57 protein-coding genes, 1 tRNA gene and 1 pseudogene (1 of these 59 cut by a window edge) are annotated in these 57157 nt (G+C 41.6%); 21 read left to right on the top strand and 38 right to left on the bottom strand.

Annotation, left to right across the window (positions count from 1 at the left end; all coding sequences use genetic code 11):
• Window positions 1–919 carry the 5' portion of a Cof-type HAD-IIB family hydrolase gene (locus tag AC3E7H_RS08260; RefSeq protein WP_490224692.1) on the bottom strand. Its footprint begins 473 nt before the window's first position, so only the first 919 of its 1392 coding nucleotides appear in the window; the start codon lies at window positions 917–919; its stop codon lies off the left edge, out of view.
• Window positions 920–984: 65 nt separating this feature from the next.
• Here AC3E7H_RS08260 and AC3E7H_RS08255 point away from each other — a divergent pair, with 65 nt between their 5' ends.
• A complete protein-coding gene (locus tag AC3E7H_RS08255; RefSeq protein WP_490676366.1) occupies window positions 985–1947 on the top strand; it encodes an asparaginase in 963 nt (320 codons plus the stop codon).
• Between the two features lie 256 nt (window positions 1948–2203).
• Here the strand turns inward: AC3E7H_RS08255 and ccpA are convergent, their stop codons facing one another.
• Window positions 2204–3211, bottom strand: a complete 1008-nt coding sequence (ccpA, locus tag AC3E7H_RS08250; RefSeq protein ID WP_049503580.1) for a catabolite control protein A — start codon at window positions 3209–3211, stop codon at window positions 2204–2206.
• A gap of 205 nt (window positions 3212–3416) precedes the next feature.
• Between ccpA and AC3E7H_RS08245 the strand changes: the two genes are divergently transcribed.
• Window positions 3417–3734, top strand: a complete 318-nt coding sequence (locus AC3E7H_RS08245) for a DUF960 domain-containing protein (protein WP_000885928.1) — start codon at window positions 3417–3419, stop codon at window positions 3732–3734.
• A gap of 46 nt (window positions 3735–3780) precedes the next feature.
• Here AC3E7H_RS08245 and AC3E7H_RS08240 read toward each other — a convergent pair whose 3' ends face one another.
• The 7 genes from AC3E7H_RS08240 to AC3E7H_RS08210 form a co-directional block, all read right to left on the bottom strand.
• Window positions 3781–5064 carry a DUF308 domain-containing protein gene (locus tag AC3E7H_RS08240; protein WP_490676365.1) on the bottom strand — a complete coding sequence of 428 codons (1284 nt, stop codon included), beginning with the start codon at window positions 5062–5064 and terminating at the stop codon, window positions 3781–3783.
• Complete coding sequence (gene folK / locus AC3E7H_RS08235) at window positions 5057–5878, bottom strand: 2-amino-4-hydroxy-6-hydroxymethyldihydropteridine diphosphokinase (protein WP_490676364.1); 822 nt, start codon at window positions 5876–5878, stop codon at window positions 5057–5059. Before folK ends, AC3E7H_RS08240 begins: the two co-directional genes overlap by 8 nt.
• Window positions 5879–5918: 40 nt before the next feature.
• Window positions 5919–6473 (bottom strand): GTP cyclohydrolase I FolE, encoded by a 555-nt coding sequence (gene folE, locus AC3E7H_RS08230; RefSeq protein ID WP_000380927.1) that lies wholly within the window; start codon window positions 6471–6473, stop codon window positions 5919–5921.
• 1 nt (window position 6474) lies between these two features.
• A complete protein-coding gene (locus AC3E7H_RS08225; RefSeq protein WP_490676363.1) occupies window positions 6475–7773 on the bottom strand; it encodes a bifunctional folylpolyglutamate synthase/dihydrofolate synthase in 1299 nt (432 codons plus the stop codon).
• Window position 7774: 1 nt separating this feature from the next.
• Entirely contained in the window at window positions 7775–8731 is a 957-nt protein-coding gene (gene folP / locus AC3E7H_RS08220) for a dihydropteroate synthase (RefSeq protein ID WP_490676362.1), read from the bottom strand.
• A 135-nt stretch (window positions 8732–8866) separates the two neighbouring features.
• Window positions 8867–10066: a phosphoglycerate kinase gene (locus AC3E7H_RS08215; RefSeq protein WP_001096781.1), complete on the bottom strand. Its 1200-nt coding sequence runs from the start codon at window positions 10064–10066 to the stop codon at window positions 8867–8869.
• A gap of 237 nt (window positions 10067–10303) precedes the next feature.
• Window positions 10304–15109 (bottom strand): endo-beta-N-acetylglucosaminidase, encoded by a 4806-nt coding sequence (locus AC3E7H_RS08210; protein WP_490676361.1) that lies wholly within the window; start codon window positions 15107–15109, stop codon window positions 10304–10306.
• 305 nt (window positions 15110–15414) lie between these two features.
• Between AC3E7H_RS08210 and AC3E7H_RS08205 the strand changes: the two genes are divergently transcribed.
• Window positions 15415–17046, top strand: a complete 1632-nt coding sequence (locus AC3E7H_RS08205; RefSeq protein ID WP_485737181.1) for a Na/Pi cotransporter family protein — start codon at window positions 15415–15417, stop codon at window positions 17044–17046.
• 134 nt (window positions 17047–17180) lie between these two features.
• Here the strand turns inward: AC3E7H_RS08205 and AC3E7H_RS08200 are convergent, their stop codons facing one another.
• The 12 genes from AC3E7H_RS08200 to AC3E7H_RS08145 all read right to left on the bottom strand — a co-directional run bounded on the left by AC3E7H_RS08200 (window position 17181) and on the right by AC3E7H_RS08145 (window position 24851).
• A complete protein-coding gene (locus AC3E7H_RS08200) occupies window positions 17181–17477 on the bottom strand; it encodes a bacteriocin immunity family protein (protein ID WP_049510283.1) in 297 nt (98 codons plus the stop codon).
• A gap of 24 nt (window positions 17478–17501) precedes the next feature.
• Window positions 17502–18566 (bottom strand): glutamyl aminopeptidase, encoded by a 1065-nt coding sequence (gene pepA / locus AC3E7H_RS08195; RefSeq protein ID WP_248034840.1) that lies wholly within the window; start codon window positions 18564–18566, stop codon window positions 17502–17504.
• Between the two features lie 103 nt (window positions 18567–18669).
• On the bottom strand, window positions 18670–18924 hold the full coding sequence (gene yidD / locus AC3E7H_RS08190) for a membrane protein insertion efficiency factor YidD (RefSeq protein WP_045762655.1): 255 nt from the start codon (window positions 18922–18924) through the stop codon (window positions 18670–18672).
• Window positions 18924–19649: a pseudouridine synthase gene (locus AC3E7H_RS08185; protein ID WP_016466836.1), complete on the bottom strand. Its 726-nt coding sequence runs from the start codon at window positions 19647–19649 to the stop codon at window positions 18924–18926. Before AC3E7H_RS08185 ends, yidD begins: the two co-directional genes overlap by 1 nt.
• The gene (gene scpB, locus AC3E7H_RS08180; protein ID WP_414261082.1) at window positions 19636–20205 is read right to left on the bottom strand and encodes an SMC-Scp complex subunit ScpB; all 570 of its coding nucleotides are present in this window, start codon (window positions 20203–20205) and stop codon (window positions 19636–19638) included. The genes AC3E7H_RS08185 and scpB overlap by 14 nt, the downstream gene beginning before the upstream one ends.
• A 12-nt stretch (window positions 20206–20217) precedes the next feature.
• Entirely contained in the window at window positions 20218–20952 is a 735-nt protein-coding gene (locus AC3E7H_RS08175) for a segregation/condensation protein A (protein WP_490676360.1), read from the bottom strand.
• On the bottom strand, window positions 20952–21686 hold the full coding sequence (gene xerD / locus AC3E7H_RS08170) for a site-specific tyrosine recombinase XerD (protein ID WP_490676359.1): 735 nt from the start codon (window positions 21684–21686) through the stop codon (window positions 20952–20954). The genes AC3E7H_RS08175 and xerD overlap by 1 nt, the downstream gene beginning before the upstream one ends.
• Entirely contained in the window at window positions 21683–22144 is a 462-nt protein-coding gene (gene cbpB / locus AC3E7H_RS08165) for a cyclic-di-AMP-binding protein CbpB (protein WP_414269429.1), read from the bottom strand. The genes xerD and cbpB overlap by 4 nt, the downstream gene beginning before the upstream one ends.
• Complete coding sequence (locus tag AC3E7H_RS08160) at window positions 22141–22662, bottom strand: metallophosphoesterase (RefSeq protein ID WP_004251713.1); 522 nt, start codon at window positions 22660–22662, stop codon at window positions 22141–22143. Before AC3E7H_RS08160 ends, cbpB begins: the two co-directional genes overlap by 4 nt.
• The gene (locus AC3E7H_RS08155) at window positions 22638–23609 is read right to left on the bottom strand and encodes a nucleoside-triphosphate diphosphatase (RefSeq protein WP_490676358.1); all 972 of its coding nucleotides are present in this window, start codon (window positions 23607–23609) and stop codon (window positions 22638–22640) included. The genes AC3E7H_RS08160 and AC3E7H_RS08155 overlap by 25 nt, the downstream gene beginning before the upstream one ends.
• Complete coding sequence (gene racE, locus AC3E7H_RS08150; protein ID WP_049503242.1) at window positions 23606–24400, bottom strand: glutamate racemase; 795 nt, start codon at window positions 24398–24400, stop codon at window positions 23606–23608. Before racE ends, AC3E7H_RS08155 begins: the two co-directional genes overlap by 4 nt.
• A gap of 205 nt (window positions 24401–24605) precedes the next feature.
• Window positions 24606–24851, bottom strand: a complete 246-nt coding sequence (locus AC3E7H_RS08145; RefSeq protein WP_001048970.1) for a YneF family protein — start codon at window positions 24849–24851, stop codon at window positions 24606–24608.
• A gap of 306 nt (window positions 24852–25157) precedes the next feature.
• On the opposite strand from AC3E7H_RS08145, the gene AC3E7H_RS08140 reads away from it, so the two are divergent.
• Window positions 25158–30431 carry an SIALI-17 repeat-containing surface protein gene (locus AC3E7H_RS08140; protein ID WP_490676357.1) on the top strand — a complete coding sequence of 1758 codons (5274 nt, stop codon included), beginning with the start codon at window positions 25158–25160 and terminating at the stop codon, window positions 30429–30431.
• A gap of 287 nt (window positions 30432–30718) precedes the next feature.
• Here the strand turns inward: AC3E7H_RS08140 and der are convergent, their stop codons facing one another.
• The 5 genes from der to nrdR are packed head-to-tail and all read right to left on the bottom strand — an operon-like array spanning window position 30719 to window position 35290.
• The gene (gene der, locus AC3E7H_RS08135) at window positions 30719–32029 is read right to left on the bottom strand and encodes a ribosome biogenesis GTPase Der (protein WP_414267794.1); all 1311 of its coding nucleotides are present in this window, start codon (window positions 32027–32029) and stop codon (window positions 30719–30721) included.
• A 13-nt stretch (window positions 32030–32042) separates the two neighbouring features.
• The gene (locus AC3E7H_RS08130; protein WP_049527729.1) at window positions 32043–32756 is read right to left on the bottom strand and encodes an NADPH-dependent oxidoreductase; all 714 of its coding nucleotides are present in this window, start codon (window positions 32754–32756) and stop codon (window positions 32043–32045) included.
• Window positions 32753–33649, bottom strand: a complete 897-nt coding sequence (gene dnaI, locus AC3E7H_RS08125) for a primosomal protein DnaI (protein ID WP_049527732.1) — start codon at window positions 33647–33649, stop codon at window positions 32753–32755. Before dnaI ends, AC3E7H_RS08130 begins: the two co-directional genes overlap by 4 nt.
• Window positions 33650–34816 carry a replication initiation and membrane attachment family protein gene (locus AC3E7H_RS08120; RefSeq protein ID WP_490676356.1) on the bottom strand — a complete coding sequence of 389 codons (1167 nt, stop codon included), beginning with the start codon at window positions 34814–34816 and terminating at the stop codon, window positions 33650–33652.
• On the bottom strand, window positions 34817–35290 hold the full coding sequence (gene nrdR / locus AC3E7H_RS08115; RefSeq protein WP_049549025.1) for a transcriptional regulator NrdR: 474 nt from the start codon (window positions 35288–35290) through the stop codon (window positions 34817–34819).
• 139 nt (window positions 35291–35429) lie between these two features.
• Between nrdR and AC3E7H_RS08110 the strand changes: the two genes are divergently transcribed.
• From AC3E7H_RS08110 to AC3E7H_RS08100, 3 genes are read left to right on the top strand one after another with little or no spacing between them, the layout of a single operon-like run.
• Window positions 35430–35795, top strand: coding sequence for a GntR family transcriptional regulator (locus tag AC3E7H_RS08110; protein WP_000119157.1), 366 nt, complete (start codon window positions 35430–35432; stop codon window positions 35793–35795).
• Between the two features lie 3 nt (window positions 35796–35798).
• The gene (locus AC3E7H_RS08105; protein ID WP_000173159.1) at window positions 35799–36494 is read left to right on the top strand and encodes an ABC transporter ATP-binding protein; all 696 of its coding nucleotides are present in this window, start codon (window positions 35799–35801) and stop codon (window positions 36492–36494) included.
• Window positions 36495–36509: 15 nt separating this feature from the next.
• The gene (locus AC3E7H_RS08100; RefSeq protein WP_301559536.1) at window positions 36510–37238 is read left to right on the top strand and encodes a hypothetical protein; all 729 of its coding nucleotides are present in this window, start codon (window positions 36510–36512) and stop codon (window positions 37236–37238) included.
• A gap of 33 nt (window positions 37239–37271) precedes the next feature.
• On the opposite strand, the gene AC3E7H_RS08095 is transcribed toward AC3E7H_RS08100, so the two are convergent.
• Together AC3E7H_RS08095 and AC3E7H_RS08090 are read right to left on the bottom strand one after the other, a co-directional pair.
• The gene (locus AC3E7H_RS08095) at window positions 37272–37967 is read right to left on the bottom strand and encodes an LrgB family protein (protein WP_490676355.1); all 696 of its coding nucleotides are present in this window, start codon (window positions 37965–37967) and stop codon (window positions 37272–37274) included.
• Window positions 37964–38338, bottom strand: a complete 375-nt coding sequence (locus AC3E7H_RS08090; protein WP_061863421.1) for a CidA/LrgA family protein — start codon at window positions 38336–38338, stop codon at window positions 37964–37966. The genes AC3E7H_RS08095 and AC3E7H_RS08090 overlap by 4 nt, the downstream gene beginning before the upstream one ends.
• 180 nt (window positions 38339–38518) lie before the next feature.
• Between AC3E7H_RS08090 and AC3E7H_RS08085 the strand changes: the two genes are divergently transcribed.
• From AC3E7H_RS08085 to queF, 7 genes are all read left to right on the top strand, one after another.
• A complete protein-coding gene (locus tag AC3E7H_RS08085) occupies window positions 38519–38899 on the top strand; it encodes a MarR family winged helix-turn-helix transcriptional regulator (RefSeq protein ID WP_490676354.1) in 381 nt (126 codons plus the stop codon).
• Window positions 38900–38996: 97 nt separating this feature from the next.
• Window positions 38997–39218 (top strand): DUF4649 family protein, encoded by a 222-nt coding sequence (locus tag AC3E7H_RS08080; protein ID WP_004250771.1) that lies wholly within the window; start codon window positions 38997–38999, stop codon window positions 39216–39218.
• 14 nt (window positions 39219–39232) lie between these two features.
• A complete protein-coding gene (gene trxA, locus AC3E7H_RS08075) occupies window positions 39233–39547 on the top strand; it encodes a thioredoxin (RefSeq protein ID WP_001029584.1) in 315 nt (104 codons plus the stop codon).
• Window positions 39548–39749: 202 nt separating this feature from the next.
• A complete protein-coding gene (gene queC, locus AC3E7H_RS08070) occupies window positions 39750–40403 on the top strand; it encodes a 7-cyano-7-deazaguanine synthase QueC (protein ID WP_061863422.1) in 654 nt (217 codons plus the stop codon).
• Window positions 40403–40846, top strand: a complete 444-nt coding sequence (gene queD / locus AC3E7H_RS08065) for a 6-carboxytetrahydropterin synthase QueD (protein ID WP_490676353.1) — start codon at window positions 40403–40405, stop codon at window positions 40844–40846. Before queC ends, queD begins: the two co-directional genes overlap by 1 nt.
• Complete coding sequence (queE, locus tag AC3E7H_RS08060) at window positions 40839–41555, top strand: 7-carboxy-7-deazaguanine synthase QueE (RefSeq protein ID WP_061863423.1); 717 nt, start codon at window positions 40839–40841, stop codon at window positions 41553–41555. Before queD ends, queE begins: the two co-directional genes overlap by 8 nt.
• 18 nt (window positions 41556–41573) lie before the next feature.
• On the top strand, window positions 41574–42065 hold the full coding sequence (gene queF / locus AC3E7H_RS08055; protein ID WP_000082589.1) for a preQ(1) synthase: 492 nt from the start codon (window positions 41574–41576) through the stop codon (window positions 42063–42065).
• 254 nt (window positions 42066–42319) lie between these two features.
• Here queF and AC3E7H_RS08050 read toward each other — a convergent pair whose 3' ends face one another.
• Together AC3E7H_RS08050 and AC3E7H_RS08045 are read right to left on the bottom strand one after the other, a co-directional pair.
• Window positions 42320–42988: an MIP/aquaporin family protein gene (locus tag AC3E7H_RS08050; RefSeq protein ID WP_004250764.1), complete on the bottom strand. Its 669-nt coding sequence runs from the start codon at window positions 42986–42988 to the stop codon at window positions 42320–42322.
• Between the two features lie 109 nt (window positions 42989–43097).
• Window positions 43098–43889, bottom strand: coding sequence for a DUF2785 domain-containing protein (locus AC3E7H_RS08045; RefSeq protein ID WP_490676352.1), 792 nt, complete (start codon window positions 43887–43889; stop codon window positions 43098–43100).
• A gap of 273 nt (window positions 43890–44162) precedes the next feature.
• On the opposite strand from AC3E7H_RS08045, the gene AC3E7H_RS08040 reads away from it, so the two are divergent.
• The gene (locus tag AC3E7H_RS08040; protein ID WP_000048146.1) at window positions 44163–44927 is read left to right on the top strand and encodes a (S)-acetoin forming diacetyl reductase; all 765 of its coding nucleotides are present in this window, start codon (window positions 44163–44165) and stop codon (window positions 44925–44927) included.
• Window positions 44928–45028: 101 nt separating this feature from the next.
• On the opposite strand, the gene AC3E7H_RS08035 is transcribed toward AC3E7H_RS08040, so the two are convergent.
• The 7 genes from AC3E7H_RS08035 to AC3E7H_RS08005 all read right to left on the bottom strand — a co-directional run bounded on the left by AC3E7H_RS08035 (window position 45029) and on the right by AC3E7H_RS08005 (window position 50441).
• Window positions 45029–45478 (bottom strand): DUF6568 family protein, encoded by a 450-nt coding sequence (locus AC3E7H_RS08035; RefSeq protein ID WP_261675912.1) that lies wholly within the window; start codon window positions 45476–45478, stop codon window positions 45029–45031.
• A gap of 175 nt (window positions 45479–45653) precedes the next feature.
• Window positions 45654–47450 (bottom strand): oligoendopeptidase F, encoded by a 1797-nt coding sequence (gene pepF, locus AC3E7H_RS08030; protein ID WP_490676351.1) that lies wholly within the window; start codon window positions 47448–47450, stop codon window positions 45654–45656.
• Between the two features lie 10 nt (window positions 47451–47460).
• A complete protein-coding gene (locus AC3E7H_RS08025; protein WP_490676350.1) occupies window positions 47461–48204 on the bottom strand; it encodes a 16S rRNA (uracil(1498)-N(3))-methyltransferase in 744 nt (247 codons plus the stop codon).
• Window position 48205: 1 nt separating this feature from the next.
• Window positions 48206–49156 (bottom strand): 50S ribosomal protein L11 methyltransferase, encoded by a 951-nt coding sequence (prmA, locus tag AC3E7H_RS08020; RefSeq protein ID WP_490676349.1) that lies wholly within the window; start codon window positions 49154–49156, stop codon window positions 48206–48208.
• Complete coding sequence (locus AC3E7H_RS08015) at window positions 49135–49536, bottom strand: hypothetical protein (protein ID WP_490676348.1); 402 nt, start codon at window positions 49534–49536, stop codon at window positions 49135–49137. The genes prmA and AC3E7H_RS08015 overlap by 22 nt, the downstream gene beginning before the upstream one ends.
• A complete protein-coding gene (locus AC3E7H_RS08010; RefSeq protein ID WP_490676347.1) occupies window positions 49533–49961 on the bottom strand; it encodes an NUDIX hydrolase in 429 nt (142 codons plus the stop codon). Before AC3E7H_RS08010 ends, AC3E7H_RS08015 begins: the two co-directional genes overlap by 4 nt.
• A gap of 9 nt (window positions 49962–49970) precedes the next feature.
• Window positions 49971–50441 carry a DUF3013 family protein gene (locus AC3E7H_RS08005; RefSeq protein ID WP_490676346.1) on the bottom strand — a complete coding sequence of 157 codons (471 nt, stop codon included), beginning with the start codon at window positions 50439–50441 and terminating at the stop codon, window positions 49971–49973.
• A gap of 115 nt (window positions 50442–50556) precedes the next feature.
• Between AC3E7H_RS08005 and AC3E7H_RS08000 the strand changes: the two genes are divergently transcribed.
• The 4 genes from AC3E7H_RS08000 (at window position 50557) to AC3E7H_RS07985 (ending at window position 53410) form a co-directional block, all read left to right on the top strand.
• Window positions 50557–51828 (top strand): replication-associated recombination protein A, encoded by a 1272-nt coding sequence (locus AC3E7H_RS08000; RefSeq protein WP_049509303.1) that lies wholly within the window; start codon window positions 50557–50559, stop codon window positions 51826–51828.
• A gap of 263 nt (window positions 51829–52091) precedes the next feature.
• Window positions 52092–52164: transfer RNA gene (locus tag AC3E7H_RS07995), tRNA-Lys, on the top strand.
• Window positions 52165–52259: 95 nt separating this feature from the next.
• The gene (locus tag AC3E7H_RS07990; RefSeq protein ID WP_490676370.1) at window positions 52260–52676 is read left to right on the top strand and encodes a helix-turn-helix domain-containing protein; all 417 of its coding nucleotides are present in this window, start codon (window positions 52260–52262) and stop codon (window positions 52674–52676) included.
• Between the two features lie 218 nt (window positions 52677–52894).
• Window positions 52895–53410: a DUF308 domain-containing protein gene (locus AC3E7H_RS07985; protein ID WP_490676345.1), complete on the top strand. Its 516-nt coding sequence runs from the start codon at window positions 52895–52897 to the stop codon at window positions 53408–53410.
• Between the two features lie 531 nt (window positions 53411–53941).
• Here the strand turns inward: AC3E7H_RS07985 and AC3E7H_RS07980 are convergent.
• Window positions 53942–54283 (bottom strand): annotated as a pseudogene (locus tag AC3E7H_RS07980) (T6SS immunity protein Tdi1 domain-containing protein); the annotation flags it as partial.
• A 102-nt stretch (window positions 54284–54385) separates the two neighbouring features.
• Between AC3E7H_RS07980 and AC3E7H_RS07975 the strand changes: the two are divergent.
• Window positions 54386–55228, top strand: coding sequence for an aldo/keto reductase (locus AC3E7H_RS07975; protein ID WP_490676344.1), 843 nt, complete (start codon window positions 54386–54388; stop codon window positions 55226–55228).
• 163 nt (window positions 55229–55391) lie between these two features.
• Complete coding sequence (locus tag AC3E7H_RS07970; RefSeq protein WP_024053523.1) at window positions 55392–56537, top strand: low temperature requirement protein A; 1146 nt, start codon at window positions 55392–55394, stop codon at window positions 56535–56537.
• Window positions 56538–57157: the final 620 nt, after the last annotated feature.

The raw sequence follows: 57157 nt of genomic DNA, 5'->3' as shown, positions 1-57157 counted from the left end.
GAGTTCGTTCATCCATCATGTGATGGAAGGTCTTGACCTTATTAAAATGGTAATCACGGCTGACAAAGACTTTTTCTGAAGCCAGAACACCAAAATGCTCTAAAGCTTTGTGAATCCCATCTTGTTGGTTGCTGGTTGTGATATGCTTCGCCACTTCCTTGACACTGCTACTACCATTGCCCATAGCGACTGACATCCCAACACCCGCCAGCATCTCTAGGTCATTGTCCGAGTCACCAAAGGCCATGACTTGATTGAGATCAAAACCATACTCTTTTCCGACTCGGCGAATGCCTTCTAGCTTGGAATTTCCTTGATTGATGACATCGGCCGCAAAAGGATTACTGCGAGTCAATTTCAAGTCTTGAAAATCAGCTGCCGCTTTTTCAGATTCTTCTGGCGTCATTAGCATCAAAACTTGATAAATGGGCTGATTCATCAACTGGAGCAAGTCTTCTTCCTTCTGAGGAACGACCTTACTCACCATTCGATTAAAGGAATGACTAACTGTACGGGTCAACATAGAGGGAACAAAACGACTCACTCTTTGCGAAAAAGAACCAAGACCAAAAGACATGATTTTTGAACCCAGCATGGCATCCTTGGTCCCCAAAGCAATCTCCTTGCCCTCTTTTTTGGCATAAGCTATCAACTGCCGTAAATGAGATTTGGAAAGAGGACTTGTAAACAAGACTCTGTCTTTATTAAAGATATATTGGCCGTTATAAGTTACAGCAAAATCCAGATCTAAATCATCCATTAAATCCTTAACAAAAAAAGGTCCTCGCCCTGTCGCTACTCCAACAAGCACTCCCTGGTCCTTCACAATCTTAATCGCGTCCTTAGTGGATTTCAAAACACTCTTGCGATCGTTGACCAGTGTTCCATCGATATCAAAAAAAACAGCTTTGACTTCCATCCTACCTCAATCTCCCCTTTTGTGATACAATGATTATACCACATTTCAGAAAGAGTGAGTAAATCATGCCTAAGAAAATCCTTGTTTTACATACGGGTGGTACTATTTCCATGCAAGCCGATGACTCTGGCGCTGTTGTGACTAGTCAAGACAACCCTATGAATCATGTATCCAATCCACTTGAGGGAGTTGAAGTCCACGCCCTCGACTTTTTTAATCTGCCAAGTCCCCATATTAAACCAAAGCATATGCTGGCCCTCTATCAAAAAATTAAAGAGGAGGCTGATCATTATGACGGTTTCGTGATTACACATGGGACAGATACCTTGGAGGAAACTGCCTATTTCCTTGATACTATGGAGGTTCCTCACAAACCGATTGTGCTAACAGGGGCCATGCGTAGTTCCAACGAACTTGGAAGCGACGGCGTCTACAATTATCTCAGTGCCCTACGCGTCGCGAGTGACGATAAGGCTGCTGATAAGGGTGTCTTGGTCGTGATGAATGACGAAATTCACGCTGCTAAGTATGTGACCAAGACGCACACAACAAATGTTAGCACCTTTCAAACGCCGACCCACGGCCCCCTTGGACTCATCATGAAACACGAAATTCTCTACTTCAAAACAGCTGAACCCCGTGTTCGTTTTGACCTTGATAAGATTCAAGGCTTGGTCCCTATTATCCCTGTCTATGCCGGTATGACAGAAGAACTCCTCGATTTGCTTCCCGTTGACCAACTGGATGGACTCATTATCCAGGCTTTCGGTGCTGGAAATGTTCCCAATGAAACAGCACAAAAATTGAACAACCTTATCCAAGAAGGACTTCCAATCGCCTTAGTCTCTCGTTGTTTTAACGGGATTGCCGAACCTGTTTATGCCTATGAAGGTGGTGGCGTTTGCCTGCAAAATGCTGGTGTCTTCTTTGTCAAAGAGCTCAATGCTCAAAAGGCTCGTCTCAAACTCCTCATCGCTATCAATGCTGGCCTTACAGGAGAGGAATTACGAGCCTATATGGAAGGATAATACTCTTCGAAAATCAAATTCAAACCTCGTCAACGTCGCCTTGCCGTACTCAAGTACAGCCTGCGGCTAGTTTCCTAGTTTGCTCTTTGATTTTCATTGAGTATAAAAAAGTCGGTGAGATAGAAATTACTAGATCAAGTCTTGTTTTCTAGTTACCCCGCAAGCATTCTACCATCAACTTGATGCTTGAACCATTAACCAAAAAGTTTTTACTACTAAAAAGCGAGGTCGGGATTTTTATCCCGACCTCTTTTTGTTAATCTTTACGAGTTGAATGACGTTCTACCAAACCATGTGGCAAAAGAACTTCACGCTCTTCTAACTCTTCCTTATGCATAATCTTCGTCAACATACGCATACTAATAGCACCAAGATCATACAAAGGTTGCGCAATGGTGGTTAGGTTTGGACGAGTATAGCGCGCGATTTGTGAATCATCACTGGTGATAATTTCAAAGTCTTCCGGTACAGAAACTCCCTTGTCAGCAAGTCCGTTCAAAACACCTGCCGCTAATTCATCACCTGTTACAATCGCTGCTGTTGCTTTAGAAGAAATCAAGCGTTCTGCCAAGGCATAACCATCATCATAACGGTATTTTGATTCAAAAACAAGACCTTCACTGTAGTTAATTCCCGCTTCTTTCAAAGCATCTTTGTAACCAGCTAAGCGAATCTTACCATTAATATCATCCACTAATGGTCCACTAACGAAGGCAATTTTTTTATTTCGTTTCAAGAGATGGCGGACTGCATCAACAGTAGCATGTTTATAGTCAATATTGACACTTGGAAGTTGGTGTTCTATGTCCACTGTTCCTGCAAGAACCACAGGTGTGCGTGAGCGTGAAAACTCTGAGCGAATCTTCTCAGTTAAATGATAACCCATGAAGATAACGCCATCCACCTGTTTAGAAAAGAGAGTATTGACCACAGATACTTCCTTTTCATCATCCTCATCACTATTAGCAAGGACGATGTTGTATTTGTACATTTCCGCGATATCGTCAATCCCTTTAGCAAGGGTAGAGAAATAAGTGTTTGTGATATCTGGAATAACAACTCCAACTGTTGTAGTTTTCTTACTTGCTAGACCACGAGCTACTGCGTTAGGACGGTAGTCAAGGCGATCAATGACCTCTAGGACTTTTTTACGGGTGTTTTCTTTGACGTTCTTATTGCCATTGACAACACGACTGACAGTTGCCATTGACACTCCCGCTTCTCGGGCAACGTCATAAATTGTTACTGTATCATCTGTGTTCATTCCGTTTCCTTTCTACTTTGAAAATTTTGTTTTCATGATTCTACTGTTTCCATTTTACCACTACTTGTAAGCATTTTCAAGCATTTGATGAAGATTCGTTGAAAAAATTTCAGAATCATTCTCATCTTTTTAAAGGTAGTTGACTTTTCTTGATTTTTCTAGCAGTTTGCAGTATGATAATAAGAAAATCAATCAGGAGATAGGGATGGCTTTTACAGATTCTCATAGACGATGTGCCAGTTTCGGTGTGGTGACCAATTTACCCGACGATGTTATCGATTCAATCTGGTATATAATCGATCATTTTTTAAAGCATGTTTTTGAGCTAGAAGATGAATTGGAATTTCGACTGTTGAATCATGAAGGCTCCATCACTTTTCGTTTTTCTAGTCAACATCTACCAACAACGATTGACTTCGACTTCAATCATCCCTTCGACCCACTCTATCCACCTAAAGTTCTGGTCATGGATATGGATGGGAAGGAAACCATTCTCCTACCAGAAGAAAATGACCTATTTTAAAAACTCTAGTCTCCTCTCTACTTAGGAAACTAGAGTTTTCTTTTTGCTAATAAATGGAACGACTGACTACTATACCACTTGGTTTGGTGTATTCTAAGTCAAGATAATCCTGATAAGTTCCTGGGACGATAAATCCTTGGGGGCTGAGAATATCTGTTCCGGCTTTACCCACGATAGAGTCAGCCAATAAGACACAATTTGTACTGAGAACAAAATAGGTCTTAAACTTGGACGAACTGAACTTATAAAGAGTGGCATCAGCCTCGTGTTTCAGCTGATAGGAGTAGGTATGCTTGATCTCCCCTTCTCTTCTTTTCATGAGTTGAGAACTTGGTTCCCAAAGAATTAAGAGTTCTTCAATTTCTCTCAGTTGTTCTTCTATAGCTTTTTTCTGTTGCTCAGACAAGCTTAAGCCGTAGGCGAATAGAGTTTTCTGACTTTCTCTCTTACAGAGTTCGATATACTTTTCTCGATTAGCCTTAAATAGAACCCCATCCCCAATCATCCCAAATAAACGTTCCGAGTGAGGATCATAAGAACCATAGGAAATAACCTGACCTTGATAGCAGATATCCACATGCCCCATGGCTAAAAAGAAAGAGGATTCTGAAGTATGGATAAAAATTTCCATATCAACTGTCTGGTCATTTTTTCTCTCTGAATGTACTTTCCCTTCTTCGGACTCATGATTAGAAAACCATTTATTCAATCGACGTAGGGTATTGATAGGAATTAGAGCTGTTACAAAAATGGGCAGGGTCATTCGTATCTTCCGCTTAAGCCTAGGATTAGGGATTCCTTTTTCAAAAAAGAAACCATCTCTGAGACTACTTACCCCTAACATCAGTAAGTAAAAACCAAGTAAGAGCAATTCAAAATTTGTTGCATCATGAAAAGGGGAGATACTATAGAGACCAAATCCCATCATCCACAAAGCATCAAATAAGTAATTGAGCCTCGGATGGATATGATTATTTCGGTAAATCAACCAGGTAATCAGGCTAATCAAACCTGTAAACAATTGATAACTTCCAATAGCAATGACTAAGACATAGAGAGCTATCCCTTGCAGGATGACTGAATCAAATAGAATGACAGCAAGTCCTAACTTGGCTATGGTCACAAAAATATTTTCTCTACGGGACTTTTCCTGAAACCATCGTGTCAATAAATGCCAAACAGTCGACAAGGAAAAGTAGGCCATCAAGAGTTGATAACCAAGCCTCGGTACAATCTGTCCAAAACAAATCAAGAGAAGACCTAGGATAATAGCTAGCATTCCTTCCCCTAGACTTTTCCATTTACTATAAGTTTCGAAAAACTTAGGCATTTTCTTTCTCCAATTGACGATACAAGTGGCGGATCGGTTGTTTCAGTGTTGGATGGATGAAATGCGGAGCTATTTCTTGGAGTGATTCTAGGACAAAGAGGCGTTCAGCAATATAAGGATGAGGCAAGATGAGGTCGTCTGTATAGATGATCTGGTCCTCTACAAAAAGCAAATCTAGGTCAATCAAGCGAGGTCCCCAAGGAACCTCTCTAACCCGTCCCATCTCTGATTCAATCTCTAACAAGGTTTCTAACAAGACTGGAGCTGGCAACCAGGTTTCCACTTCAATGACTTGATTGGCAAAGCTATCCTGCTCCACACCACCCCAAGGCTCGGTCGTAATCACACTAGATTCTTTGAGAATGTGGATACCACGAACTTGCATTTTGGCAATCGCTTGCTGGAGATTAGCCGCCTTATCCCCCATATTGCTTCCTAAAGCAATAAAGGCACGCTGTTTGCGACGGTGAATGGTTACTGAACAAGTATCCAGCGGTAGATGGATAGGTGCCCAAGGTTTTTTTAGTTCCAGCTCAATCTCTTGAACGAGAGGGTAGGTCTCAAAAGTACGCTCTACTAGTTTGTAGGCTACTGTTTCAATCAAATCTTCAGTATTTTCCTGAAACCATGTCGTCCATTTCTGGCAAAGTTCTCCGTAATGGACAGAAGCAGTTAAATCCAAGTCTGTCGCAGCCTTGGTCATATCATAGGATAGGGTGGCTGAAACGACAAACTTCTGCCCCAGTTCTTTCTCACTAGGAAAAAGTCCATGAAAGGCGAAAATTTCTAGGTCTTTAATTCGCAGTTGATCCATAACTAGTCCTTTCTAGAAAAATCCGCTTAACGCGGATTTTTTAAAGTCCCATGAGACGATAAGCTTGATCACGAAGATCCTTATCTGTCTCAAATAGACCACGAGCCACTGTGGTCAAGGTTGCAGTTCCTGGTTTTCGAACACCGCGCATACTCATACACATATGTTCTGCTTCAATGACAACGAAGGCTCCCTTGGCTCCCAAATACTCCATCAAGGCATCAGCCACTTCGATATTCAAACGCTCTTGAATCTGTGGCTTTTTAGAGTAGACTTCCACTGTACGAGCTAACTTTGATAAGCCTGCTACACGCCCATCAGGAATGTAGGCAATATGGGCTCGGCCATAAAATGGTAAAAAGTGGTGTTCACACATGGTATGGAAAAAGATATCCTTTTCCACTACCATATTGTCATCAATAATCTCAAAGGATTTTGACAGGTGCTCTTCAGCAGTTTGCCCAAGACCTGAAAAAATCTCTTGGTACATACGAGCGACACGGGCTGGTGTTTCCTGCAAGCCTTCGCGATTTGCATCCTCACCAACTGCCTCGATAATCATTTTTACAGCTTCTTCAATTTTTTGTGTATCCATTCTAATTTTTCCTCTCCATTAGGTAGGTTCTCACTTGGGCTAAAAAGTATAATGAGCCCGTGATAATCCTAACTGTTTTTTTCTCTTCATTTTCTGTCATTTTTTGGTCTAGAAATTCCTGCCAACTTTGATAGTTGAGATTTCTAGAATAAGCTACTTTTTTTAGTACTTTTTCGTCTGTCGCTCGACCATCATCAAAGTGAGTCAATGTCAGCTCAGTATCTGGCAAAGTTCCTAACAAGTCTAACATATCCTCCAAGGCCTTGGTTTTGATACATGTAAAAAGTATTTCCTTGTGATAATCAGCAAATCGTTCTTGCAAGGTTGCTACTAAAGCCTTTATGGCATGAGGATTGTGGGCCCCATCCAAGATCATTAAGGGTTCTCTACAAACAACTTCAAAGCGTCCTGGCCAACTTGTTTCTTCTAAGGCTTGAGCCACTATGTTATTACTAGCTAATTCTCGACCATCTTCTTTACAAAAAGTATCAAGTAAAGCTATGGCCATCCCAGCATTCTCTATCTGGTGCAAACCCAGCAATCCTGTCTGAAAGCGACCTTGTCTAAGCGGGCTTGAATAATCAAAGATTTCACCCGTCTCCACACTCTCATGATGGCTAACTTGATAATCTTCCCCATAAACAAGCCTAGGAGCCTCTTTCGCTTTCGCGATTTGGTTGATAACTGCTAAGCCTTCTGGGACAATATTCCCCGTTACCAGGGGAACTCCTTGTTTGATAATTCCAGCTTTCTGCTCCGCGATAGCTTCCAAGCTATCCCCTAGTAAAGCTACGTGATCCAGGCCAATGGTCGTAATACCTGTTAAGATAGGCTGACAAACATTGGTACTATCCAAAAGTCCACCCATACCTACTTCCATAATGGCCACATCGACTTGCTCAGAAGCAAAATAGTCATAGGCTATAGCAGTGATAATCTCAAACTCTGTCGTCCCCTGCAAATCATGAGCATGCTCCCCTTCAAGTAGTGAGCGATAGTCTACCATCAAGGCCTCTAATCTTGCTTCTGGGATAGATTCCTCATTAATGGCAATCTGATCGGTATAATGAATCAGATAGGGTGAGCTAAAGACTCCAACTCTTAGCCCCATCTTTCCCAATATATTCTTCAAAAAGGCTATAGTAGACCCCTTACCATTGGTTCCTCCGATATGGATAACCTTGAGTTTCAGATGGGGATTGCCACGTAGGGCTAATAGCTCCACCATCCTCTCCAAACCAAAATGCGGTTGGTCTGTCCGATAGTTAGCTATCCACTGATTCGTTTCGTTTTTATTCATCTTATTTATATTGTTTCAAGTTTAAATTTTCCGCATCATCTGCCAGACGGATGGCTGATGCAACTTCGACTGCCATCTTGTGGCTGGCTACATCGTGTACACGCACCACTTCTACACCCTGTCTAGCAGCGATACTGGTCACATGAGCTGAAGCAGTATCACGATTTCGGAAGCCTGCTTCAGTTTCTGGGTTTACTTCAAAACCATTTTCTTCCAGAATATTGATGACAAAGCGCTTGCGAGAGACTCCTAAAAAGATAGGATAGCCCATCTCGTGTAATTTATCAAGGTCACGTAGAAGTATGAGATTTTCCTTTTTGGTCAAGCCAAAGCCAATCCCAGAATCTAGCATGATCTTTTCTTTCGAAATTCCTGCTTTTTCCGCTCTTGCCAGTGCACGATCAAAGAAAACTGTCATCAATTCTTCTACTGATAGTTGTTCAAACTCTTCTAAGTCTTCCTTTGTAAAAGGCTCTCCAAAGCCAAAATGAGGGAAGATAAGTGAACTAGGGTGCTGAGGGCGTGCCATTACTGGATTAAACATGATGACTACCTGAGCTCCAGCTTTGGCAACCACTTCCGCCATCTTCTCATCCCCCATAAGACCTGTAATGTCATTGACTATATGGGCCCCAGCCTTTAGAGCTGCTTCTGCAACTTGACTTTTCCAAGTGTCTACCGAAATCAGAACATCACTTTCTTGACGGATAGCTTTAATCACTGGAACGACACGTTGGATTTCCTCTTCTATCTCAACATAGCCATAGCTACTTCCAGGCCGAGTAGACTCTCCACCGATATCTAAAATAGTGGCACCTTCAGCTATCAATTTTCGAGCTTGTTTTAAGGCTTCTTCAATAGCAAAAAATTGACCCCCGTCAGAGAAAGAATCTGGGGTGACATTGATAATACCGCAAATAGCTGTTTTTGTAAGATTGTCTCTTTTTTCCACGTTCATCACTCAAATTTCATTTAGATTGGTATTCCTCTATTTTACTGTTTTTTTTGGATTCTGTCCAATTATCCCTCGGTACTCCCATACTTTAAAAGAACGCAAAAAAAAGGAGAAGCTGAGTTCTCCTTTTTTATATTCTTATTTTTCAGTCAAAGCTGCAAGTCCTGGAAGAACTTTACCTTCAAGAAGTTCCATTGATGCTCCACCACCAGTAGAGATCCATGAGAACTTGTCTGCACGACCAAGGTTGATAGCTGCGGCAGCTGAGTCACCACCACCGATGATTGATTTAACGCCTGGTTGTTTCACGATAGCGTCCATCACACCGATTGTACCAGCTTGGAAGTCAGGGTTTTCAAATACACCCATAGGTCCGTTCCATACAACTGTTTTCGCACCAGTCAAAGCTTCGTCGAATTTAGCGATAGATTTAGGACCGATATCCAAACCAAGGAATCCTGGGTCTACTGCTTCACCTTCAGTGTCTTTCACTTCAGTGTAGTCAGCAAATGCGTTTGCTTCTTTTGAGTCAACTGGCAAGATCAATTTGCCGTTTGCTTTTTCAAGAAGAGCTTTAGCGACATCCAATTTGTCTTCTTCTACAAGTGAGTTACCGATTTCGATACCTTGTGCTTTGTAGAATGTGTAAGTCATACCACCACCGATAAGAACTTTATCAGCTTTTTCAAGCAAGTTTTCGATAACACCGATCTTATCTGAAACTTTTGAACCACCAAGGATAGCCACAAATGGACGTTCTGGAGCTTCAACAGCTTCTTGGATGTAAGCAATTTCGTTTTCAAGAAGGAATCCAGCAACTGCTTTTTCAACGTTTGCTGAGATACCAACGTTAGATGCGTGTGCACGGTGAGCTGTACCGAATGCATCATTTACGAAGATACCATCTCCAAGTGATGCCCAGTATTTACCAAGTTCAGGATCGTTTTTAGATTCTTTCTTACCGTCAACATCTTCAAAACGAGTGTTTTCAACCAAAAGAACTTGTCCATCTTCAAGAGCGTTGATAGCTGCTTCCAATTCAGCACCACGAGTTACACCTGGAAGGAATGTAACTTCTTGACCCAATTTAGCAGCCAAGTCAGCAGCAACAGGAGCAAGTGATTTACCAGCTTTGTCTGCTTCTTCTTTTACACGTCCAAGGTGAGAGAAGAGAATCGCACGTCCACCTTGTTCAAGGATGTACTTGATAGTTGGAAGAGCTGCAGTGATACGGTTGTCATTAGTAATCACGCCATCTTTTACAGGAACGTTGAAGTCAACACGAACGAGAACTTTTTTCCCTTTCAACTCAACGTCTTTAACAGTCAATTTTGCCATTTGGAAAGACTCCTTAATTTTTTTTACGTGTTAATTATATCACAAAATCAATAAAAGAGATAGCAAAACCTTAAACTTTTATCCACAACAATTTTTCTCGATTAATTCAGGACAGTGCTTGTAACTACGACAGAATACTTTGCCATTTTTATTCTCCTCCCCTATACAAAAAGATTTGACCCTTAAAAGTCAAATCTTTTTTATTATATGAAGTCAGTGTTAGATACACTCTCTATCTTAATCTTCTTTTTTCTTTTGAGCTAGCAAGCCAAAGCCACCTAAAACTCCGACCAAGCCAAGGGCTAGGAGGTTTGCATCTACTTCTGCACTTGTATTTGGAAGTTGTTTTCCTTCAGTCTTTTCAGCTTGTGCTTTTGCTTCTGCTGGTTCTTGCTTCGCCACTTGGCTTACTTGAACTGGAGAAACGGATGTTTCAGTCTTAGGTTCTGTTTTTGTAGTTTCCTTCTTAGTATCTTGAGTCGTTGGAGCAGGCGTAACTGGTCTGTCACCTGGTACTTTAACTACTTTTGTACCGACTTCAACAATTTCAGTTACGGCTTCCTTGAGAACTTCTGTCCCCTTAAGACTGCGATGTCCTTCAGAATCAATCTCTACAAGGTTTCTACGAAGGCCTGCAACTCCTACTTGAACCAAGCGACGTTCTCCTACTGGGAGACTAGGATTTACTCGTTCTTCATGTCCATAGGCAAGAACTTCTTCTTCCACAACCAAGCTTGGTTTCTTAACTTCTAAGACTTTTGGACCGTCAAGCGGTTGAGTGCTACTTTCAATCTTAGTACCAATCTCGGTAATCTCTGCCACTGCTTCCTTGACGACTTCTGTCTGAAGAAGAGTACGGTTGCCTTTGGCATCCACTTCAATCAAATGACGGATTTGACCTTCTGCACCAGCCTGAACAAGACGTCGTTCACCCAACAAGAGGTCTCCTGACGGACGTTCTTGACGCTCGAAGGCTTGAGTTTCTGTCTCAACCACTAATTCAGGTAGTGCTTCAACTGTTGGCGCAGTTTCGCCTTCTTCTAAGCTACCTACATGATGGCTTTCTTTAACAAGGAGTTTTTTATTGAGTTCTTCCTTGAGGTTGGCAAATGCTTCTGGAGTTGGATTTATTGAGCCAATAAGAGTTTCTGCTTGAGCGATGATTGGATCGTCTGCATTTTTCTCACGAACTTTTCCTAGAAGAGTTTCAAGCTCTTCCTTAGCTGTTTGATAAAGCTGTACACCATTCAAGTCAGAACCTGCTTGTTTCAAGTCATTCAAGGCTTGGTTGACTGTTTCTTGACTAGCATCATGATTTTCTAAGATCGCTTTCGCTGCATCAATCTTCTCAACTAGAGCTGCTTGTTTTGCTGCATCAGCAAATGTATAAGCTATTGTTTCTTTGCGTCCTTGGGCAGATGTGATTTCTTGTTTCAGGTATTCGTCGTTGACAGCTGCCTTAGGTGATACTAGAACATCAAATTCGACAGTTTGTCCTTGATAGTGCAACTGAAGTTTTTGACGGCCTGTTTTTTGAGAATCATAGCCTGTAATTTCGACTCCTTGGTCTGTAAAGTTATGTTCAGTCTCCGTTTCATCATCATACAAGACCTTGAAACGTCCTTCTGATAAGTCAAGAGTATCGCCTACCAAGTAGTCAATTTTCGGTTGCTTGCTAATATACAAGGCTACGACTTCTTTTGGACCAGCTTCTTCACCGGTCACTTGAACCTTAAAGCTACCTGCAACTGGAAGACCAAGATAGGCTACTGTCAACTCTTGTTCACCATGATGGTGAGCATCGTAGCCGTTGACTACAACACCTGCATGGCTAAGGTTGATGACTTCGTCTGCTTCTTCACCTTCGTATTTGACACGGAGAAGACCACCCTTGAGATTCAATTCCTCACCATCTTGGTAACTTGTCTTTTTAGGTGCCACTTCTAGACTGACAGCCTTAATCTTTCTTTCATCCTGAGGAATCGTCACAGCAAGAGTATTACTGATTTCTTTCCCTGGCAATTGTGTTCGGTAGTAAAGAAGACTTGGACGTTTTTCAAAGCTCAATGGTTCTGTCGCCAAATCCCCTCCAACTGCTGTATTTAAGGTAGCGATTGGAGTTTGTGAATCTGCCTTGTCATAGACTGTGATGGTTGCCCCAGCAGGAACTTCTGAGAAGCCGAGCTGAACCTTATTGTCTGTTAGAACACGCGCTGCAACTTTACTCATTGGAATGTTTTGGCTCTCCGTATCAAGAGTTTCATACATCTTCCAGTTGTAGATACGAATGGCTTTCCACGGTGTTCCATTGTCAGACGTGATGACATTCAAGCGCCAGTCTTGCGCAGTGATTGGGCTATCAAGGGTGATATCCGAAACATGGGCTTTATTGCCACGAACAGCCTTAGCTAGTTTCCATTCGCCTGCTTCATCTTTGTAGTAAAGGTCAAAGTCTTTGGTGTTCATCAAGCCATCATTAACAGACTCTCCACCAGCTCCTGCGTGGTCCATGACCCATCTAACAACACGGCGTGGTTGTGTCAAACGGATATCAACGCTACCACTCAATTGAGCAGAAGACCATTTGTCAGATAGACTGGTGATGGTCCCATTCAACATACCTTCGATACCTTCTCCGCCTTCTGTATCTGGGAAGGTACTTCCGATAACAGTAGCCCCTGGAACGATATTTTCTGCAAGAGGTCTTGGAAGGCTGGTATCTTGGACAGTCATTCCCCACTCGAGGTTTGTAGTTGCTGCTTCAGAGCGAAGTCCGTTCTTACCGACTGCGACAACCTTCAACTCCTGACCAGTACCAGTTGCACTAGATGAACGGCTAACTTTTGGTAGGTAGATCGTAGTGGCAGATGAGCCTGTCAATAGGCGCCAAGCATCGCCATCCTTCTCATAAACTTCATAGAAATCAGCATCTTTATTTCCAGTAAATTGGACAATGGCTTCTGCTTCTTGAGCATTTTTCAGGGATTGTTTAGCTACTTTAAGAGCTGTTGGTGCTTGAGGAGCCTCTTGATTATCTGTTACAGTCAACTCACCCAAGTTAAATTGATATCCCTTAAGGGCAGCAGTATTTTCAAAAGTAAGTTTGATACCGTAAATGGTCTGACCTGCCAAGGCGCTCAAGTCAAATTCGTCTTTTGTCCAATCGTCAGATAGAGTCAGCTCTTTACGAGCATTCTCGCCACCATAAGTATAGTTTTTCTGAGTTGCAAATTCTACATAGACCTTGCTTCCCTTACCACCTTTATGGGCGACACGGAGTTTCGTTTTATCTGTTACTTCCAGTCTTGTAGAGTAGAGACGAACATCTTGGTTAGTATTTTCAGCTAAATCACCCGCAAACTTGAGTGAATTTCCTCCATTGTAGGCGTCTTCAAAGTCATAGTCAGCTTGGAGTTTAGCAGCTGATGATGTTTGCCACCAGCGCCATGTAGGCAAGATACCTGATACAGAACGATAGTTCCATTCAGAATCCTTGGAAACTTTACCATCTACAAACCATTTTTTACCATGTCCAGTGTTAAAGGATGTTGTGAAGCTACGTCCAACTGCTGGTGTGCGGTCAGCTACGAGGTTGGCAATCCCGTACCAGTCCTTGTCCTCTGGTTTTTGACCAGTTGGATCTCCTTGATAACCTGTAAAGAAGATATTTTCATTCTTATGATAGTCTTCGCCTGTCTTACCAAGACTCGTGATAGTATCAGGTGCAAAGAGGCCAAGTGATAAGCGAAGCTTGCCATTTTCATCTAGAAGGGCATCCCATTTCACTTTTGTCTTGTAGGAACCACCTTGTTGCAATTCCAAACCTGCAAAAACATCATACTGACTACGTCCAAGCCATTTTGCCATAGTTACAGAGTAATCATTTTTCTCTTTGGTCCAGTTAAAGTTGGCAAAGAAGTGATCCGCAGGAACCTTGTCTCCCTCTTTTTCCATGAATTGGTAATTGTATTCACCAAGTCCATCTTCATGATAACGACCATATTCATAGGTCATGGCGTCATACCAAGAATATTTGACTGGGTGATTGACTTGAGCTGCATATTCCTTGGTATAAAGCATGAAGTCACGCATTTTCTTACCAAGAGGCGTTACGATATCACCTGTTGTTTCTTGGTTAATAAAGTAGCCATCAAAGCCATAGTATTTAGCCAAATCAACCAACTTACGAGCGATAGGGAAAGTTCCGTCTTCGTCTTGTTGAAGGGCTGCAGCAAATTTTTCTTGGTCTGCAATGCTATTTGACCAGTTGAAGAAGAGTGTACCCAATACAGGAACACCATTACGGTGACCAGCATCAATCACGTCTGGAGTTGGGACGAGCCCTTCCCAGAAGACCATGGAATTCAGGTACTGCCAGTAGTCAAAAGCGTAGGCTTTAAACTCTTCACCACCTACAGAAGCATGGTCTTTAGCCTTAGAGTTAGTGTTAGCAAGAGCTTCAACCTTAGCGTCCTTATTAGCTTTTTCGTTAACTACATGTCCACGATAGCGCTTGGCTAGTTCTACTGAAGAGCGGTTAATAGCATCGTCTTCGCGAGCACCTGGTTCCCATTTCAACAAATCTTCCCATGTGTCAAACTTAATTTCTTTTGGTCGAAGACTTTTTTCTTCTTTCTTAGGAACGTCAGCGACAGTAGCTTTTTCTTCTGGCTTATTTTCTGTAGTAGCAGGCGTTTCTTCAGCCTTAGGAGTTTCAGCAGCTGGACTAGTGGCTTCCTTATCAGCTGCAGTCAATTGATCCAAGGTTGGCTTTTCTTCTGAAACTGGTTGCTCGCTTGCCTTGTCTTCAGTTGCTTCCAGCTCCTTCAATACTTCTGGTGCTGGTGTGGTTGCTTCTGCTGGAGTAGTGGTTGACGGTTGCTCTGAAGCTACTGCTGTAGTTGTTCCGTTTTCTGGAACGACAGACTCTTCAGCCAAAGCTGGACCTGCAAATAGAACTGAACCAATCATCAATGAGCAGGCACCCACTGACAATTTTCGAATACTATAGCGACAACGTTTTTCAAAAAATGGATTCTTCATCTTTTTCTCCTTTGACTTTCTCTCGAAAGTAAGCGCTTTATTTTTGAATTAAAAAAGTAGCTGTTCCAAAAATACACAGAACAGGTCATTTTTATTTTACGATATTTAGAAAAAGAGTCAACACTAGCCCTTCAAGAACTATAAAGAAGTGAAGAATTAATATAAATTAGACAATCATCTGCCATTTTTCGAATAAAATCAACATTTTTCTCAAAAAAAGATCATTTACTACTTGTTAGATTTACTTTTATCCTTTAAAATAGAATGGGAGAAATTCCGCGATTATTTTTCGGAGGAAAAAGAAAATGTCCATTAATTGGCAGGAAATTATTTTTCACTTTTTAGGTGGTCTGGGACTGTTTTTATATAGTATCAAGACCATGGGAGACGGTTTGCAACAAGCTGCTGGAGACCGCCTTCGTTATTACATTGATAAGTACACAAGTAATCCCTTCTTAGGGGTCTTAGTGGGGATTGTCGTCACTGCCCTCATCCAGTCGAGTACAGGTGTAACGGTTATTACGGTTGGACTGGTTAGTGCTAGTCTCCTCACCCTTAGACAGGCCATCGGGATTATCATGGGAGCCAATATTGGAACGACCGTAACGTCCTTCATCATCGGTTTCAAACTTGGCGAGTATGCCCTACCCTTGATTTTCCTTGGAACCATGTTCTTATTCTTTACAAAAAACCGTACTGCAAATAATATTGGACGTATCCTTTTTGGTGTGGGTGGTATCTTCTACGCCCTCAACCTCATTAGTGCTGGGATGAGCCCTCTTAAAGACTTGCCTCAGTTTAAGGAATACATGGTTACCTTGGGGCAAAATCCTATCTTGGGAGTTGTGGCTGGTGCTGTCATTACCGTTCTGATTCAGGCATCTTCTGCAACCATCGGGATTCTACAAGGTCTCTATGCAGGTGGATTCCTCGACCTCAAAGGGGCACTACCAGTCCTATTCGGAGATAATATCGGTACAACCTTAACGGTTATTATCGCAGCAGCCGGAGCAAACATATCTGCTAAACGAGTTGCAGCAACACACGTTACCTTTAACGTTTTAGGAACTATCCTCTGCTTAATCTTGTTAGGCCCATTCACTTCGATGATTGAGTACTTCCAAGCTTTACTTCACCTCTCACCTGAGATGACGATTGCCTTCTCACACGGTGCCTTTAACGTAAGTAACACCATTGTACAATTCCCATTCATCGGTGCTCTGGCTTACTTTGTTACTAAGCTAATCCCTGGTGAAGACGAAGTTGTAAAATACGAACCTCTTTACTTGGATGAACAACTCATCAAACAAGCTCCTTCTATCGCCTTAGGAAATGCCAAGAAAGAACTCTTGCACCTAGGAAACTATGCGGTTAAAGCATTTGACCTTTCTTACGACTACATTATCAATTCTAATGAAAAAGTAGCTGAAAAAGGGCACAAAACTGAAGAAGCTATCAACACAATCGACGAGAAATTAACACGTTACCTCATTAGTCTATCTAGTGAAGCATTGAGTCAAAAAGAGAGTGAAGTCTTAACAAATATCCTTGACTCTTCTCGTGACTTGGAACGTATCGGAGACCACGCTGAAGCTTTGATTAATCTTAACGACTACTTGCAACGCAAGAATGTTCAATTCTCTAACTCAGCCCTAGAGGAATTGGAAGAGATTTACCGTCAAACAAGCGATTTCGTTAAAGATGCTCTTGAAAGTGTTGAAAACAATGACCTTCAAAAAGCTCAAGCTCTTATTGAACGCCATGAAGCCATCAACAAGATGGAACGTGTCCTTCGTAAGACTCACATCAAGCGCCTAAACAATGGTGAATGTTCTACCCAAGCAGGTGTCAACTTTATCGACATCATTTCACACTACACTCGCGTGTCAGATCACGCAATGAACCTTGCTGAAAAAGTTTTAGCTGAACAAATTTAATACTCAATGAAAATCAAAGAGCAAACTAGGAAGCTAGCCGCAGGCTGTACTTGAGTACGGCAAGGTGAAGCTGACGTGGTTTGAATTTGATTTTCGAAGAGTATAAGATAAAAAAATGCTTTGATTCGTTCGAATCAAAGCATTTTAAATAACTCTCCAATCATAAAGGAAGAGGCAGCTGCACCCTTGTACCTAGCTTCTTCCTTTTTGATATAGCGAGCCAGATTGACTAACTCTGGCGCTGGAGTCTTGGGATTCTTGAGAAGTTCAAGTGTGACTAGCCCTGAAAGTCGGACTGCTAGCAAGCGTTCATTGGTGCTGGGCAACTGCTTAGCAGTTTCTAGGAGTGCAGCCACTAAATCTTCACTCAAGTTTTGACGGGCATGATTGTAAAGGTCCCGTATCAAGGTTTCTAGGTTTGGTTCTTCCATACCTATCACCTCCATCTTTTCAGTTTAATAATTTTTGATCAAATCTACAGTAGAGCGATCTAATTTTTTAACCAAGGCTTGTAGGAAAGCTTGAGCTTCTAAGAAGTCATCCATGGCATAAAGTGTTTGGTGTGAGTGGATATAACGGGCACAAACACCGATTGTTGTAGATGGAACACCACCATTTTTCAAATGAGCTGCTCCTGCATCTGTACCACCTTTTCCACAATAGTATTGGTATTTGATTCCAGCTTCCTCAGCAGTTGTCAAAAGAAAATCTTTCATGCCTGGGAGAAGCAAGTGACCTGGATCATAGAAACGAATCAAGGTTCCATCACCAATCTTCCCTTGACCACCATAAACATCACCTGCTGGTGAGCAATCCACTGCAAGAAATACTTCTGGATCAAATTTTGTTGTAGATGCATGGGCACCACGAAGTCCAACTTCTTCTTGGACGTTAGCACCAAGATAAAGTTCATTTCCTAGTTTTTGGCCTGACAAGTTTTCAGCCAACTCGCTAACCATGAGCACACCATAACGGTTATCCCATGCTTTTGAGATAATATTTTTTTCATTAGCAGTTAGGATTGCGCTACTATCTGGAACGATTGTATCTCCAGGACGGATACCAAAACTTTCAGCCTCAGCCTTATCTGCAAAACCACCATCAAAAACGATATCTGAAATAGCTGGCATGGTTGGTCCACCTGTGCCACGAGTCAAATGTGGAGGAACTGAACCTGAAATTACTGGAATCTCACGTCCTTCACGTGTAAAGAGTTTAAAGCGTTGGCTGCTGACAACCATAGGGTTCCAACCACCAATGCTGACTACTCGGAAGGTTCCGTCTGGCTTGATTTCACTAACCATAAAACCAACTTCATCCATGTGAGAGGCTACCAAGACACGAGGTGCATTTTCAACTTCTGAGTGTTTAACCCCAAAAATACCACCCAAGCCATCAGTCACAACTTCATCCACGTGAGGGGTTATTTTTTCACGAAGATAAGCGCGAACAGGTGCTTCATGACCTGAGATAGCGGAAAGTTCTGTTACTTCTTTGATTTTAGAAAATAATGTTGTCATTTCTATCCCTTCTTTCTTTCAACCATTTTACCACTTTTTATAGGATAAAGGTAGTGGAAATCAACATTTTACCAAGTAACTTACTCTTACAACAATAAAAGAATCACAAATGTGATCCTTCTTCTCTTGTATTTCGCTTTAATGAAAAGTAGTCTGGTACTGGATCTTTACCCGTTTCAGACCAAGGATGGCAACGTAATATCCTAGCCAAGCCCATCAAAACTCCCTTGAATCCATGTTTTTCAATAGCCTGAATCATATAGTTTGAACAAGTAGGCTCAAATCTGCAAGACGGTGGAAAAGCTGGCGAGATAAAGCGTTGGTAAAAGCGCACTGGCGCAATTAAGATTTTTTTCATTATTTATTATTTGTTACAGCCATGGTGTGTAGTTGGCTGATTTCTTTTTTATTGAGACGGCGTGATTCTCCTGGACGAAGTCCTGTCAAGTCTAGATGACCAAAACGAGTTCGAGAAAGTTTATCTACTTGGAGACCAACCGCTTCAAACATTTTTTTGACCTGGTGATTGCGTCCCTCATGGATTGTCAACTGTACAACTGAACGGTTTTTAACTGGATCTACTTTAAGAATCTCATAAACAGCTGGCTTGGTTTTCTTGCCATCAATCTCAACCCCTCGAGTCAAGGGACGAAGATTTTCTTTGTTGGCAATTCCTTTCACACGCGCAACATAGACCTTGTCAATCTCATTACGAGGGTGAATCATCTCATCTGTAAAGTCTCCATCATTGGTCAAAATCAAAACTCCAGACGTATCCCAGTCCAAACGTCCCACAGGGTAGATACGCTCTTTAACATTGGGTAAGAGATCTACAACTGTCTTACGACCCTTGTCATCTGTCACACTGGAAATCACTCCGCGTGGTTTATTGAGCAGATAGTAGACCTTTTCTTCGTTATAGATTGGTTGTCCTTCAACTTCGACCTTGTCGCCTGACTTGATAGTAGTCGCTAGTTCACGCACTACTTGGCCATTGACAGTTACCAAGCCTTGCTTGATCAACTCTTCTGCTTTTCTCCTACTGGCCACACCTGCGTGGGCAATATATTTATTGATTCTCATCTTCTTCTATCCTTTCACCAAATAATTGGCTTTCTTGTGCTTGAATATCAAGCTCATCAATCACGGGCAACTCTTCCAAATGGTTAATGCCCATGTAATCTAGGAAATAATCCGTCGTTACATAGAGATTAGGGCGTCCAAGAACCTCTTTTTTCCCGTCTTCTTTTATCAAGTCAAAGGCTTGCAACTTAGCTAGCGCTCCACTTGAATTAACCCCCCGAATAGCATCGATCTCTATCCGTGTGATAGGCTGCTTGTAAGCAATGATGGACAGGGTTTCAAGGGCAGCTCGAGATAGGCTCTGGTTGATGGGTGCCTTAGAGTATTCTTTCAAAACACCTGCAAATTGAGCCTTGGTTACCAATCTATAAGCACCACCTGTCTCAATCAAGGCTAGACTAGAATCCTGGTCTTTTTCATACTTTTTGGCTAATTTTTCTAGACTCTGCTGAATCCCAGTCGGTGGCAAAGAAAGGAGCTCAGCCAACTGGCGAATCCTAATCCCCTCTTCACCCGCTACAAACAAGAGCGCTTCTATTTCTGCTAAAGTACTCATATTTCCTCTCTATCAAGATCGACTCTGCTCTACTTGATTTTCCTCATTCTTTTTCAGGAGATAGATATCTCCAAAGCTCTCTTTTTGAATTAAGAGAATTTCTTGGGTTTTAATCAACTCCAAGGTCGCTAAAAAGATCGTGATAACCTCTTGTAAATCCTTGGTTTCTTTAAACAAATCCTGCAAGCACAATTGCTCTCCGTCAACCAAGGCTTCTCGAACGATAACCATCATATCCTCAATCTTATACTCATCTCGTAAAATGGTTGTATGATTTTGCGAGAATTCTTCTTTTTTCTTGGAAAGCAAGTTTGAAAAGGATAAGAAAAGATCAATCGTCGTCTTATCATGGACAAGTTCAGCATCCTCATAAATCAGCTCTGTAGGTGCTTTCGAGTAATACTGAGCTCGTTCCTGGTGCTTCACTTCCAAACGCTCTCCCAAAAGTTTAAACTTGCGGTATTCTTCGATTTGAGAAAGGAGGTCCTGCTCTAGGTCATCCTCTAGGTCTGTCACTTCTGCAACCTTTGGCAAGAGCTTGCGACTCTTGATTAGCATGAGTTGGCTAGCCATAAGCATGTACTCACCTGCGACTTCCAAACGCATAGCTTGTAATGTCGAGATATAGGCTAAATATTGCTCGATAACCTCTGTAATCGGCACATCATAGATATCCATCTGGTACTTTGAAACCAAGTGCAAAAGAAGATCCAAAGGCCCTTCAAAATCTTTTAATTTAATATCCATTATCTATATTTTTCCAAGGTCATGACTGTCTTTAATCCTAATTTTTTAGCAATTTCGTACAAGTCAACCTTTTCTTCGATTTGTCTTAATATAAACTGTTCTCTCAATCCTTGGGCAGATAAGTCTGAAAAACCTTTTTCCTTTAGAAAGGCTTCTAACTGACGAAAGGCCCAATGACGGGAGTATGGCTTCCCAGCTTTTTCAAAGAGGTAGGTCTGCCCCATCAAGGGTTCTAACTCCGCAAGCAGGTTTGTGGGAAGGCTCAAGATTCTTTGTTGAGAAGCTTTATTGACTCTCAACACTTGAAAATCTAGGTTCACATCACTTGTTTTTAAGGCTAGAATTTCACTTGGTAAGAGGCCCAATTCAACTATCAATAAAGCTATTAAACGTCCCTCTGGATAGGCACTTTCTGGCCAGAAAGAGCTGAGGTCTAAAAGTTCTGACTGAACTTGCTTTTTCTCAGCTTGTTTCGGCAATTCTAAACGATAAAAGGTACCAATTTCCCCCTTCTGGTATAAAAAGTAAAGAAATTGATTGCAAGCAGAAACCTTACGCTTTTGGGCACTGATTTTAAAATTTGATAGTTGAGCTTGGTAGATTTTTAAACTTGTCTCAGAGATTCGTTCTCCAATCAAATCTAAAAACTGCTCCAAGTCATACTTATAGGATTGCTTAGAATTTACAGACAAACCTTGTTTTTCTTCTAAAAATGCTGAAATTCCTTCTCTCATTTGCTTCGAATCTCATATCCCTTACTAAAGTCATGCAAGAGAGCATTGACAGCCTTAAGGATTGATTTCCGTGTGATAATGCCTTGGAAGATACCATCCTTGTCAACGACTGGTAGAAAAGACTCATCCACTAACTTATGTAAAACATCCGTCAGTGTATAGTCTGGACTGACAACTGCTACGTCCTTCTTGGTCATATGTACAATATCCGTGTCTGCCATAGCTTCCTGACTCAAGCCCTGCTCCATCTGGTAGGCCAGAATGTCTCTAAGTCCAATGGTTCCGACAAATTCTTTCTCATCAGTCACTACTGGCACTCTGGTATAGGTCATCTGGCTAAGGAGGAGAATTGCATGATCTGCATTGTGGCTATCAATGAGTACAGCCAAATTTTCAGCAGGAGTTAAAAAGGTTTCCTCTTGCTCCAGTAAAAACTGTTCAAACTCCTTGGCAATCATCGAGCAAACTCCTTGGATAAACCTGGATAGACCTCATGGTTACGTGTCAAAAAGTCCACTTTAAAGTAGCTATCATCAATCTCTACACGGGCATAGAGACATTCTCTGATGGTTCCACGTGGCTGACTGATAGAACCAGGATTTAGGAAGAGGGTCTTTCCTTCCATCCAAGCATTTGGAACATGCAAGTGCCCATAAAGACAGATATCTGCGTCTTCCTCTTGGGCCCAAAAATCAAGCTTTTGGAAATTGAAGTTAATATCAAACAAATGTCCATGAGTCTGGATAATCTTGGTAGGGCCCAGTTGAGTCACCAAACGTTCTGGATAATCTGAATAAAAGTCCATGTTTCCTCTGACTACTTGGATTCCTTCCCAGAGTGGTGAGTCTGGGCGAAGTTCCGAGTCACCATCGTGAAAAATAGCATCGACTTTCCCCAGATAGCGGTCACGGATTTCTTCTACAATCAAGCTATCTCCGTGGGAGTCACTCATTACAATGATGGTTTGCTTTGCCATGATGGAAATACCTCCAAAAGTTTCTTAACGGCTAAGGCACGGTGGGATTGACTATTTTTTTCTTCGAGGGTTAATTCAGCTGATGATTTGCCAGTTTCTCCTACTAAGAAGAGCGGATCATAACCAAAGCCATTTTCACCCTTAGGTTCAAAATTAATATAACCTGGCCAGTCAGCTTCGACAACCAAGCTTTCCTTACCTGGGCTAGCTACGACCAGGGTTGTATGGAATTGAGCTGAACGGTCCTTGAGTTCAAAGACCATAGCCAACTCATGCAAGAGTTTAGCATTGTTTTCTTGGTCAGTAGCCCCTACTCCTGCAAATCGAGCCGACCAGACACCTGGTAATCCACCGAGGACATCAACTTTAAGACCAGAGTCATCAGCTAAAACCATCTTGCCTGTTAATTTAGAGATGGTTTCTGCCTTAAGGCGAGCATTTTCTTCGAAGGTCATGCCTGTTTCTGCTACTTCAGGTAGGTCTGGATAGTCATTAAGGTTCTCCACATCATAACCAAGTTTGTCAAAAATAGCTCGAAATTCCTTGGTCTTACCTTCGTTACGAGTCGCAATCAACAAGGTTTCTCTGACCTTATTTGTCTCAAAGAAATCTTGAACGTTGACTCCTTCTTTAGGCAATTCGACATGCAGAAGTTGACCATTTTCAACTAAGAGCAAGGCACCTTGACGTTGAATGACTTCCAAGTTTCGATTCGCTTCTTGGTTGAGAATATCTACCACAAAGGAGAGTAGTCGATAGGCTGAACCATATCGTAAAACGGTGACTGAAAGTGGAAAGCCTCGCTCCTCATCTCGAAAGATTTTGGCTAAATCAAACAAAGGAAACGCTAAGTCATCATCCGTCAAAGTCCGAATGCCACCAAAAACACTGTAGGACCCGACATACCAGTCCTGGTTGTCCTTGTATTCATAAATTTTGTTTGTCATAATGTTACATGCTCCACATGAATCTCTTTTTCCAGCCATTCTGCTCCTATCTGGGCAAAACTTTGGCTATTTGCAGTTGTATAAAAACGGTGTTGAAGGGGCGCCGCATCTCGGCTACGGTTAATCTCAAAGTAATTGAGCAAGACTGAGATATCACGTACACACTCAGCTCCACTATCGATCAGCTGAACCTTAGGCCCCATGACATTTTGGATGATAGGTCTAAGGAGCGGATAATGGGTACAGCCTAAAATCAAGCTATCTACTTTTCCGACTAAGGGACGCAAGGTTTCATAAACGACTTTCTTGGTCACACTGGTCGATAGGGCTCCTGACTCGACCAAGGGAGCAAACTTAGGGCAAGCCAAGCTTTCCACTTGTAAATCTGGGTCTAGATCATGAATCTTTTGTCGATAAATATCTGATTTTACCGTCATTGGAGTTCCAATCACACCGATTTTCCCACCCTGACTTGCTTTGATAGCTGCTGATGCACCAGGCAAAATCACACCCAGCACCGGAATATCCAACTTAGCTTTAATCTCTTCCCAGACGACTGCCGTTGCTGTATTACAAGCAATGACAATCATCTTAACATCCTTGGTCAAAAGAAAGTTGACCAGCTGCCAAGTATATTCACGAATCTGCTCAGCAGGACGGGGACCATAGGGAGCCCGTGCCGAATCTCCAATATAGACGATTTCTTCATGAGGAAGCTGGCGCATGAGTTCACGCACAACCGTCAAGCCCCCGACACCCGAATCCAAAAAACCAATTGGTCGATTATCCATACAGTCTTCTTTCTAGTATTTTTTCTGATTGATAGTTCATTATCATTACATTTCTTCCTGAAATTTCTGACAGACTGGGTAGTTCCCGACTGTCTCCCTCTTAATCATAATCAAATATCAATAGAATGCAAGGAAAAAGTCTTGTCTCTAAATATCAGTCAAACATAGTGAGAAGTCTGGAACTTTCATCCCAGACTTTTCCTATTTATTTCTTTTTATTGTTAGCAAGGGCTGCTTTTTGTTGGCGAATGATTTGGTGGTAAACTTGTTGTACTTTAGCTTCGCTTGGCTTTTGACCGTTTGCACTCAACAGAGTACGAACTGCTTCTGCGTTCAAACGTGGGTTATCCGCAAATTCTTTTTCGATTTGCTTGCGCACCAAGTACATACCTCCAAGAGCTCCTCCTAGAAAAGCTAAAAGAATCAATACAATTGCTAAAATAAGGTTCATAACATTTCTCCTGTTTCTTTTTGAATCTTCTATATTATACCATAAAGTCCCACGCCTGACTAGTTTGAGTTACGCTTTCATAAGGGTTGGTAATTACTCAGATTATTTTTTATCTCTGATCTTTTTCAATAGACTTAAAAAGAACTAAAATTTGGTAAAATAAGTCCATTTTTCCTGAAAGCCCTTGCAATAGTTTTGTTTATTTGTTATATTAAGATTATCTGAAAAAAATCACACATATTTCTGCAAGACTTATTTTTTTAAAAGAGAATGTATGCGCTTACAGATTTGAGAAAGGAGAATTTTGTGGATAAGAGATATTGGGAAAAATCCTGTAAGTATAGCATCCGCAAACTAAGTGTCGGAGCTGCCTCTGTTTTACTTGGTGCTGTTTTTTTAGCAGCACAGGGTGTAGCCGCTGATGGTGTCGAGATTCCGGAAAGTGAGGCAACCATTACTGAAACCTCTGCTAAACCGGATACCAAAGTTGAGGAAGTTGTTACTTCTAACACAGAGACTCAGCCTGTAGCTGAATCAGCTGAAAAGCAAACAAACCCAGGGACAGAACTACCTCAAACTAGTAGTCAGTCAGAGACAAGTGCTACTACCGCCCCTGCTGACAATAAGGAGAGCGAGAAACCAGAACTTCCTGTGAACAAGCAAGAACATTACGAACTACATTACAACCAACCAACTGCTCCTTCCTATGATGGATGGGAAAAACAAGCCCTGCCAGTCGGAAATGGAGAAATGGGTGCCAAGGTTTTCGGACTCATCAGTGAAGAAAGAATCCAGTACAACGAAAAAACACTTTGGTCTGGAGGCCCACAGCCAGATAGTCAAGACTACAATGGAGGAAACTACAAGGACCGCTACAAAGTCTTAGCAGAAATCCGTAAGGCCTTAGAAGACGGAGACCGTCAAAAAGCAAAACGCCTAGCTGAAAGAAATCTCGTTGGGCCAAACAATGCCCAATACGGTCGCTACCTAGCCTTCGGCGATGTCTTTATGGTCTTTAATAACCAGAAGAAGGGCTTGGAAAATGTTACTGACTATCATCGTGGCTTAGACATTTCAGAAGCTATCACAACTACCTCCTATACCCAAGACGGGACAAGCTTCAAACGTGAGACCTTCTCTAGTTATCCAGATGACGTCACTGTTACCCACTTGACTAAAAAGGGAGATAAGACCCTTGATTTTACGCTTTGGAATAGCTTAACAGAAGACCTAATTGCTAATGGACAGTATTCTTGGGATAATTCTAAATACAAACAAGGGACTGTTAGCGTTGATTCTAATGGTATTTTGCTCAAGGGAACTGTCAAAGACAACGGTCTTAAATTTGCCTCTTATCTTGGTATCAAGACAGATGGACAAGTCACTGCTCAAGATGGCTATTTGACAGTTACAGGAGCAAGCTATGCAACACTGCTACTCAGTGCCAAGACTAATTTTGCTCAAAATCCGAAAACCAATTACCGCAAGGATATTGACGTAGAGAAAACTGTCAAATCTATCGTTGAAGCTGCTAAAGCCAAAGACTATGAAACTCTGAAAAATGATCACATTAAGGATTACCAAAGCCTTTTCAATCGTGTTCAATTAAACCTCGGTGGTAGCAAGTCTAATCAAACTACAAAAGAAGCTCTTCATACCTATAATCCAACAAAAGGCCAAAAGCTAGAAGAACTCTTCTTCCAGTACGGACGTTACCTCCTCATCAGTTCTTCTCGTAACCGGACAGATGCACTTCCAGCAAACTTGCAAGGAGTCTGGAACGCTGTAGATAATCCACCATGGAACTCTGACTATCACCTCAATGTCAACCTACAGATGAACTACTGGCCTGCCTACATGAGCAATCTTGCTGAAACTGCCAAGCCAATGATCAATTATATTGATGATATGCGCTATTATGGTCGTATCGCTGCTAAAGAATACGCAGGTATCGAATCCAAAGAAGGTCAAGAAAATGGTTGGTTGGTTCATACCCAAGCAACGCCATTCGGCTGGACAACTCCTGGTTGGAATTACTATTGGGGCTGGTCTCCTGCTGCCAATGCTTGGATGATGCAGAACGTCTATGACTACTACAAATTCACCAAGGATGAAACTTATCTTAAAGAAAAGATTTATCCAATGCTCAAGGAAACAGCCAAGTTCTGGAATTCCTTCTTGCACTACGACAAAGCTAGTGACCGCTGGGTTTCTTCTCCATCCTACTCACCAGAGCATGGAACTATCACTATTGGGAATACCTTCGACCAGTCTCTAGTTTGGCAACTTTTCCACGACTACATGGAAGTAGCTAACCATCTGAAAGTGGATCAAGACCTTGTAACAGAAGTTAAGGCTAAATTCGATAAGTTAAAACCACTTCATATCAACCAAGATGGTCGTATCAAGGAGTGGTTTGAGGAAGACAGCCCTCAATTCACAAACGAAGGTATTGAAAATCACCACCGTCACGTTTCTCATCTGGTCGGACTCTTCCCTGGTACCCTATTTAGCAAGGATCAACCTGAGTACCTTGAGGCTGCGCGTGCTAGCTTGAATCACCGTGGAGATGGTGGTACTGGATGGTCTAAGGCTAATAAAATCAACCTTTGGGCTCGTCTCCTAGATGGAAATCGTGCCCACCGTTTATTGGCTGAACAGCTCAAATCTTCAACCCTAGAAAACCTCTGGGATACGCACGCGCCTTTCCAAATTGATGGTAACTTTGGCGCAACCAGCGGTATGGCAGAAATGCTCCTTCAGTCTCACACAGGTTATATCGCACCATTACCAGCCCTTCCAGATGCTTGGAAAGACGGGCAAGTTTCTGGTCTTGTAGCACGTGGCAACTTTGAAGTCAGCATGAAATGGCAAGAAAAGAATCTTGAATCCCTCACCTTCCTTTCAAATGTTGGTGGAGATTTGGTTGTAGACTATCCAAATATCGAAGCTAGCCTTGTTAAGGTTAACGGTAAGGAAGTGCAAGCAAGCCGCATCAAAGACAACCGTATTCAGCTTGCTACCCAAAAAGGCGACGTCATTACCTTTGAAAACTTCCCTGGACGTGTGACTCGTTTGACAGCTGTTCGAAAAGATGCCATGACGGCTGAACTTGACTTTAACCCAGTCAAGGGAGCAAGTCATTATGTCATCCGACGAGAAAGCAAAGATGAAAATAGCCAAGCTTCTACCCTACGTGAGTTTATCACCAACCGAACTCACTTTATCGATCGCTCAATTGATTCTAGCCATGCCTATACCTATACTGTTAAAGCTATGATGGGCGAACGTTCAACACCAGTTTCAGATCCTGCTTCTATTGATTCCTTTAGTGAGTTGGTAGATGACCGTGACAAACGCATCCAGTACGGCTCTGCCTTTGGAAATTGGTCTGACACAGAACTATTTGGTGGAACAGAGAAATACGCTGATATCTCAAATGGAAATTATTCTGATAAAGATGCGACTGCAACCATTCCATTCAATGGACCTGGTATTGAAATTTACGGTCTCAAGTCATCTCAATTGGGACTTGCCGATGTTAAAATTGATGGCAAATCTGTTGAAGAACTTGACTTCTATACAGCAGGAGCAACTGAAAAAGGTGTATTGATAGGACGTTACACAAATCTATCCTCAGGTCCTCATTTGATGACCATCACTGTTAAGCGCGAGCACAAAGGACGTGTCAATGAGCGTGCAAAAATTTCTCTTGATTACTTCAAGGTTTTCCCAGGACAAGGAGAAGCTGTTGAGAAGATCGACGACCGTGACCCTCGTATCCAGTATGGTTCCATGTTTAAGGATTGGAGCGATGCAGAGCTCTATGCTTCTACAGAGAAGTATGCCGACATCAACGCTGATGATAGCCTCGCTTCTGAAGCCATAGCAACCATCCCATTCTCTGGAACAGGTATCCGAATCTATGGATTAAAAACAGCATCACTAGGCAAGGCACTTGTCACACTGGATGGCAAAGAGATGCCAGCCCTTGACTTCTTCACTCCAGGAGCAACAGAAAAAGGTGCTTTGATTGGCGAATTCACAAATCTAGCTGATGGTGATCACGTCCTAACTTTGAAAGTAGATCCAGATTCTCCAGAAGGGCGAAAGAAAATCTCTCTTGATTCCTTTGATATCTTAAAAGCACCATCTGTGTCTCTCGATAGTCCAAGCCTTGATCCTATTAAGTCCAAAGATAAGACTGTTACCTTAACCCTACCAACTGGTAATTGGGATGCTGTTGCTGTGACCTTCCCTGGTATCAAAGATCCTCTTCTACTCAGAAAAGTCGATGACGACCATCTTGTTACATCTGGCGAACAAACGGTATTAACCATCAAGGATAATAAGGTACAACTGGATATTCCTGAAACTACAGATCGTAAAGCTGGCAATCCGATAGAAGCTTATGCTATCCAAGGAAAAACAATCAGCAGCTCTGTTGTAACAGTATTTCCTAAGGATGAAACCAGTCCAGTGGAAGAAAAAATTCAAACAAGTAAAGGGGATGAGCCTGCTCCAGTAGTAACCATTCCTGAGTACACAGATCCTATTGGTACTGCTGGGGAGCAGGAGCCACCTACTGTGGAAAGACCTGAATACACTGGTCCTATCGGAACTGCTGGGGAGCAGGAAGCGCCTACTGTAGAAAGACCTGAATACACTGGTCCTATCGGAACTGCTGGGGAACAGGAAGCGCCTACTGTGGAAAGACCTGAATACACTGACCCCATCGGAACTGCTGGGGATCAAGAAGCACCTACTGCGGAAAGACCTGAATACACTGGTCCTATCGGAACTGTTGGGGATCAGGAGGCACCTACTGCGGAAAGACCTGAATACACTGGTCCTATCGGAACTGCTGGGGATCAGGAGGCGCCTACTGTAGAAAGACCTGAATACACTGGTCCTATCGGAACAACTGGGGATCAGAAAGCACCTACTGTGGAAAGACCTGAATATACTGGCCCTATCGGGACAGGTAGTGGTCAAGCCGCGCCAAGTAACACAGTTCCTGAGTTTAAACTCAAAGTATTGAAAGACAAGACTACAAGAGTTCAAGTTATCAGTGGAACAACTGAACTAGGAGGCGCAAGCTACCTCGACAGTCAAAAAGTTGAAAACAAAGAACTCTTGGGCAAGAAATACGATGCTTACACTCTTCAACTCAAGGATAAAGATGGACAGCCAGTTCAAGCCAAAGGTGCTGTACTCGTTCGACTACCAGTATCCGGTGATATTCAAGAACTCTATCAATTAACTTCAACAAATGAATTAAAACCACAAGAATTCACCATTCGAGACGGTATGATTGAGTTTATTACTTTTGACGTGAGCACTTACGCTATTGTTTACAAGACAGAAGGCTCAACTGTTAAACCTGTCCCAGCTCATACGGAAGAAAGAAACCTAGAAACCACAAAACCATTGGTTGAAAGTAATGAAGCCAATGATCAGGTTTCTACGAATGACAAACAACTCCCAGCCACAGGTGAACAAGCTAGCCCTCTCCTCTTTATGGCAAGTCTCAGCCTAGCCTTATCGGCTACCTTCTTACTAAAAGGTAAGAAAGATTAATACTCTTCGAAAATCTCTTCAAACCACGTCAGCTTCGTCTTGCCGTACTCAAGTACAGCCTGCGGCTCGCTTCCTAGTTTGCTCTTTGATTTTCATTGAGTATAAATATTGTCCCCCTAGGAATATAGATTTATTCCGCTATAAAAAAGGATGGAAAATCATTCCATCCTTTTTCAATTTCAATAATATCCTACAAACCAAATCCTGTTCACATCTTTTGCAAATGATTTGATGGGGTAGATTATCGATAGAACAAGTCTTGATGTTCTATCGTTTTTTTACATCCACTACTTCCGTTTTCTTGCGATCAGATGAATCGGTGTCCCTTCAAAGACAAAGGCCTTGCGAATTTGATTTTCCAAGAAACGCAAGTAAGAAAAGTGCATGAGTTCTTCTTCGTTGACAAAGATAACAAAGGTTGGTGGTTTGGTTGCCACTTGAGTCGCATAGAAAATCTTGAGGCGTTTTCCTTTGTCGGTCGGTGTTGGATTGATGGCGATAGCATCCATAATCACATCATTCAAGACAGCTGATGGAATACGGGTATTTTGACTCTCGCTGATTCGCTTGATCATCTCAGGCAACTTGTGGAGACGTTGCTTGGTCAAAGCTGATACAAAGATAATCGGTGCGTAAGGCAGGTATTGGAACTGCTCACGGATATCTTCCTCCCAGTTTTTCATAGTATGGTTATCTTTTTCAAGAGTATCCCACTTATTGACCACGATAATCATCCCTTTACCAGCTTCATGGGCAAATCCAGCGATACGCTTGTCATACTCACGAATACCTTCTTCGGCATTGAGGACCATCAAAACTACATCTGAACGGTCAATAGCACGCATGGCACGCATGACAGAGTATTTCTCAGTATTTTCATAGACTTTACCAGATTTACGCATACCAGCAGTATCAATCATGGTAAACTCTTGACCGTCAGCATCTGTAAAATGAGTGTCAATGGCATCACGAGTAGTACCAGCGACAGGGCTGGCAATGACGCGATCTTCTCCCAAAATGGCATTGATCAAGCTAGATTTTCCAACATTTGGACGTCCAATCAAGCTGAATTTGATAACATCTGGATTTTCTTCTTCAACTTCATGTGGGAGATTTTCCACAATAGCATCCAGCACATCCCCTGTCCCGATACCATGAACAGATGAAATCGGTAGCGGTTCACCCAATCCTAGAGCATAGAAATCATAGATATCATTTCGCATCTCTGGATTGTCAACCTTGTTAACGGCTAAGATAACTGGTTTATGAGTTTTATAAAGTTTACGGGCAACGTATTCGTCCGCATCTGTAATTCCTTCTTTACCAGACACGACAAAGACGATAACATCTGCTTCTTCCATGGCAATTTCTGCCTGGTGTTTGATTTGTTCCATAAACGGAGCATCGACATCATCGATCCCCCCAGTATCAATCATACTAAAAGAACGGTTAAGCCACTCACCTGTGGCATAAATACGATCTCGCGTTACACCTTCAACATCTTCTACGATTGAGATGCGCTCTCCCGCGATACGGTTAAATAGGGTTGATTTCCCAACATTGGGACGTCCCACAATGGCAACAGTTGGTAAGGCCATGTTTTCTCACTTTCTACAATAACTTCTTCTGCTCAAGATTTTCTCGAGTCGAGCTTGGTTCTGGATTACCGAATTGCTCTGCCAAACGTTGACTCCAAGTTGTAGTCGCACGCGCACCTGCATATTCAGTCTGTACACGGTCATAGGCTTCAATAGCCTCCGTTGACTGTTCTTGGTATTCTTCCTCAAAGACAACATTCTCAAGTGGCAATCTTGGTTTTACATCATGCTTTTGATTTGGCACACCTAGTGCAATCCCAAATACTGGATAGGTATAGTCAGGAAGCTTGAACAATTCTGCTAATTCAACAGACTTGTAACGCACCAAACCGATAATCACTCCTCCGTAGCCTAGGCTTTCTGCCGCAAGCAAGGTATTTTGCCCAGCAAGCGCAGCATCTACTGAAGTGATGAGGAGTCCTTCCACCCCTTGAGGTTGGAAAACATCCGTATGAAGACGGGCTCCTTTTTCTGCACGGTTTAGGTCACCGACAAAGAGGAGAAAGGCTGCAGACTGGCGAATCGCTTCTTGAGGAACTAACTCAAATAAGGCATCCTTCTTTTCTTGACTTCTAACTACAATCACAGAATACGATTGGAAATTTTTCCAAGAAGAAGCCATTTGTCCTGCAGACAAAATGGTATTTAAATCTTCTTGGGGAATCTCTTGCTCCTTAAATCTACGCACTGAAGTATGAGCCTTCATTAATTTGATTGTTTCTGTCATCGACGGTTTTCTCCTTTTAGTTGTGTTTCTTCAGCAAGGTAACGGATACGTTCCATGACACGTCTGGCTTCCCAAGTTTCGTCATTTCCGTTCTTGCCTTTTGCAAAATGTTTTTCCAAATCTTCAAAATTGAAGTTTGAAGTAAAGAAAGTCGGTAAATCTTCCTGCATGCGATACTGAAGAATCACCTGCAAGATTTCATCACGGACCCACGGTGTTGATTGCTCAGCACCGATATCATCCAAAATCAGAACTTCTGCCAGCTTGATTTCATCTACCAAGGTTTTGACAGAGCCATCCCCAATAGCATTTTTGACATCAATGACAAAGCTCGGATAGTGGAGGAGAGTTGATGAAACGCCACGTTTTTCTGACAAATCATGGGCTAGGGCAGCCACCATGAAACTTTTACCCACACCAAAGTCTCCATATAAGTACAGACCTTTTCGAATAGCTGGATATTGCTCCACAAAGGCTAGGAGCTTTTCAAAAACGGACAAGCGCCCCAAATCATCTAAATCTACTTGAGCTAGACTGGCTTTTTTGAGGCTAGCTGGAAGATTGATTAGCTTGAGACGATTTTTAATCGCCGCTTCTTTTTCTGCCGCGATTAGCTCCGGAGTTTCCTCATAAGAGACATCTGCATAGCCATGGTTCATGACTAGGATAGGCTTGTAGCCACGCGCGATATAGTCTGTATCTCCTCGGAGGAACTTATCTCTCTCAGTGATATATTGGTTAAACTTGGAAATACTTCGGTTCAACTCCTCCTGACTGAGAGATTCTTTCTGGATAAAGGCCGCAACATCAGGGTCTTTCACAATTTGCTGGACCAAATCCTGATACTGAAATCGGCTTGGTTGACGCTTGAGTACGTCTCCGACACTTTCCATCTAGTCTCCTCCTTTTTCTAATCGAGCTAACATTTCTTTTTTCTTACGTTCTAGTTCTAAGCGAGTTTCTTCGCTGGTTTCATTCTTATATTCAGGATTGCTCCATTTAGGCACATTGGTTTTTGCTGGGGCAGTCTGATTCTGCTTTTGCGTTTTTGCTTTTTGGCCACGTTCACGAATACGGAGGACAGCCTCCTCGGCACTACGAATATTTTGATAGGCGTAGTCATTAGTCACCTTCATGGCGTATTTTTCATTGATATTGGCTGAATCAACCTTATTAAAGGTCAGGAGCAGGATAACATTGATCACTTCATCCAGCAAACCCAAGGCTGCCATCTGCTGGAGCAGGTCCCGTTCAGTTTGGGTAATACTTCCTTTGCGGGTCTGCTTGATTTCAGCAAGGAACTGTAAGGCTGTCTTTCTCTTAGCCTCTCGGATAATGGTTGCCTCCTTGGGACTAAAGTCAGAAGTCACAGGCTTTTGCGCTATCTTTTCACGGATGCGTTTGACAGAAATCACTTGCGACACTGCTGTCGCTTTGGCTACTTGATAAGTTTCAAACCAGGTCCACTTTTGCTCGTCTGCTATTGCAAACAAGCCCAAAACATCCGAAGTCTCATCTTGAAAGCGAAGACCATCACGGGCCATGAGCTGACGGAAATGCTCCAAATCAAAATCATCTACTGCAGGCTGACTGCTAGAGGTTTCTTGACTCGCAGACTCGGATAACTGAGGGAAGATTTGATTCAAGGCCACCGAGATAGGTTCCCCTTCAACACTTTCCTGTCTCATGGCTGCAACCGCACTATCCCCAATCATTTTTTCTAACAAGGTCCGATAAACTGTATGTTGTAAAAATTCTTGAGTTGATAAGGGAGAATGGAGTAACAAATTATAGGTATCCCCCTGCTGATAGAGGGTCACCAATTTCATAGCTGTCAGAGTTTTAAAAGCCTTTAAAAGACTATCCATCCCAAAATTCAGATGGTTGAGCATAGCTGCAAAGAGATGCTCCTTTTGACCATCATCCCAAAAAGTCACAGCATAAAGATAGAGGCTCAGCGCCTCCTGACCGATAATCGGGAGGTAACACTGCACCATTGATGAGGTATCTTGCGACACCCGATTATTCTTTACAAAAGAAAAACGGTCATTTGGCTTCATTTATTTTTCCTTTTTCTTTTTAGAGGATTGTGTGATCTGCTGGAGTAGGCTTTCAAGCTCACTCACATCCTTAAAGCTACGGTAAACACTGGCAAAACGTACATAAGTAATCTCATCTAACTCTGCCAACTCTTCCATAACCAAGGAACCAATATCCTCACTCTGAATTTCGTTTTCATTGCGACTACGGAGTTTTTGTTCGATGCGATTGACTACCATGCCAATCTCATCACTAGACACTGGACGTTTCTGGGCTGAGCGAATAATCCCGTTAAAGATTTTATCTCTTGAAAATTGTTCCCGTGTACCATCTTTTTTGACCACAACCAGTGTTCTCTCTTCAACACGTTCATAGGTTGTAAACCGATGCTGGCACTCTTCACACTCACGTCTTCTTCTGATTGTATTTCCTTCTTCAGCCTGGCGACTATCGATCACACTTGATTTTGTAGCGCCACATTTTGGACAACGCATGCCTTTCCCTCCTTGTCGTTTTCTTTTCATTATACCATTTTTTAAGAGATTCCCAAAATAATTCTCCTTTTGGCTTGACAAGTTTTTTGTTTTGTTGTATTATTGAATTAACACAAAAGTAATTAGAAAGGAGATCGTGATGTCTTGGACATTTGATAACAATAAACCCATTTATTTGCAGATTATGGAGAAAATCAAATTGCAGATTATTTCCCATAAACTCGAGCCCAATCAACAACTTCCAACCGTTAGAGAATTAGCTAGCGAGGCAGGTGTCAATCCCAACACCATCCAGCGCGCCCTATCGGACTTGGAGAGAGAAGGCTTTGTCTATACCAAGCGAACATCTGGACGCTTTGTCACAGAGGATTTGGACTTGATCCTCCAATCCCGTAAGCAACTGTCAGAAGAACAGCTGCAACAGTTTGTAACAGGCATGGTAGAATTCGGCTATGAAAAAGAAGAACTACCGACTGTTTTGAGAGATTATATTGAAGGAGTTTAAACTATGACCTTGTTAGCATTTGAAAATGTGTCAAAATCCTATGGAGCAAGTCCTGCTCTTACAAATGTTTCCCTTGAAATTCCAGCTGGAAAAATCGTTGGCCTCCTTGGTCCAAACGGTTCTGGAAAGACAACCTTGATTAAACTAATCAACGGCTTGCTGCAGCCAGAGGAAGGGCGTATCCTTATCAATGGTATGGAACCAAGCCCAGCAACTAAAGCGATTGTTTCTTATCTGCCTGATACGACCTATCTAAACGAGCAAATGAAGGTCAAGGAAGCTCTCACTTATTTCAAGACCTTCTACCAAGATTTTAATCTGGAACGTGCTCAAGGTCTTCTTCGTGACCTTGGCATCGATGAAAATAGCCGTTTCAAGAAACTCTCAAAAGGGAACAAAGAAAAGGTTCAGTTGATCCTTGTCATGAGTCGCGATGCTCGTCTATATGTGCTTGATGAACCAATCGGGGGTGTCGACCCAGCAGCTCGTGACTATATCTTGAACACCATCATTAACAACTACTCTCCAACTTCAACTGTCTTGATTTCAACCCACTTGATTTCAGATATCGAACCAATCTTGGATGAGATTATCTTCCTCAAGGATGGAAAAGTCGTCCGTCAAGGAAATGTTGATGATATTCGCTATGAGTCTGGAGAGTCTATCGACCAGCTCTTCCGCCACGAATTCAAAGCCTAGATAAAGGAGATTATTATGTTTTGGAATTTAGTTCGTTATGAATTTAAAAATGTTAACAAATGGTATTTAGCCCTCTATGGTGCTGTACTGGCCCTTTCTGTCCTTATCGGGGCTCAAGCTAGTTCCCTAAAATCCATCGATACTCCCGATCAACAAATGATTATGTTAGTGTTTCTAGGTCTGGTTTTTGGTGGACTACTTATTACCTTGAGTATTTCAACCTTGATTTTAATCATCCGTCGCTTCAAGGGTAGTGTCTACGATCGCCAAGGCTATCTCACTCTAACCTTACCTTTATCTGAACACCAGATTATCTTAGCCAAACTCTTGGGAGCCTTCATTTGGTCTATAATCAGTTCAGCAGTTTTTTTCCTAAGTATCTACATTATCTTTGCAACCATTGACCCAAATATGGTTGATTCCTACTTTTTTGATTACTTATTCGTACATTATATCGAGAATTTCTGGTTAACCTTGATTTCATTTTTCATAAGCACTGTAGCAGGCATCCTTTGCATCTACTTGTCTATTTCAATTGGACAGCTCTTTAATGAATACCGTACAGCCCTCGCTGTCTTAGCTTATATTGTTATCCACATTGTCCTTGGATTTGTCGACATGTTTAGTCCAAGCTTGAATTATAGCATGATGATGTCCGCTGAAATCTTTAAAGACCTCATCCTCAGCGCAGCCTTCTATCTCGGAACCTACTATATCTTGAAAAATAAAGTTAATTTGCAATAAAAAATGCCCAGCTACTAGAGCTGGGTTTTTGCGTTAACTCAAGATCAAATTGGCTACGATCGGACTGACAAATACGTAGAGAATACCTGTAACACCGATGGCTAGTCCTCCCATAGCACCTGCAACTGGTCCATAGCGAAAGGCCGTTCCAGTTCCAACGGCGTGACCTGTTCCACCCAGGGCTAGTCCAGCCGCTACTGGATCGTCTATTTTTAGCCACTTTAGAAGTGTTGGGCCGATAACGCTGGTCAAAATCCCAGTCGCTACGACAACTACTAGGGTCACTGTAGTCAAGCCCTGCAACTTTTCTGTAATCCCTACTGCCATAGCGGTCGTTACTGACTTAGGAAAGAGGGAAATAGCTAGGAAAAAGTCCATGCCAAAGATTTTTGCGACTAGGGCTGTAAAAGTGGTATTGACGATGACAGCTAGAAAACTACCCAGCAAAATACTCCTAACATGATGCTTCATCAAGTGGAAACTCTTATAGAGGGGAATTCCTAGAGCCACTGTTGAAGGAACAATCAAGTTATTAAGATAAACCCCACCTTGGTAGTAATCTTGGTAGGAAATGCCAGTTACCTTTAGAAAGATGATAATAAAAACAGCTGACAGCAACAAGGGAGTCGTTAAGGGATGAGGATAGCGTCTGAAAATCATCATTCCCCCAAGATAGGCTAAGATTGACAAAGCAATCCCAAATAGGGGATTGGATACAAATTCGCTCATTTAGCACCTCTTTCTTCGTAGTCACCTTCATAGCGTTTTTTGATAAATTGAACCACAAGCGCAATCAAGATGATATTGATTACTGCTGCAAAAAAGACAATCAAGACAATCGGGAAGAGATAGGGAGCAATCACATCAAACTTTTCCATAATTCCAACCGCAGGAGGTAGAAAGAGGATGGTCATGTTGGCCAGTAAAAAGTTCCCCACCATATTGACATGGCGGATACGCAGCCACTTGAACTGCAAGGCTAGAAACAGAATAATCAAGCCGATGATACTTCCTGGTATGGGCAAATGAAAAAAACTGGAGATTCCTTCACCGATTAGAGAAATCACAAAGAGAATCATTAACTGAACATATAACTTCATTGTAAACTCCACAAATAGACTTTCTGCATACCAGTTTACTCTTTTTTCAGAAAATTTCAAGGAAATATATAAGAAACATCCTTCTTGCTATCTATTCCAAAAAGTTGTATACTAATTGCGTGCGCAAGCATCTCAGATAGGCAAATCTGTTTATAACTAGCATATAGAAAGGAGATGGACATGACTTACTTAGAAAAATGGTTTGACTTCAACCGTAGGCAAGTAGAGCTAGAAGCTATTTTAGAAGAAACCATCGCTGAGCAGAGTGAACAAACCTTGACACTCAAGGAATTTTACCTCTTGCACTTTCTAAATCAGGCTGAAGGCAAATACCTAAGACAAATCGACTTGCCAGATAAACTCCACCTGAGCCCTAGTGCTGTTTCACGGATGGTGGCTCGCTTAGAAGCCAAGAACTGCGGTTTACTTAGTCGGAGATGCTGCGACCAGGACAAACGAGCTAGTTTTATCTGCCTCACTAAGGAGGGTCAGACAACTCTTGCCTATCTACAAAAAGCTGTAGAAGAGAGCCTTGAAACAAAAGCAAGTTGGCTTTCCTAAAATTTTTACAAAAAAAACTTGCGTGCGCAAGCAATTTTCTTGACATTCCTTTTTCCAAGGAGTAAAATGAAGATATGATTTAGCAAAGGAGAATCTTATGATTGAAATCACTTATCTTGATGCCAGCAAGCAAGAGAGAACCATGACCTTCGAGTCATACGAAGAATTTGAACGTTCTCAACATGCCTGCCTGATTGGTGTCGCAGACTACTACCCTGTCCAAAAAGTAACCTACAAGGGGCATGATTTGGACTACCATGGGACTTATGGAGATGTCTTCTTCTATCTCATGAAACAAGATTTAAGCCAATATAATTAAAAAGGAGAAATACTATGGCAAAAGCAATTACAGATGCAACATTCGAACAAGAAACTAAAGACGGATTGGTCTTGGTTGACTTCTGGGCAACTTGGTGTGGTCCATGTCGTATGCAAGGTCCAATCTTGGATAAATTGTCTGAAGAACTTTCAGAAGATGTCTTGAAGATCGTTAAAATGGACGTTGATGAAAACCCAAACACAGCTCGTTCATTCGGTATCATGTCTATCCCTACTCTTCTTTTCAAAAAAGATGGACAAGTGGTTAAACAAGTTGCTGGTGTTCATACAGCAGAACAAATCAAAGCTATCGTTGCTGAATTGAGTTAATCATACTAGAGACCAAGTGCATTCATTTGGTCTCTTTTTTCTTCCCCTTTGCCATTTTTCAAAAAATATGCTAGACTGTAATTAGAATATCACGATGTTTGGGACATGCCATCGCTAAAAAAAACCTCTACTTGGTATTTTTTAGCTCCCTCTAGGGAGCTTTTTGCGTGCTCTGAACATTTCCCATTTTGGAAGGAGTACTATGAAACGTCAATCAGCCTTGGTCGTCTTTAGTGGCGGGCAAGATTCAACAACCTGCCTTTTCTGGGCCAAGCAACACTATGAAAAGGTCGAAGCCGTTACCTTTGCCTATGGCCAACGTCACCATCTCGAAATTCAAGTGGCCAAAGAAATCGCTGAGGAACAAGGAATTCGCCATCATATCCTAGATATGTCTCTGCTAGGACAAATTACTGAAAATGCCTTGACTTCCGATCTAGAAATTGAGCAAAAAGAAGGAGAGGTGCCTAATACCTTCGTTGACGGTCGCAATCACCTCTTTCTGTCCTTTGCTGCAGTCCTTGCCAAGCAGCGTGGAATTACGGATATTGTGACAGGAGTATGTGAAACAGACTTCTCAGGTTATCCTGACTGTCGGGATGTCTTTGTCAAATCACTCAATGTCACGCTCAACCTTGCCATGGATTACGACTTCGTTATCCAAACACCTCTCATGTGGCTAGACAAGGCTGAAACTTGGAAATTAGCCGACCAACTTGGTGCCTTTGACTATGTTCGTGAAAAGACCTTGACCTGCTACAATGGGATTATTGGTACTGGTTGTGGAGATTGTCCTGCCTGCCATCTACGCCAACATGGTTTAGAGGTTTATCTCTCTCAGAAAGGAGAGGCCTGATGTTTTTTGCCCCCAAAGAAATCAAACGAGAAACTGGGGAATCTCTTGTCTACAATCCTCACAGAACCTTAGTCTCCAAAGAATTTACCTTTGATGCTGCCCACCACCTCTTTCACTATGAGGGAAAATGCAAATCCCTGCACGGCCATACCTATCATCTGCAAATCGCTGTCAGTGGATTTTTAGATGAACGTGGCATGACCTACGATTTTGGGGATATCAAACAAATCTACAAGGACTACTTAGAACCCCACTTGGATCATCGCTATCTCAACGAGACCCTGCCCTACATGAATACGACTGCTGAAAATATGGTTTACTGGATTTTCAAAACTATGAGCCAAGAGTTGCCAGATGAACGCGATCTCCGTTTGGAATACGTTCGCCTCTATGAAACTCCGACTGCCTTTGCAGAGTTTAGACGGGAGTGGTTAGATGACTAGTGAACGTGTACTTAAACTACCAGTTCTAGAAATTTTTGGCCCAACCTTTCAAGGTGAAGGTCGTGCTATCGGCCAGAAAACCATGTTTGTCCGCACTGCAGGTTGCGACTATCACTGCGACTGGTGCGATTCTGCCTTTACTTGGGATGGTTCTGAAAAACCTACTCGCATGACAGCTGATGAAGTGATCGCTGAGTTAGACAAACTAGGAAGCTACGACTATGTAACCCTATCTGGTGGAAATCCAGCCATCCTAGCTGCCAACATGGCCGAACTGGTCACCAAACTCAAGCAACGTGGTGTTACTCTGGCTGTTGAAACCCAAGGCTCCCGTTGGCAAAATTGGTTAAAAGACATCGACCAGGTGACTCTGAGTCCCAAGCCTCCTTCATCCAAGATGGAAGTCAACTTTGAGACCTTGGACTTTATCGTTTCCCAACTAGACTCAGACAAAGTAACCTTTAAAATCCCTGTCTTTGATGATGCAGATCTAGCCTTTGCCAAAGGGATTCAAGAACGCTACCAACCAGATGTCCTCTTCTTATCGGCGGGAAATCCTGAGCCCAAGGCTACAGGCAATATTGTCCAAGACCAACTGGACCGCCTCAAAGAACTCTGGGAACGTGTCGCTGCCGACGATAGCTGGGGCAATGTCCGCGTCCTTCCTCAACTCCATACCCTCCTCTACGATAACCAACGTGGTGTTTAAGTTTAGAAAGAAAAAATCATGTCACAACAAGAAGAAATGAAAAACCTCAGCCTCCTCGGCAACAAAGAAACCAACTACATTTTCGAATACCAACCCGAAGTCCTCGAATCCTTTGACAATCGTCATGTGGAAAATGACTATTTCATCAAGTTCAACTGTCCTGAATTTACCTCACTTTGTCCCATCACTGCTCAGCCAGACTTTGCAACTATCTATATTTCCTACATTCCTGACAAACTCTGTGTCGAGTCAAAATCCCTCAAACTCTACCTCTTTAGCTACCGAAACCATGGAGATTTTCATGAAAACTGTATCAACACTATCGGGAAAGACTTGGTCAACTTGCTAGACCCTCGCTATTTAGAAGTCTGGGGAAAATTTACACCTCGCGGTGGCATTTCAATCGACCCCTACTACAACTACGGTAGACCTGGAACCAAGTATGAAGGCTTGGCAGAACAACGCCTCTTCCAACATGACCTCTATCCAGAGAAAATTGACAACCGCTAAACTCATACTCAATGAAAATCAAAGAGCAAACTAGGAAGCTAGCCGCAGGTTGCTCAAAGCACTGCTTTAAGGTTGTAGATAAGACTGACGAAGTCAGCTCAAAACACTGTTTTGAGGTTGTGGATAAGACTGACGAAGTCAGTTACCATACCTACGGCAAGGTGAAGCTGACGTGGTTTGAAGAGATTTTCGAAGAGTATAATACGAAAAAGCCCTGTTCCTCAAGATGAGAAGCAAGGCTTTTTAAGTTTCAATTATTCTTCAGTTCCAAGGAAGTTTTTAGCAACTAGAGCTGCAAGAACGCCACCAACGATTGGTGCAAGGATGAAAATCCAAACTTGTTGAAGAGCTGCGCCACCTACCAATACAGCAGGAGCCAAGCTACGAGCTGGGTTTACTGAAAGTCCAGTGATGTTCAAGCCAGCTAGAATCAAAGCTGTCAATGACAAACCGATCACCAAACCAGCGATTGCGCCATTCCCTTTGCTTGCTGAAGTTACAGTCATGATCACCAAAACAAACAAGAATGTTGCGATTGTTTCAAACAAGAAACCACCAAAGACGGTTACACCGTTTGCCAAGGCATTTTCACCAAGACTTGCAGTTGACATACCTGAATTTGCCAAGAGAAAGAATACAGATCCAGATGCAAGGAAAGCACCGACTACTTGTCCGAGGATGTAGTTTACAAGCTCTGAAGATGACAAACGTTTGTTAACAAACATAGCGATAGAAACAGCTGGGTTCAAGTGAGCACCTGAAACAGTTCCGATTGAGAAGGCTGCGACTACGATTGCCAAACCAAAAGCAAGAGCAATCCCAAGGTGTCCAAGTCCTTCAACACCATTTCCAAAAACAACAGCTCCTGTTCCGATGAACACAAGCATAAAAGTACCGATTAATTCAGCAACAAATTTTTTCATATTAAGTCTCCTTTTTTCAAACTATGTATTAGTCTATCAGAAGGAGGAAAGGGTTTCAAGAAATGTGCTTGGAAATTTTGTGTAAGTTTTCACATTTAATAGTCGAAATCTAATATTGAAAAGATTGAATTGCTTTTTTCAAGTCATCTTGTAAACTATTTCTCTGGTCGAGTTGGACATAGACTTCTAAGAGACAGGATCTAAAATTGGAAAATTTATAAAAATCTTCCGTCTCTTCTATCGGGAAATCAAGTGACTTTATCCAAGAGGTTAGTGTCGCTTGATCCACCTTGCCTTGTAAAATAGGTTCGTAAAGCACTCTGGCTAAGCGCCATTCCTCATCATCTATAAATCGAATCGAAATTCTTTTAAACAGTTGACCAAGTATGTCAAATACTTCATGAACTCTGTTTATAGAAAAGTCTGGATGACAAACGACTTCAGTCAAGAGATCCGCTCCATGCGCAAAAGCATGTACCCAACCATACTGGCTTGAAAAACCAGTCGTATCCTCTTCTTTTTCAAGGTAGTGCAGACCTTGATCGAGCATCGTATTTCTGATATCAATTTTAAGCACTTGATAATAAAGAGAGTGTTGGTTGCCATCGGCAGATAAGAGATTGGCATAAATAAGTGCCCTAAAAGAACGGTCAAGCGTTGAAGCTCCTAGCTTATCAAGCTCTTTATCTAGGCCACCATCAGAAACAATCATAGCAGATATAAATTGAAATTGCTCCTTTGTAAATAACTCTTCTTGGATCCCTCTAGCCAAACTGGTAAAAACCAATTCATCGCGAATTTCTGGACTCGGATCCCCTAAGTGCTCAAGTAACCACTGGAGTTCTTTTTGACTATAACTTGGGTTTTCTTCTGTTATTTTTCTTTTCAATTCTTGATACATCCCCATACCTCCAATCATACACATCTATTATACAACATTCTTTTTTAGCTATCTTCATTATAAGAAATAAACATGTTAGTCTCAGATAGTTTTTTCACTCTTAGAGGGTTAATTTTCCCCAAAAACCAGTCTTTGTTTGACATAAATTTCACAAAGTTGTATACTAAAACGTGATAGGACTTCTTTTAGAAACCTATCAATACTCACTTATAAACCTTTTGCTGTTCTTTTATGAACGTTTGAATGGTATCACGGATACCGAGGAGGAATCATATGTCTAAAGTAGCTATCGTTACAGGTGCAGGTCAAGGGATCGGTTTTGCAATCGCAAAACGCTTGGTTCAAGATGGTTTTAAGGTTGGAGTTTTAGACTACAACGCTGAAACAGCTGAGAAAGCAGTTGCTGAATTGTCAGCAGATAAAGCTTTTGCTGTTGTAGCTGATGTATCTAAACAAGCAGAAGTTGCTGCAGCTTTCCAAAAAGTTGTCGATCATTTCGGAGACTTGAACGTTGTTGTAAACAATGCTGGTGTTGCTCCTACTACACCTCTGGATACAATTACAGAGGAGCAATTTGCTCGCACATTTGCTATTAACGTCGGTGGTGTAATTTGGGGAGCACAAGCTGCTCAGGCTCAATTTAAAGCACTTGGTCACGGTGGTAAAATCATCAATGCTACTTCTCAAGCAGGTGTTGTCGGAAATCCAAACTTGACTGTATACGGCGGTACAAAATTCGCTGTTCGTGGTATTACTCAAACATTGGCGCGTGATTTAGCAGAGTCAGGTATCACTGTCAACGCCTATGCCCCAGGCATCGTGAAAACACCAATGATGTATGATATCGCTCATGAAGTTGGAAAAAATGCAGGAAAAGATGACGAGTGGGGTATGCAAACATTCGCAAAAGATATTACATTGAAACGCCTATCTGAACCAGAAGATGTAGCTGCAGCAGTTAGCTTCCTTGCTGGACCAGATTCAAACTACATTACAGGTCAAACCATTATCGTTGATGGTGGTATGCAATTCCATTAAGATTAAAAAAGTGAGGTTGGAAAAAAATCCAACCTCTTTTTTCATCTCTACGATTCCAATTTTCGGAGTCGTTTTTTGTCATTTAAAACAATCTTTCTGTCCTATTCATGCTTCAGAAATGAAAGGATTTCTTCAAGACTAGCGGAACTTCCTTGCTCTAAATAGCGTGATTTACTACCATTTTGATAGACTGAAAGATTCGGAACGGTTTGGATATCCATTTCTTTTGCAAAGGCTGTAATCTCATCCTTTTCATTCGAAGCACTATCCAAATAATAGACCGTCTGGTGACTTTTTTGAATCGCTAGAGCCAAATTGGGCACAAACTTTTGACAGTAGGGACAGGATTCTCTTCCAATGTAGACGACAAACTCGTCGCCATTTGCAAGTTTGGAGCGCATTTCTTTCATATTGATTGCTTTCGTGTACTGAACAGCTTCCTGATAAGTTTTTGGAAGAACAGGCTGACTGAATTTCCAAATCATAAACAAAATCGGCATAGCAATTCCAATGATAAGCAAGCTAAGTTTTTTATTGACATGCACTAGCATCTCCGTCCTTTTCTAAGTATTTTCCCTAGTCTAATCGCCCACGACAAGATATAAAATCCAACCGATAGATCTATAATAACGCACATTCTGAAGACAAAGTCTTCAGCAAACTTTATTAAATAAATGTCATTCTAAAATCTCAACAATATAACTCTATTGTTGCACTTTTATGACTTTATTCTCCCAACTGGGCACTGTAAGCGATAATTTGGTCAACCGTGTCTGACAAGAATTGAATGGTATCACGGAGTGGTTTATCCGTTGAAATATCGGCTCCGATAATCATGGCTGACTCAAGTGGTGTCTTGCTACCACCAGACTTGAGGAGATTGAGCCAGTCTTCAGCTCCAGTTTCTGATTGTTTCAGATGGAGATAGCCAGCAGTTGAAATTACAAGACCGGCAGAGTAGGTGTAGCTATACAAGCCCATGTAATAGTGAGCTTGGCGCATCCAAGTCAGTGCTGCATCATCATCAATCTCAATAGCATCTCCCCAGAAGTCAGTCAAAACTTCCTTCATAATACTGTTGAGTTTGCTTGCCCCAAAGGTTTCTCCTTCTTCAATCAGTGTATACACCTTACGCTGGAATGCAGCTTCCAGAAGGTGAGTGATGAAGTTATGGAAATAGGTATCTGTCAAGCGGTGGGCAAGAGCGAAGCGTTTCTGACGTGGATCCTCAGACTGCTGTTCCAAGTAATCGCTGAGAAGCAATTCATTGAAGGTTGACGGTGCTTCAACATAGTAGGTCGACATGTGGGCGTTAAAATAGCTTTGGTGATTGTCTGAAAAGATGAATTGACCAGAATGCCCGATTTCATGAATCAAGGTATAAACATCGCTCAAACGACCTGTCCAGCTCATGAGGACATAAGGGTGCACGCGATATGGATCAGCTGCATAGCCTCCAGAATCCTTGCCACTATTAGCAGCAAAGTCCACCCAGCGTTCTTCTTGATAGCGAGCAACTTCCTGACAATATTCTTGTCCCAAAGGTTCTACCGACTTCATGACCAAATCATAGGCATCCTCAATGCTAACCTCTGGATTAAGAGCACTGTCCAAGTCCAATTTCCAGTCCGCAAAGGTCATCTTCTCAAGACCATTTACTTTGGCAACATGCTTGAGGTATCGCTGAGCAACTGGCGCAAAGTCCTTCATGATGAGGTCAATCTGACGATCAAACATGGTACGATCCACTTCTTGTTCAGCCAGAAGATAATCAAAGACTGAATCATAGCCCTTCATATCTGCCAACAGTTTTTCAGATTTAACCTGAGCAAGATAGGCTGCCGCAGCCGTATTTTGGTGCTTACGAAGTCCTTCTGAGAAGGAACGGAAGGATTTCTCACGAACCTCGGCATCCTCGTGATTTTGATAGAAATTCTCATAAGTAACAAAGCTGTTTTTGTAGGTTTTGCCATGAGCTTCAAAATCAGCCATTTCAAAGTCCCCAGCTCGCATTTTAGTATAGATATCCTGTGGACTGTAGAAAACTTCACCCAGATTGGTCAAGGCCTTCTCCACATCAGCCCCAAGATAGTGGGCTTTTTTGATTTTGGCTTGACGAATGGCTGCCGTCAAATGTGGCAATTCACCCAAACGATCCAAGACTTCTTCATCTGCTTCTACCAAGGCATCATCAAAGAAGGTCAAAGCTACGCTGGCATCTGTCTCAAAGTCCATCCCAGCCTGAGCGATATTGGCAAAATCTTCATTACCATAGTCTGTCGTCTGAGGCATAAAGCTATAATTGCCAATATGACTCATCTGAATGTAGATTTGTTCCAATTCCGCAAAGGCCTTCTCGAAATCTTCAAAAGTGTGAAGCTTGCCCTTGTAGTCACGGCTAAATTGATTGATGTCTTCACGCGCCTTTTCTATCGCACGCAAGAAATCCTCACGGTCTTGATATAGGGCTGTTAAATCCCAAAGTTCCTTTTCAGGAAATTCTGAACGATGTTTTTGTTCCATCTTCTTCCTCTTATTTCTCTAATTCTAATAAAACGCTAAGGGCTGATAAGGCATAAAGCGGCGCTGTTTCTGCTCGTAGGATGCGAGGCCCAAGTCCTGCAAGGACTGCTCCTTTGGCTTCAAAACTTTCAATTTCTGCGGGTGAAAGACCACCTTCTGGACCAAAGATAAAGAGCAGTTTAGCCCCTTTTTCAAGCTCAGCGACTGCTTGCAAGAGCGCAGCTGATTCTCCTTCTTTTGCTGACTCTTCATAGGCTACCACAATAGAGTCAAACTGGTCCAGTTGGGCTAGAAAGTCAGACTTTTTTTCAAAAAGTGTGATACTTGGGACAAGGTTTCGCTTACTTTGTTCTGCTGCTCCAAGGGCGATTTTTTCTAGTTTTTCAACCTTTTTACCCAATTTCTTACCATCCCATTTGGCAACGGACCAGTCTGCAGGGAAGGCCCAGATCTGACTAGCTCCGAGTTCTGTTACTTTCTGAATGATGAACTCCAGCTTGTCTCCTTTGGGAAAGCCCGATGCGATGGTCACTTGGACTGGCAGTTCCACATTGTCATCCAATTCCTCAACCAGCTCAAATTGACGCGCCTCCACATTGACCACACGCGCCAAACGCTTAATGCCATCATCAAAGACTAGAGTCACCTCATCATCTTCTTTCAAACGCATGACCTGAAACATATGCTTGCTGGTTTCCTTGTCCTCGATGGTAATAGGAGAGATTGCACTGCCTTTAACAAAATATTGCTGCATGCTAGCCTCCAATCACACCAGAGATATCCTTGGTTTTCTTGAAGACACAGGCAGTCCATTCCCCTTGAATTATGTGGGTTTCAAGGAAAAATCCAGCTGACTCAGCTGACTCGCGCACCATGTCCCACTTGTCCTTGATAATCCCACTCATGATGAGGTAGCCTTCATCCTTGACCAAGCGATAAGCATCATCCGTCAGATGAATGAGGATATCTGCCAAGATATTAGCCACGATAACATCTGCTTCAATCTCCACACCCTTAAGCAAATCTCCTGGGGCTACATGGATATTTTCCATGCCAGGGTTGAGTTCAATATTTTCCTGAGCGACACGAACCGCTACATCGTCCAAGTCATAGGCAAAGATTTCCTTGGCACCAAGAAGTGAGCTGGCAATGGAAAGGACCCCTGATCCTGTCCCTACATCCAGGACTGTTTCCCCACCGCGAAGGACCTGCTCCAAGGCAAAAAGGCTCATCTTGGTCGTCGGATGCGTTCCTGTCCCAAAGGCCATCCCTGGATCTAGCTTGATAATCTTCTCGCCAGCTGTCGCCTCATAGTCCGTCCATGACGGCACGATGGTCAAGTCATGAGTGATACGAGCTGGCTCATAGTATTTCTTCCAATTGTCAGCCCAGTCTTCCTCAGCCAAGGCAGTCGTGCCAATCTTGATTTCTCCTAAGTCCATAAAGTCGGTCAATTCTGAGAGACGAGTTTGCAAGTCCGCTTCCACCACTGCCACATCAACCGTATCAGGGTAGTAGGCGGTCACCACGATTTCCTCTTGTTGCTCGACTTCTGGGAAAATCTCACCGAAGCGGTCCACATTTCCCACATAGTCCATGCTATCTTCAATTGCAACCCCTTGGGCGCCTAACTCGATCAAGAGATTGGAAACCAGCTCCTCACCCTCACGCTTCACTGTAACTTTTAACTCTTGCCATGTTTCCATTTTGTATTTTCCTTATTCTTCTTAAATTCTTCAATCACATCTGTATAGTGTTCTTTCATTGCGCTATGAATCTGCTGTTTAAAAATACCAAACATAAGATAATAAACAAATAGAACAATTCCTGCAAGCAGTAGCAAAAATAAAAAATGTACTGAAAGGGGCAGTACGAGACCTCTACCACTCAGTAAGGGTAAAACAATCATTAATCCCCAAATAACAGCCATAGAGATCCCAGCTACTTTCGTACCACTTTCTCTCTGCTTCTTTAACTTTAAATATTCCATATAAATAAATGCAGCTTCTTCCCTAGAGTATTGTCCAGTTTCTAGATTACGCTTAACTTCTTTATTCAACGTGGTTGTTGCAATCGCAAAAATCATTTTACTTCCTCCAAATAATCCTTCAATCTCCCCTGTAGCTGAGGAACTACTTGACTGGATGTCAAAAATTCCTCAATGTTCATCAATTTATAGGCCTGTCCTTCATCTCCAAAGACAATATTGTCAAATTGCTCTTGACTGATCTGACTAACCATAAAGACAGACTGCCGACCTTCATAGAGCATGCTGGGATATACCTTGCTCAAGAGCAGGCAATTCTCATTTAAATGAATTCCCAGTTCCTCATAAACTTCACGCGCTGCGCACTCGAAAGGACTTTCATCACCTTCGCGGCCGCCACCTGGCAACTCCCACATATTGGGCCAAGGGATATTGTCCTTGTCATCACGCAAGATGGTCAGTAGCTTATCTCCACAAAAGAGAGCAATTTTGCAGCCTGTGAAATCTGAAATATCTATATCCACTACAAGCTCCTAGTATCTCGGATAAGGGTAAAACTCTCCCTCTTCCAAGCCTGCTTTTCCTTCTTCAAAGACTTCTTGGTTCCATTCCATGACAAATTCTTCTGCTTCTGGGTCTTCCAAAAAGTCCATAAGGGCATCTAGTCCAACCTCAGCAGTATCTTTGAGAAATAGTGCAAAATAAGCTAAAAATTCACGAGAAAAACCTTTTTTAGGCAGGTAAGGGATGACTGTCAAATAGTCTTCTGCATTGACTGTTGACTTGGCAGGGTTGTAAAAAAGCACTGCTTCTTCAAAGAGGATATCGTCTGACGACACCTCTCCATCCTCATCCAGCATCTCCACCCCTGCAGGATTTTGTGCCTCTAACAGAAAACTCACTTCAACCGCATGATTGCGCTTGTCCCAGCTAATCTCATAATCAAAAGGAAAGTTCTTGTCCAACTCTTCCTGTAAAACATCTAAAAATCCGTATGTTGCCATTTTGTCCTCTTTCTATACGACTCTTTAATCGCCCCGAATACTCGGAAATATGCTAAAATAGATACTACCATATTACCACATTAGTATCAGAAAATCCATGTTAGAAAGGACTGCTATGCCAGACAATCTCGCGCTTCGTATGCGCCCCAAAACCATCGACCAGGTCATCGGTCAGGAGCATCTGGTTGGACCAGGCAAGATTATCCGCCGCATGGTGGAGGCAAATCGTCTATCATCCATGATTCTCTATGGGCCTCCAGGTATCGGAAAAACCAGTATCGCTTCAGCCATCGCTGGAACGACCAAGTATGCTTTTCGGACCTTCAATGCCACTGTTGATAGTAAAAAACGTCTCCAAGAAATCGCTGAAGAAGCTAAATTCTCAGGTGGCCTTGTACTGCTACTAGACGAGATTCATCGTCTTGACAAGACTAAACAAGACTTCCTCTTGCCTCTCTTGGAAAGCGGACTGGTCATCATGATTGGGGCGACGACTGAAAATCCTTTCTTTTCTGTCACTCCAGCCATTCGTAGCCGTGTTCAGATTTTTGAACTGGAACCTCTGTCTAACCAAGATGTCAAAGGAGCCATTCAAATCGCCCTGACTGACCCTGAACGAGGTTTTAATTTCCCTGTTGAGTTAGATAATGATGCCCTTGATTTTATCGCAACATCTACCAACGGAGACCTCCGCTCTGCCTTTAACTCACTTGATTTGGCAGTTCTCTCCACCCCAGAAAATGATGACGGCATCCGTCATATCACGCTTGACATCATGGAAAATAGTCTTCAGAGAAGCTATATCACTATGGACAAGGATGGAGATGGACATTACGATGTTCTATCTGCTCTCCAGAAATCCATCCGTGGCTCTGATGTGGATGCCAGTCTCCACTATGCTGCTCGCTTGATCGAAGCTGGTGACCTTCCTAGTTTGGCACGCCGTTTGACGGTGATTGCTTATGAAGATATCGGCTTGGCTAATCCCGATGCACAGATCCATACCGTAACTGCTTTGGATGCTGCACAGAGAATCGGCTTCCCCGAAGCTCGCATCCTCATTGCCAATGTTGTCATTGATCTGGCGCTTTCACCTAAATCCAACACAGCCTATGTAGCTATGGATAAGGCCCTGGCTGACCTTAAAACATCTGGTCATTTACCAATCCCACGTCACTTGCGAGATGGCCACTATAGCGGTAGCAAGGAATTAGGCAACGCCCAAAACTACCTCTATCCACATAGTTATCCTGGTCACTGGGTCAAGCAAGATTATTTACCAGAAAAAATTCGCGACCATAGCTACTTCTCACCAGAAGATACCGGAAAATACGAACGAGCCCTAGCTCAGCGCAAGGAAACCATTGATAAATTACGAAATTTGTGAAATCCTTTCCAAATAATTACATTTACCCCTTGATTTTTTTTGAAAAAGTGGTATTATATAAACATAGAAACGCTGTGGTGTACGACTTCACATTTAAGTGTTGACCGACTATTTTTTGTATTATTAGGGAAACAAAAGTCTTCTAACAGCATGTAGGCCGTCTCACACGGAAACAGCTTCAGTTAGAGCGAGTTGCCCACCTGCTTAATTGCGCGGGTTCAATACAAACCGTGAAGTTTCGGCACCAATACAGCTTTTTATTTGCCTCCTTAGCTCAGTTGGTAGAGCAGTAGACTCTTAATCTATGGGTCGCAGGTTCGAGCCCTGCAGGGGGCATCTAAATCAACAGGAAAAAGCCTTGATTTATAAGGCTTTTTTGCTTGTCTATAACTGATTTGCCCCATCATTTGCCCCACATTTTTTTATGAGCAATCTTTCCAGACATCTCTGATTACGAAAAACAAAAAAGCTATCCTACCTTTGCAAATTTGGATAAGATAGCGGAATATTTTAATGCAACTCCAACCCAACTATTTGGAACTAGTAAAGAGATTGAGTTAGAAAAGAGTGTTCTTGAATCTAATGAATACTCTGATAAAGTAAGTGAGATTTTAAAAGCTGTCAAATACATCGAAGATTTTCTAGAAACTGATGGACAGTACTTAGAGGATTTACTTTACTTAACAAGAGGCAACCAACTATACACAGAAGATGGAGATGAGTTGTATATTGATCCAACTTCTCAGAAAAGAACACTTCATAACCAATATAAACCTGGTTTTATTGAAGCAAGGGATAAATCTCCACTAGAACTCTTAATTGAAAATAAGGAATTGTTTGATAAATAGAAAAAGCGAGGATAACCTCGCTTCAGATTGAAGTTAAAATCTTTAGAAGACACTTTTATAAGGACTTTGTCTTCAATCTGTGAAAAGGAGTGAAAACTCCTTTTCTTTTTGTAAGTCAGACTGAAACTTCCAAATTGTTTATTTATTTTATTGACATTTTCTATAAAAATAAGTACAATAGTTTTATTAGAAAACTATACTATATAGGGGGTATTGAAATGAAATTTTCTAATCGTTTACTGCTATTCCTTGCAGGAGTTGTTTTTGTCCTTTTAGGACTTTTCCTATTTACAAACCCAGTAGCTAATCTTGTTGCTTACAGCTGGTGGATTTCATTTGGTTTACTGGTTTCTTCTATAGCAGCTATTTTAGGCTATTTCTCTGCACCAAAAGAGCTTCGCTCACCTGTTTATCTTTTCCAAGGATTTGTTAGTCTTCTCTTAGCTCTTTACCTCGTTGCTTATGGCTTTGTGACCCTGCCGGTCGTCATTCCGACCATTGTAGGAATTTGGTTAATTGTAGAAGCCATTATTGCTTTCTTTAAAGGCATTCGTCTAGGATTGATTTTCCCTATTATTGGTAGCAATATCACGTGGGTAGCCTTGCTTGAATTTTTACTAGGTCTAGTGATTCTGTTCAATCCAGTGGCTACAGGTGTCTTTGTCGTTTATGTCATTGCCTTTTCATTTTTAGTTACTGGCTTCACCTACATTATTGAGGTCTTTCGTAAATAGTCTAGTTGCTATTTCTATCGCATTCAAAAAAGCTGGGAAATCATATTCTCAGCTTTTTTGTCTCTTTAATTATCACTTTTTCGCATTCCATTCTGCGTAGAAATTTGTTTTTCCATTTTATTCTCCAATTTGATCTCGCACTGACATTTATTTATAACAAAACTATATATCTAGAATAGCATAATCATTAGGTATTATAGGTTTTCAAACAAAATACGAGTCATTCGTTTTTGCCCCACTTTTGCCCCATTTTTAAATCCTGACATTGAAAATACCTAAAAGTATTTCCCTAAAATCAGCTATATTTCAACATTTTTGTTTATTTTCAATATGAAAAGTTCTTACAAATCCATGTAGGGGGCATCTAAACAACAGGAAAAAGCCTTGATTTATAAGGCTTTTTTGCTTGTCATTTTGTTTTTTGTACCAAAAAGTTTATATTCACAAAATAAGCGACTCTCATCAAAGACTCGCTATTTATCTAACACCTCGATTTAATAGAAAAAAACACCTCACGGTGATTACTTATTATCAATCGTCCATTACTCCGCCTGTGAGTTGGTACATGAGGTAAATGTGTTCCAAGGTTTTTACCTTATCCATATGATCCACATCTTTAAAGGCACCTAATGCTAGTAAAGGAACAAAACCGAAACATTGGTTATAAGACAAGGGACCATGTTTTAACACAGCCTGTCTATATAAATCCAGTTCAAAGTTATCAGTCACATATGAGTTATCTAAATACTGAAGAAAATATTTCAGGCTCTTGATAATAATGTCGCAGTCTTGAAGATTTTATTTTACAATACCAACAAATTCATTCTCTTCCCAAGTAATAATATCTCCAAAGGCTGTTACGAACATCGGAAAAAGAAGTAAGGAACTATTCATAATAATAGCCGTAGCAAATCTTTGCATTTTTGCCTTATCTTATTTAAGATAGTACTATTAAAAAAAGAAAAGGTGAAAATCATGGAAACATATACACTTGCAAATGGGGTTGCTATTCCTAAAATTGGTTTTGGAACTTGGCAAATTGCTGAAGGCGAAGAAGCCTATAACAGCGTTAGCTTCGCACTTAAGGCGGGTTACACACATATTGATACCGCACAAATTTACGGTAACGAGGTTTCTGTAGGTAAGGCGATTGCTGATAGTGATTTGGCACGTGAGGATATTTTCCTAACCACCAAACTTTGGAATGATAAGCACGATTACGAGTTGGCTAAGACTTCTATCGATGAGTCTCTCGAAAGACTTGGTGTGGATTATTTGGATCTTTTGCTTATCCATTGGCCTAATCCAAAGGCGCTTCGTGAGAATGATGCTTGGAAGGCTGGCAATGCGGGTGCATGGAAGGCTATGGAAGAAGCCTACAAAGAAGGTAAGGCGCGTGCTATCGGTGTGTCAAACTTTATGCAACATCACCTAGAAGCTCTTTTTGAAACAGCTAAAATTGTTCCACATGTCAATCAAATCCTCTTGGCTCCAGGTTGTGACCAAGAAGACTTAGTTGACTATTGCCAAGAGCGCGATATCCTTCTTGAAGCCTATAGTCCACTAGGTACAGGTAGCATTTTTGGAAATGAAGATGTTGAAGCAGTGGCTGAACGTAACGGTAAATCTGTGGCACAAATTGCTCTGCGTTGGAGCCTCCAAAAAGGTTTCTTGCCACTACCTAAGTCTGTGACACCTAAAAATATAAAAGGTAACTTGGATATCTTCGACTTCGACTTATCAGAGGAAGATATGGCAGTCTTGGATAAGATTCAAGGCATCAAAACTCAGAATGATCCTGACACAGTTAATTTTTAATAGGATTTTAAGCAACTCGTCAGGGTTGCTTTTTCAAGTAAATGACAAAAGAAGTCAAGGTTTTGACAATTCGCGCCACATGAAATTATTTAAGCATATCCTTTTCTCTCATTACCATTTTCTGTTATAATGAATTGTATTTCTAAAATAGAAAGGTATTAATATGACAACTCTTATTAAACATAAACGTGTAGAATTTTCAGAACTTTTTTATGACCTAGTTTTTGTTTTTGCAATTTCAAAAGTAACTACTTTAATTGAGCATCTTCATAACGGTATTTTGACTTGGAATTCTTTCCTTGATTTTTTCATAGCTGTCTTGGTTCTCACCGATTCCTGGATGATTCAAACCCTTTATACCAATCGCTATGGAAAGAACTCTTTATTTAACATGGTAATCATGTTTATCAAAATGGGAATTTTACTCTTTATAGCCAATATGATGGGACCTGATTGGCAACAATATTTTCATTATCTCTGTTGGGCTATTGGTACATTAACCTTTACCTTATTTTTACAATATTTGGTTGAATTTTTTAGAAAATCAACCGATAATGCTAATCGGGAAAGTATCAAAGGTTTTCTATGGATAACAGGTCTAGGAAGTTTAGGAGTCTATCTAGCAGCTCTTCTTCCTATTTACGTTGGGGTCTCTATCTTATTTGCTAGTATTCTGCTAACATTTATTATGCCAATTATCTTGCTTAGTAAAGATAAGCATTACCAGGTAAATCTCCCCCATTTAATCGAGCGCATCTCCCTTCTTGTCATTATTACGTTTGGAGAGATGATTATGGGGCTAGCTAACTTCTTTACAATCGAGAATTTCTCGATTTATTCGGTTCTTTATTTCATAATTATGATTTCTCTGTTCTTGTTTTATTTTGGTCAATTCGACCATGCTATTGATCAAAAATCTAATCAAAAGGGACTATTTCTAATTTACAGTCACTATCCTATTTTCATTGGGCTTATGATGATGACTGTATCGATGAGTTTTCTTCTGAATCCTGAAGCTAATCGTCTCTTTGCAACCAGCTTCTCTTATATCGGATTTGGCCTCTTTCAAGCTGCTGTCCTAGTAAATGGGCCCCATAACAAACACTATCTTCGCTATTCGAAAAGTTACTACTGTGTCCAAGCGACACTCTATCTGGCTGCCTTGATTCTCTCTTTAATCTTTGCTTCTAATCCTATAATAGTAGTGAGTATAACAACCATTTTAGCTCTAGCTATAGCCACTCATTTTATTTATTTTTATATGACACAGAATAAAAAATATTCCAAATCTAACTGGGGGTTCTTTTAATGAGTTTATAACATAAAAAAGCTTTGGGAACCAAGGCTTTTTTTTCATTAATTTGTTTTTCCATTTTATCCTCCGATTTGAACTCGCACTGACATTTATTTATAACAACACTATATATCTAGTATGGCATAATCATTAGGTATTATAGATTTTCAAACCAAATGTGAGTCATTCGTTTTTGCCCCACTTTTGCCACGTTTTTAAAGCCTGACAGTGAAAACACCTAAAAGTATTTCCCTAAAATCAGCTATATTTCAACACTTTTGTTTATTTTCAATATGAAAAGTTCTTACAAATTCATGCAGGGGGCATCTAAACAACAGGAAAAAGCCTTGATTTCAAGGCTTTTTTGATGTCAAATAACTTTTTGTAGCAAATCATTATAAAGGTTTTCCAACCTTATCAAACTTATCATTTATTCTCAATCAATTGCTAGCAATATTTGATAAGACCAACTGTTTTTTACAGTACAGAGCTAGTCTATAATTAACTAAACTATACTAATTTGTGCCCATATTACATGGCCAATCCGCATAGAGATTAAAATGGGCTATTATGAATTCATAAATTTTCGCAACAGAACAAGAGCAAGTCATTTAGAAATAAAAGAGAAGAGAATC

The sequence above is a fragment of the Streptococcus sp. SCPM-O-B-15304 (M98) genome, assembly GCF_058200215.1.
Note: the sequence above shows the minus strand (reverse complement) of the source record. Positions and strands in the feature narration are given on the sequence as shown.

What these genes read in the sequence shown, in the direction of transcription:
- prmA (WP_490676349.1), bottom strand. Translation starts at nt 49,156, where the DNA reads ATGGAAACATGGCAAGAGTTAAAAGTTACAGTGAAGCGTGAGGGTGAG.
- dnaI (WP_049527732.1), bottom strand. Translation starts at nt 33,649, where the DNA reads ATGGAAAGTGTCGGAGACGTACTCAAGCGTCAACCAAGCCGATTTCAG.
- AC3E7H_RS08095 (WP_490676355.1), bottom strand. Translation starts at nt 37,967, where the DNA reads ATGAGCGAATTTGTATCCAATCCCCTATTTGGGATTGCTTTGTCAATC.
- folE (WP_000380927.1), bottom strand. Translation starts at nt 6,473, where the DNA reads ATGGATACACAAAAAATTGAAGAAGCTGTAAAAATGATTATCGAGGCA.
- AC3E7H_RS08145 (WP_001048970.1), bottom strand. Translation starts at nt 24,851, where the DNA reads ATGAACCTTATTTTAGCAATTGTATTGATTCTTTTAGCTTTTCTAGGA.
- AC3E7H_RS08200 (WP_049510283.1), bottom strand. Translation starts at nt 17,477, where the DNA reads ATGGAAGAACCAAACCTAGAAACCTTGATACGGGACCTTTACAATCAT.
- scpB (WP_414261082.1), bottom strand. Translation starts at nt 20,205, where the DNA reads ATGAGTACTTTAGCAGAAATAGAAGCGCTCTTGTTTGTAGCGGGTGAA.
- AC3E7H_RS07970 (WP_024053523.1), top strand. Translation starts at nt 55,392, where the DNA reads ATGACAACTCTTATTAAACATAAACGTGTAGAATTTTCAGAACTTTTT.
- AC3E7H_RS08205 (WP_485737181.1), top strand. Translation starts at nt 15,415, where the DNA reads ATGTCCATTAATTGGCAGGAAATTATTTTTCACTTTTTAGGTGGTCTG.
- ccpA (WP_049503580.1), bottom strand. Translation starts at nt 3,211, where the DNA reads ATGAACACAGATGATACAGTAACAATTTATGACGTTGCCCGAGAAGCG.
- AC3E7H_RS08155 (WP_490676358.1), bottom strand. Translation starts at nt 23,609, where the DNA reads ATGACAAACAAAATTTATGAATACAAGGACAACCAGGACTGGTATGTC.
- AC3E7H_RS07975 (WP_490676344.1), top strand. Translation starts at nt 54,386, where the DNA reads ATGGAAACATATACACTTGCAAATGGGGTTGCTATTCCTAAAATTGGT.
- AC3E7H_RS08035 (WP_261675912.1), bottom strand. Translation starts at nt 45,478, where the DNA reads ATGCTAGTGCATGTCAATAAAAAACTTAGCTTGCTTATCATTGGAATT.
- folP (WP_490676362.1), bottom strand. Translation starts at nt 8,731, where the DNA reads ATGAACGTGGAAAAAAGAGACAATCTTACAAAAACAGCTATTTGCGGT.
- AC3E7H_RS08240 (WP_490676365.1), bottom strand. Translation starts at nt 5,064, where the DNA reads ATGCCTAAGTTTTTCGAAACTTATAGTAAATGGAAAAGTCTAGGGGAA.
- nrdR (WP_049549025.1), bottom strand. Translation starts at nt 35,290, where the DNA reads ATGCGTTGTCCAAAATGTGGCGCTACAAAATCAAGTGTGATCGATAGT.
- AC3E7H_RS08005 (WP_490676346.1), bottom strand. Translation starts at nt 50,441, where the DNA reads ATGGCAACATACGGATTTTTAGATGTTTTACAGGAAGAGTTGGACAAG.
- AC3E7H_RS08015 (WP_490676348.1), bottom strand. Translation starts at nt 49,536, where the DNA reads ATGATTTTTGCGATTGCAACAACCACGTTGAATAAAGAAGTTAAGCGT.
- der (WP_414267794.1), bottom strand. Translation starts at nt 32,029, where the DNA reads ATGGCCTTACCAACTGTTGCCATTGTGGGACGTCCCAATGTTGGGAAA.
- AC3E7H_RS08160 (WP_004251713.1), bottom strand. Translation starts at nt 22,662, where the DNA reads ATGGCAAAGCAAACCATCATTGTAATGAGTGACTCCCACGGAGATAGC.
- AC3E7H_RS08000 (WP_049509303.1), top strand. Translation starts at nt 50,557, where the DNA reads ATGCCAGACAATCTCGCGCTTCGTATGCGCCCCAAAACCATCGACCAG.
- AC3E7H_RS08215 (WP_001096781.1), bottom strand. Translation starts at nt 10,066, where the DNA reads ATGGCAAAATTGACTGTTAAAGACGTTGAGTTGAAAGGGAAAAAAGTT.
- AC3E7H_RS08245 (WP_000885928.1), top strand. Translation starts at nt 3,417, where the DNA reads ATGGCTTTTACAGATTCTCATAGACGATGTGCCAGTTTCGGTGTGGTG.
- queE (WP_061863423.1), top strand. Translation starts at nt 40,839, where the DNA reads ATGACTAGTGAACGTGTACTTAAACTACCAGTTCTAGAAATTTTTGGC.
- AC3E7H_RS08185 (WP_016466836.1), bottom strand. Translation starts at nt 19,649, where the DNA reads ATGAGAATCAATAAATATATTGCCCACGCAGGTGTGGCCAGTAGGAGA.
- pepF (WP_490676351.1), bottom strand. Translation starts at nt 47,450, where the DNA reads ATGGAACAAAAACATCGTTCAGAATTTCCTGAAAAGGAACTTTGGGAT.
- queC (WP_061863422.1), top strand. Translation starts at nt 39,750, where the DNA reads ATGAAACGTCAATCAGCCTTGGTCGTCTTTAGTGGCGGGCAAGATTCA.
- AC3E7H_RS08080 (WP_004250771.1), top strand. Translation starts at nt 38,997, where the DNA reads ATGATTGAAATCACTTATCTTGATGCCAGCAAGCAAGAGAGAACCATG.
- AC3E7H_RS08225 (WP_490676363.1), bottom strand. Translation starts at nt 7,773, where the DNA reads ATGAATAAAAACGAAACGAATCAGTGGATAGCTAACTATCGGACAGAC.
- AC3E7H_RS08090 (WP_061863421.1), bottom strand. Translation starts at nt 38,338, where the DNA reads ATGAAGTTATATGTTCAGTTAATGATTCTCTTTGTGATTTCTCTAATC.
- AC3E7H_RS08050 (WP_004250764.1), bottom strand. Translation starts at nt 42,988, where the DNA reads ATGAAAAAATTTGTTGCTGAATTAATCGGTACTTTTATGCTTGTGTTC.
- xerD (WP_490676359.1), bottom strand. Translation starts at nt 21,686, where the DNA reads ATGAGAGAAGGAATTTCAGCATTTTTAGAAGAAAAACAAGGTTTGTCT.
- yidD (WP_045762655.1), bottom strand. Translation starts at nt 18,924, where the DNA reads ATGAAAAAAATCTTAATTGCGCCAGTGCGCTTTTACCAACGCTTTATC.
- AC3E7H_RS08105 (WP_000173159.1), top strand. Translation starts at nt 35,799, where the DNA reads ATGACCTTGTTAGCATTTGAAAATGTGTCAAAATCCTATGGAGCAAGT.
- trxA (WP_001029584.1), top strand. Translation starts at nt 39,233, where the DNA reads ATGGCAAAAGCAATTACAGATGCAACATTCGAACAAGAAACTAAAGAC.
- AC3E7H_RS07985 (WP_490676345.1), top strand. Translation starts at nt 52,895, where the DNA reads ATGAAATTTTCTAATCGTTTACTGCTATTCCTTGCAGGAGTTGTTTTT.
- AC3E7H_RS08110 (WP_000119157.1), top strand. Translation starts at nt 35,430, where the DNA reads ATGTCTTGGACATTTGATAACAATAAACCCATTTATTTGCAGATTATG.
- AC3E7H_RS08130 (WP_049527729.1), bottom strand. Translation starts at nt 32,756, where the DNA reads ATGACAGAAACAATCAAATTAATGAAGGCTCATACTTCAGTGCGTAGA.
- AC3E7H_RS08210 (WP_490676361.1), bottom strand. Translation starts at nt 15,109, where the DNA reads ATGAAGAATCCATTTTTTGAAAAACGTTGTCGCTATAGTATTCGAAAA.
- queF (WP_000082589.1), top strand. Translation starts at nt 41,574, where the DNA reads ATGTCACAACAAGAAGAAATGAAAAACCTCAGCCTCCTCGGCAACAAA.
- AC3E7H_RS08255 (WP_490676366.1), top strand. Translation starts at nt 985, where the DNA reads ATGCCTAAGAAAATCCTTGTTTTACATACGGGTGGTACTATTTCCATG.
- pepA (WP_248034840.1), bottom strand. Translation starts at nt 18,566, where the DNA reads ATGACAACATTATTTTCTAAAATCAAAGAAGTAACAGAACTTTCCGCT.
- AC3E7H_RS08175 (WP_490676360.1), bottom strand. Translation starts at nt 20,952, where the DNA reads ATGGATATTAAATTAAAAGATTTTGAAGGGCCTTTGGATCTTCTTTTG.
- AC3E7H_RS08040 (WP_000048146.1), top strand. Translation starts at nt 44,163, where the DNA reads ATGTCTAAAGTAGCTATCGTTACAGGTGCAGGTCAAGGGATCGGTTTT.
- AC3E7H_RS08100 (WP_301559536.1), top strand. Translation starts at nt 36,510, where the DNA reads ATGTTTTGGAATTTAGTTCGTTATGAATTTAAAAATGTTAACAAATGG.
- folK (WP_490676364.1), bottom strand. Translation starts at nt 5,878, where the DNA reads ATGGATCAACTGCGAATTAAAGACCTAGAAATTTTCGCCTTTCATGGA.
- cbpB (WP_414269429.1), bottom strand. Translation starts at nt 22,144, where the DNA reads ATGATTGCCAAGGAGTTTGAACAGTTTTTACTGGAGCAAGAGGAAACC.
- racE (WP_049503242.1), bottom strand. Translation starts at nt 24,400, where the DNA reads ATGGATAATCGACCAATTGGTTTTTTGGATTCGGGTGTCGGGGGCTTG.
- AC3E7H_RS08025 (WP_490676350.1), bottom strand. Translation starts at nt 48,204, where the DNA reads ATGCAGCAATATTTTGTTAAAGGCAGTGCAATCTCTCCTATTACCATC.
- AC3E7H_RS08045 (WP_490676352.1), bottom strand. Translation starts at nt 43,889, where the DNA reads ATGTATCAAGAATTGAAAAGAAAAATAACAGAAGAAAACCCAAGTTAT.
- queD (WP_490676353.1), top strand. Translation starts at nt 40,403, where the DNA reads ATGTTTTTTGCCCCCAAAGAAATCAAACGAGAAACTGGGGAATCTCTT.
- AC3E7H_RS08085 (WP_490676354.1), top strand. Translation starts at nt 38,519, where the DNA reads ATGACTTACTTAGAAAAATGGTTTGACTTCAACCGTAGGCAAGTAGAG.
- AC3E7H_RS08120 (WP_490676356.1), bottom strand. Translation starts at nt 34,816, where the DNA reads ATGAAGCCAAATGACCGTTTTTCTTTTGTAAAGAATAATCGGGTGTCG.